The sequence below is a fragment of the Actinoplanes subglobosus genome, from assembly GCF_042650585.1.
GTDB lineage: Bacteria > Actinomycetota > Actinomycetes > Mycobacteriales > Micromonosporaceae > Actinoplanes > Actinoplanes subglobosus.
The window spans coordinates 292,370-348,064 of record NZ_JBHSBL010000024.1; the positions used below are offsets into that span (position 1 = coordinate 292,370).

The 55,695-nt window shown below is 72.0% G+C and carries 55 protein-coding genes and 3 pseudogenes (2 of these 58 only partly in view); 34 read left to right on the top strand and 24 right to left on the bottom strand.

Translation table 11 applies throughout. The annotated features are described in order from the left end of the window. A protein-coding gene (locus ACFO0C_RS35460) for a lytic polysaccharide monooxygenase auxiliary activity family 9 protein (RefSeq protein ID WP_378071145.1) crosses the window boundary here: on the top strand, positions 1-407 show its 3' portion. Its footprint begins 253 nt before the window's first position; the window shows 407 of its 660 coding nt (coding positions 254-660); its start codon lies off the left edge, out of view; its stop codon occupies positions 405-407. A gap of 65 nt (positions 408-472) precedes the next feature. Beyond that, complete coding sequence (locus tag ACFO0C_RS35465) at positions 473-994, top strand: hypothetical protein (protein ID WP_378071146.1); 522 nt, start codon at positions 473-475, stop codon at positions 992-994. Between the two features lie 36 nt (positions 995-1,030). Here the strand turns inward: ACFO0C_RS35465 and ACFO0C_RS35470 are convergent, their stop codons facing one another. After that, positions 1,031-1,582 (bottom strand): VanZ family protein, encoded by a 552-nt coding sequence (locus ACFO0C_RS35470; RefSeq protein WP_378071147.1) that lies wholly within the window; start codon positions 1,580-1,582, stop codon positions 1,031-1,033. Positions 1,583-1,689: 107 nt separating this feature from the next. On the opposite strand from ACFO0C_RS35470, the gene ACFO0C_RS35475 reads away from it, so the two are divergent. Then, positions 1,690-1,923, top strand: a complete 234-nt coding sequence (locus ACFO0C_RS35475) for a DUF4229 domain-containing protein (RefSeq protein WP_378071148.1) — start codon at positions 1,690-1,692, stop codon at positions 1,921-1,923. Here the strand turns inward: ACFO0C_RS35475 and ACFO0C_RS35480 are convergent. From ACFO0C_RS35480 to ACFO0C_RS35500, 5 genes are all read right to left on the bottom strand, one after another. Further along, a complete protein-coding gene (locus ACFO0C_RS35480; protein ID WP_378071512.1) occupies positions 1,908-3,134 on the bottom strand; it encodes a glycosyl hydrolase family 8 in 1,227 nt (408 codons plus the stop codon). The two genes, ACFO0C_RS35475 and ACFO0C_RS35480, sit on opposite strands and share 16 nt — an antisense overlap. Before the next feature lie 16 nt (positions 3,135-3,150). Continuing rightward, complete coding sequence (locus ACFO0C_RS35485; protein WP_378071149.1) at positions 3,151-4,314, bottom strand: MFS transporter; 1,164 nt, start codon at positions 4,312-4,314, stop codon at positions 3,151-3,153. Between the two features lie 54 nt (positions 4,315-4,368). Further along, positions 4,369-4,884 (bottom strand): hypothetical protein, encoded by a 516-nt coding sequence (locus tag ACFO0C_RS35490; protein WP_378071150.1) that lies wholly within the window; start codon positions 4,882-4,884, stop codon positions 4,369-4,371. Between the two features lie 66 nt (positions 4,885-4,950). Then, positions 4,951-9,804 (bottom strand): DUF4011 domain-containing protein, encoded by a 4,854-nt coding sequence (locus tag ACFO0C_RS35495; protein ID WP_378071151.1) that lies wholly within the window; start codon positions 9,802-9,804, stop codon positions 4,951-4,953. A 99-nt stretch (positions 9,805-9,903) separates the two neighbouring features. Beyond that, positions 9,904-11,718: a polysaccharide biosynthesis protein gene (locus ACFO0C_RS35500; RefSeq protein WP_378071152.1), complete on the bottom strand. Its 1,815-nt coding sequence runs from the start codon at positions 11,716-11,718 to the stop codon at positions 9,904-9,906. Between the two features lie 91 nt (positions 11,719-11,809). Between ACFO0C_RS35500 and ACFO0C_RS35505 the strand changes: the two genes are divergently transcribed. From ACFO0C_RS35505 to ACFO0C_RS35515, 3 genes are read left to right on the top strand one after another with little or no spacing between them, the layout of a single operon-like run. Beyond that, entirely contained in the window at positions 11,810-13,189 is a 1,380-nt protein-coding gene (locus ACFO0C_RS35505; protein WP_378071153.1) for a polysaccharide biosynthesis tyrosine autokinase, read from the top strand. A 3-nt stretch (positions 13,190-13,192) separates the two neighbouring features. Then, positions 13,193-14,482: a lipopolysaccharide biosynthesis protein gene (locus tag ACFO0C_RS35510; protein ID WP_378071154.1), complete on the top strand. Its 1,290-nt coding sequence runs from the start codon at positions 13,193-13,195 to the stop codon at positions 14,480-14,482. Next, positions 14,479-15,672: an O-antigen ligase family protein gene (locus tag ACFO0C_RS35515; RefSeq protein ID WP_378071155.1), complete on the top strand. Its 1,194-nt coding sequence runs from the start codon at positions 14,479-14,481 to the stop codon at positions 15,670-15,672. The genes ACFO0C_RS35510 and ACFO0C_RS35515 overlap by 4 nt, the downstream gene beginning before the upstream one ends. Here the strand turns inward: ACFO0C_RS35515 and ACFO0C_RS35520 are convergent. Genes ACFO0C_RS35520 through ACFO0C_RS35535 form a run of 4 tightly spaced genes read right to left on the bottom strand, consistent with a single transcriptional unit; the run spans position 15,622 to position 19,281 of the window. Further along, entirely contained in the window at positions 15,622-16,860 is a 1,239-nt protein-coding gene (locus tag ACFO0C_RS35520) for a glycosyltransferase family 4 protein (RefSeq protein WP_378071156.1), read from the bottom strand. The genes ACFO0C_RS35515 and ACFO0C_RS35520 overlap by 51 nt on opposite strands. Before the next feature lie 15 nt (positions 16,861-16,875). After that, positions 16,876-17,511: an acetyltransferase gene (locus tag ACFO0C_RS35525; RefSeq protein ID WP_378071157.1), complete on the bottom strand. Its 636-nt coding sequence runs from the start codon at positions 17,509-17,511 to the stop codon at positions 16,876-16,878. After that, complete coding sequence (locus ACFO0C_RS35530; protein WP_378071158.1) at positions 17,504-18,145, bottom strand: sugar transferase; 642 nt, start codon at positions 18,143-18,145, stop codon at positions 17,504-17,506. Before ACFO0C_RS35530 ends, ACFO0C_RS35525 begins: the two co-directional genes overlap by 8 nt. Next, on the bottom strand, positions 18,142-19,281 hold the full coding sequence (locus ACFO0C_RS35535) for a DegT/DnrJ/EryC1/StrS family aminotransferase (RefSeq protein WP_378071159.1): 1,140 nt from the start codon (positions 19,279-19,281) through the stop codon (positions 18,142-18,144). The genes ACFO0C_RS35530 and ACFO0C_RS35535 overlap by 4 nt, the downstream gene beginning before the upstream one ends. A 100-nt stretch (positions 19,282-19,381) precedes the next feature. Between ACFO0C_RS35535 and ACFO0C_RS35540 the strand changes: the two genes are divergently transcribed. Beyond that, positions 19,382-20,869 carry a glycoside hydrolase family 43 protein gene (locus tag ACFO0C_RS35540; RefSeq protein WP_378071160.1) on the top strand — a complete coding sequence of 496 codons (1,488 nt, stop codon included), beginning with the start codon at positions 19,382-19,384 and terminating at the stop codon, positions 20,867-20,869. On the opposite strand, the gene ACFO0C_RS35545 is transcribed toward ACFO0C_RS35540, so the two are convergent. Further along, the gene (locus tag ACFO0C_RS35545) at positions 20,866-21,279 is read right to left on the bottom strand and encodes a VOC family protein (RefSeq protein ID WP_378071161.1); all 414 of its coding nucleotides are present in this window, start codon (positions 21,277-21,279) and stop codon (positions 20,866-20,868) included. The two genes, ACFO0C_RS35540 and ACFO0C_RS35545, sit on opposite strands and share 4 nt — an antisense overlap. A gap of 32 nt (positions 21,280-21,311) precedes the next feature. Between ACFO0C_RS35545 and pepN the strand changes: the two genes are divergently transcribed. After that, positions 21,312-23,675 (top strand): aminopeptidase N, encoded by a 2,364-nt coding sequence (gene pepN, locus ACFO0C_RS35550; RefSeq protein WP_378071162.1) that lies wholly within the window; start codon positions 21,312-21,314, stop codon positions 23,673-23,675. 1 nt (position 23,676) lies between these two features. Here pepN and ACFO0C_RS35555 read toward each other — a convergent pair whose 3' ends face one another. From ACFO0C_RS35555 to ACFO0C_RS35565, 3 genes are read right to left on the bottom strand one after another with little or no spacing between them, the layout of a single operon-like run. Continuing rightward, positions 23,677-24,693 (bottom strand): cobalamin B12-binding domain-containing protein, encoded by a 1,017-nt coding sequence (locus ACFO0C_RS35555; RefSeq protein WP_378071163.1) that lies wholly within the window; start codon positions 24,691-24,693, stop codon positions 23,677-23,679. Beyond that, complete coding sequence (locus ACFO0C_RS35560; RefSeq protein WP_378071164.1) at positions 24,690-25,949, bottom strand: PP2C family protein-serine/threonine phosphatase; 1,260 nt, start codon at positions 25,947-25,949, stop codon at positions 24,690-24,692. Before ACFO0C_RS35560 ends, ACFO0C_RS35555 begins: the two co-directional genes overlap by 4 nt. A gap of 50 nt (positions 25,950-25,999) precedes the next feature. Beyond that, entirely contained in the window at positions 26,000-26,764 is a 765-nt protein-coding gene (locus ACFO0C_RS35565) for an ATP-binding protein (RefSeq protein WP_378071165.1), read from the bottom strand. Positions 26,765-26,942: 178 nt separating this feature from the next. Here ACFO0C_RS35565 and ACFO0C_RS35570 point away from each other — a divergent pair, with 178 nt between their 5' ends. From ACFO0C_RS35570 to ACFO0C_RS35590, 5 genes are all read left to right on the top strand, one after another. After that, entirely contained in the window at positions 26,943-28,307 is a 1,365-nt protein-coding gene (locus ACFO0C_RS35570; RefSeq protein ID WP_378071166.1) for a BNR repeat-containing protein, read from the top strand. 179 nt (positions 28,308-28,486) lie between these two features. Further along, on the top strand, positions 28,487-30,652 hold the full coding sequence (locus ACFO0C_RS35575) for a beta-L-arabinofuranosidase domain-containing protein (protein WP_378071513.1): 2,166 nt from the start codon (positions 28,487-28,489) through the stop codon (positions 30,650-30,652). A gap of 17 nt (positions 30,653-30,669) precedes the next feature. Next, complete coding sequence (locus ACFO0C_RS35580) at positions 30,670-32,028, top strand: glycoside hydrolase family 43 protein (RefSeq protein ID WP_378071167.1); 1,359 nt, start codon at positions 30,670-30,672, stop codon at positions 32,026-32,028. 120 nt (positions 32,029-32,148) lie between these two features. Then, on the top strand, positions 32,149-33,123 hold the full coding sequence (locus tag ACFO0C_RS35585; RefSeq protein WP_378071168.1) for a hypothetical protein: 975 nt from the start codon (positions 32,149-32,151) through the stop codon (positions 33,121-33,123). Beyond that, positions 33,120-34,808: a M16 family metallopeptidase gene (locus tag ACFO0C_RS35590; RefSeq protein ID WP_378071169.1), complete on the top strand. Its 1,689-nt coding sequence runs from the start codon at positions 33,120-33,122 to the stop codon at positions 34,806-34,808. The genes ACFO0C_RS35585 and ACFO0C_RS35590 overlap by 4 nt, the downstream gene beginning before the upstream one ends. Here the strand turns inward: ACFO0C_RS35590 and ACFO0C_RS35595 are convergent. Then, positions 34,805-35,569, bottom strand: a complete 765-nt coding sequence (locus ACFO0C_RS35595) for an SDR family oxidoreductase (protein WP_378071170.1) — start codon at positions 35,567-35,569, stop codon at positions 34,805-34,807. The genes ACFO0C_RS35590 and ACFO0C_RS35595 overlap by 4 nt on opposite strands. Positions 35,570-35,734: 165 nt before the next feature. Between ACFO0C_RS35595 and ACFO0C_RS35600 the strand changes: the two genes are divergently transcribed. The 9 genes and pseudogenes from ACFO0C_RS35600 to ACFO0C_RS35640 all read left to right on the top strand — a co-directional run bounded on the left by ACFO0C_RS35600 (position 35,735) and on the right by ACFO0C_RS35640 (position 41,221). After that, positions 35,735-36,358 (top strand): DUF4360 domain-containing protein, encoded by a 624-nt coding sequence (locus tag ACFO0C_RS35600; protein ID WP_378071171.1) that lies wholly within the window; start codon positions 35,735-35,737, stop codon positions 36,356-36,358. A gap of 62 nt (positions 36,359-36,420) precedes the next feature. Next, a pseudogene (locus ACFO0C_RS35605) lies at positions 36,421-36,717 on the top strand (electron transfer flavoprotein subunit beta/FixA family protein); the annotation flags it as partial. Next, positions 36,714-36,935: pseudogene (locus ACFO0C_RS35610) on the top strand (electron transfer flavoprotein subunit alpha/FixB family protein); the annotation flags it as partial. The pseudogenes ACFO0C_RS35605 and ACFO0C_RS35610, both read left to right, overlap by 4 nt. Positions 36,936-37,082: 147 nt before the next feature. Beyond that, a complete protein-coding gene (locus tag ACFO0C_RS35615; RefSeq protein ID WP_378071172.1) occupies positions 37,083-37,886 on the top strand; it encodes a glycosyltransferase family 2 protein in 804 nt (267 codons plus the stop codon). Further along, positions 37,879-38,685: a glycosyltransferase gene (locus ACFO0C_RS35620; protein WP_378071173.1), complete on the top strand. Its 807-nt coding sequence runs from the start codon at positions 37,879-37,881 to the stop codon at positions 38,683-38,685. Before ACFO0C_RS35615 ends, ACFO0C_RS35620 begins: the two co-directional genes overlap by 8 nt. Positions 38,686-38,726: 41 nt before the next feature. Beyond that, positions 38,727-39,248, top strand: coding sequence for an RNA polymerase sigma factor (locus tag ACFO0C_RS35625; RefSeq protein WP_378071174.1), 522 nt, complete (start codon positions 38,727-38,729; stop codon positions 39,246-39,248). Further along, entirely contained in the window at positions 39,245-40,255 is a 1,011-nt protein-coding gene (locus tag ACFO0C_RS35630) for a CU044_5270 family protein (RefSeq protein ID WP_378071175.1), read from the top strand. The genes ACFO0C_RS35625 and ACFO0C_RS35630 overlap by 4 nt, the downstream gene beginning before the upstream one ends. 118 nt (positions 40,256-40,373) lie before the next feature. Next, entirely contained in the window at positions 40,374-40,739 is a 366-nt protein-coding gene (locus tag ACFO0C_RS35635) for an STAS domain-containing protein (RefSeq protein WP_378071176.1), read from the top strand. Between the two features lie 71 nt (positions 40,740-40,810). Then, a complete protein-coding gene (locus tag ACFO0C_RS35640) occupies positions 40,811-41,221 on the top strand; it encodes an RpiB/LacA/LacB family sugar-phosphate isomerase (RefSeq protein ID WP_378071177.1) in 411 nt (136 codons plus the stop codon). Between the two features lie 4 nt (positions 41,222-41,225). On the opposite strand, the gene ACFO0C_RS35645 is transcribed toward ACFO0C_RS35640, so the two are convergent. Further along, on the bottom strand, positions 41,226-41,531 hold the full coding sequence (locus ACFO0C_RS35645) for an STAS domain-containing protein (protein ID WP_378071178.1): 306 nt from the start codon (positions 41,529-41,531) through the stop codon (positions 41,226-41,228). Then, on the bottom strand, positions 41,528-41,809 hold the full coding sequence (locus tag ACFO0C_RS35650; protein ID WP_378071179.1) for a hypothetical protein: 282 nt from the start codon (positions 41,807-41,809) through the stop codon (positions 41,528-41,530). The genes ACFO0C_RS35645 and ACFO0C_RS35650 overlap by 4 nt, the downstream gene beginning before the upstream one ends. A 130-nt stretch (positions 41,810-41,939) precedes the next feature. On the opposite strand from ACFO0C_RS35650, the gene ACFO0C_RS35655 reads away from it, so the two are divergent. The 5 genes from ACFO0C_RS35655 (at position 41,940) to ACFO0C_RS35675 (ending at position 45,405) form a co-directional block, all read left to right on the top strand. After that, positions 41,940-42,626 (top strand): response regulator transcription factor, encoded by a 687-nt coding sequence (locus ACFO0C_RS35655; RefSeq protein WP_378071180.1) that lies wholly within the window; start codon positions 41,940-41,942, stop codon positions 42,624-42,626. Beyond that, positions 42,623-43,966, top strand: a complete 1,344-nt coding sequence (locus ACFO0C_RS35660) for a sensor histidine kinase (protein WP_378071181.1) — start codon at positions 42,623-42,625, stop codon at positions 43,964-43,966. The genes ACFO0C_RS35655 and ACFO0C_RS35660 overlap by 4 nt, the downstream gene beginning before the upstream one ends. Beyond that, entirely contained in the window at positions 43,963-44,532 is a 570-nt protein-coding gene (locus tag ACFO0C_RS35665) for a GerMN domain-containing protein (protein ID WP_378071182.1), read from the top strand. Before ACFO0C_RS35660 ends, ACFO0C_RS35665 begins: the two co-directional genes overlap by 4 nt. Positions 44,533-44,622: 90 nt before the next feature. Then, on the top strand, positions 44,623-44,889 hold the full coding sequence (locus tag ACFO0C_RS35670) for a DUF3040 domain-containing protein (protein ID WP_378071183.1): 267 nt from the start codon (positions 44,623-44,625) through the stop codon (positions 44,887-44,889). A 138-nt stretch (positions 44,890-45,027) separates the two neighbouring features. After that, entirely contained in the window at positions 45,028-45,405 is a 378-nt protein-coding gene (locus ACFO0C_RS35675; RefSeq protein WP_378071184.1) for an STAS domain-containing protein, read from the top strand. 120 nt (positions 45,406-45,525) lie between these two features. On the opposite strand, the gene def is transcribed toward ACFO0C_RS35675, so the two are convergent. Further along, entirely contained in the window at positions 45,526-46,035 is a 510-nt protein-coding gene (def, locus tag ACFO0C_RS35680; protein ID WP_378071185.1) for a peptide deformylase, read from the bottom strand. Positions 46,036-46,044: 9 nt separating this feature from the next. Then, positions 46,045-47,340 (bottom strand): MFS transporter, encoded by a 1,296-nt coding sequence (locus ACFO0C_RS35685; RefSeq protein WP_378071186.1) that lies wholly within the window; start codon positions 47,338-47,340, stop codon positions 46,045-46,047. A gap of 88 nt (positions 47,341-47,428) precedes the next feature. On the opposite strand from ACFO0C_RS35685, the gene ACFO0C_RS35690 reads away from it, so the two are divergent. Together ACFO0C_RS35690 and ACFO0C_RS35695 are read left to right on the top strand one after the other, a co-directional pair. Further along, a complete protein-coding gene (locus tag ACFO0C_RS35690) occupies positions 47,429-47,995 on the top strand; it encodes a winged helix-turn-helix domain-containing protein (RefSeq protein ID WP_378071187.1) in 567 nt (188 codons plus the stop codon). Beyond that, positions 47,988-48,875, top strand: a complete 888-nt coding sequence (locus ACFO0C_RS35695; protein WP_378071188.1) for an MBL fold metallo-hydrolase — start codon at positions 47,988-47,990, stop codon at positions 48,873-48,875. Before ACFO0C_RS35690 ends, ACFO0C_RS35695 begins: the two co-directional genes overlap by 8 nt. Positions 48,876-48,973: 98 nt before the next feature. Here the strand turns inward: ACFO0C_RS35695 and ACFO0C_RS35700 are convergent, their stop codons facing one another. Continuing rightward, a complete protein-coding gene (locus ACFO0C_RS35700) occupies positions 48,974-49,717 on the bottom strand; it encodes a maleate cis-trans isomerase family protein (protein ID WP_378071189.1) in 744 nt (247 codons plus the stop codon). After that, a complete protein-coding gene (locus tag ACFO0C_RS35705; RefSeq protein ID WP_378071190.1) occupies positions 49,714-50,259 on the bottom strand; it encodes a TetR/AcrR family transcriptional regulator in 546 nt (181 codons plus the stop codon). Before ACFO0C_RS35705 ends, ACFO0C_RS35700 begins: the two co-directional genes overlap by 4 nt. 85 nt (positions 50,260-50,344) lie before the next feature. Between ACFO0C_RS35705 and ACFO0C_RS35710 the strand changes: the two genes are divergently transcribed. Both ACFO0C_RS35710 and ACFO0C_RS35715 read left to right on the top strand, forming a co-directional pair. Continuing rightward, positions 50,345-51,238, top strand: coding sequence for a DUF4437 domain-containing protein (locus ACFO0C_RS35710; RefSeq protein ID WP_378071191.1), 894 nt, complete (start codon positions 50,345-50,347; stop codon positions 51,236-51,238). 50 nt (positions 51,239-51,288) lie between these two features. Then, a complete protein-coding gene (locus tag ACFO0C_RS35715; RefSeq protein WP_378071192.1) occupies positions 51,289-51,708 on the top strand; it encodes a nitroreductase family deazaflavin-dependent oxidoreductase in 420 nt (139 codons plus the stop codon). A 108-nt stretch (positions 51,709-51,816) separates the two neighbouring features. Here the strand turns inward: ACFO0C_RS35715 and ACFO0C_RS35720 are convergent, their stop codons facing one another. Then, complete coding sequence (locus tag ACFO0C_RS35720; RefSeq protein ID WP_378071193.1) at positions 51,817-52,035, bottom strand: DUF397 domain-containing protein; 219 nt, start codon at positions 52,033-52,035, stop codon at positions 51,817-51,819. A 12-nt stretch (positions 52,036-52,047) separates the two neighbouring features. After that, entirely contained in the window at positions 52,048-52,938 is an 891-nt protein-coding gene (locus ACFO0C_RS35725) for a helix-turn-helix domain-containing protein (RefSeq protein ID WP_378071194.1), read from the bottom strand. A 238-nt stretch (positions 52,939-53,176) separates the two neighbouring features. Here ACFO0C_RS35725 and ACFO0C_RS35730 point away from each other — a divergent pair, with 238 nt between their 5' ends. The 3 genes and pseudogenes from ACFO0C_RS35730 to ACFO0C_RS35740 all read left to right on the top strand — a co-directional run bounded on the left by ACFO0C_RS35730 (position 53,177) and on the right by ACFO0C_RS35740 (position 54,801). Then, positions 53,177-53,608 (top strand): hypothetical protein, encoded by a 432-nt coding sequence (locus ACFO0C_RS35730; protein ID WP_378071195.1) that lies wholly within the window; start codon positions 53,177-53,179, stop codon positions 53,606-53,608. 100 nt (positions 53,609-53,708) lie between these two features. Beyond that, a pseudogene (locus ACFO0C_RS35735) lies at positions 53,709-53,873 on the top strand (TSUP family transporter); the annotation flags it as partial. Between the two features lie 16 nt (positions 53,874-53,889). After that, on the top strand, positions 53,890-54,801 hold the full coding sequence (locus tag ACFO0C_RS35740; protein ID WP_378071196.1) for an aminoglycoside phosphotransferase family protein: 912 nt from the start codon (positions 53,890-53,892) through the stop codon (positions 54,799-54,801). 395 nt (positions 54,802-55,196) lie between these two features. Here the strand turns inward: ACFO0C_RS35740 and ACFO0C_RS35745 are convergent, their stop codons facing one another. Further along, a protein-coding gene (locus tag ACFO0C_RS35745; RefSeq protein ID WP_378071197.1) for a peptidoglycan-binding domain-containing protein crosses the window boundary here: on the bottom strand, positions 55,197-55,695 show its 3' portion. 479 nt of this gene lie beyond the right edge of the window; only the last 499 of its 978 coding nucleotides appear in the window; the start codon falls outside the window, past its right edge — the gene reads right to left on this strand; it ends in the stop codon at positions 55,197-55,199.

Here is a 55,695-nt window from a genome sequence, read left to right on the forward strand (position 1 = left end):
GCGCCCTCCGGGACGGGCTCGGTGGCCAGTTCCAGGCCAGGACGCCGGACGGTCAGCTGTGCAGCAACGGCCTGACCCGTAACGACAGCCTGAACCGGGTCGGCGCGTGGAAGACCACCGGCACGCTGAGCCGCAACTTCACCGTCCAGCTCTACGACCAGGCAAGCCACGGCGCCGACTACTTCCGTGTCTACGTCAGCAAACAGGGGTTCAACCCGGCCACCCAGAGCCTCGGCTGGGGCAACCTCGACTTCATCACCCAGACCGGAAGGTACGCGCCGGCGCAGAACATCTCGTTCAGCGTCAACACCTCGGGCTACACCGGGCAGCACATCCTGTTCGTCATCTGGCAGGCCTCGCACCAGGACCAGGCCTACATGTGGTGCAGCGACGTGACCTTCGCCTGATCGACGGTCCCCGGCCCGGGGCCGTCCCGGGCCGGGGCACTCCCCCCGCAACGAGGTGAGAACAGATGCACCGCTACGTCTGGGCCGCCCTGGTCCTGCTCACGGTGTCGGCCGGCGTGATCGTCCTCAACGACGACGGCGACCCGCAGGACGTCCGAGGCCAGATCATGACCCGGATGCGCAGCACGCTCGAACAGGCCGACCCGGCCACCCACCAGCACGCCGGCCACACCGCGGCGGCAGGCCGGTCGGAGATCGTCTGCGGCGTCCGCGTCTACGGCTACGAACCGGCCGAGGCCGCCGTGTTCGCCGACGTGCGCACCGTCTACGGATTCCACATGTGCGGTGTCGCGGAGCCGCTGGTCCCGTGGGACGTGGCGGTCAAACTCGCGGGCCCGCTGATCCTCGACCTGTCCACCGACCCGGCCGGCATCCAGGTCGTCGAGGCCACCGCCGACATCCGGTTCGTGGACCGGCTGCAGCAGATGTTCCCGGCGAGGTACGCCGAGCTGGCCCTCACCGAGGCGCTCAGCGAGACGGAGATGACCGACCTGCGCGGCCGTTACGACACCGCCGCCGGCCTGTGAGCCCGTTACGACACCGGCCGCCGGGCTGTCAGCCCGTTACGACACCGCCGCCGGGCTCTGGACCCGCCACCAGGGCCGTGACGCCAGCGCGGCCAGCCCCGCACCGGCCGCGTTGAGCAGCACGTCGTCCACCGACGACACCCGGTCCAGCGCGAGCACGTACTGTGCGCACTCCACCAGCGCCGACCCGGCCGCCGCGACCGCGAGAACCCGGGGCACCGACGCCAGCGCCGCGAACCGCACCGGCCCGAAGAAGCCGAGTGCCGCGAAGACCAGCAGGTTCCCGACGACCTGCACGGTGACGGTGAGCGGCCCGGCGGCGAGGACCGTGAACAGATCCCGTAGCGGTACCAGGCTGACCCGCCCGGCGCCGTCCGCCCCCGGCAGCAGGATCATCCAGATCCAGGGCACCGTCCCGTAGACGATCCCCACCTCGGCCAGCGACCGCCGCCACGCCCATCGCACCCCGGCATCCCGTCGCCGCCGTGCCAGCCCCCACACCACGAGCCCGGCCACCGGAGAAAGCAGCACCGTGACACCCACGACCCCACTGATCGTCCCGAACCATCCGTGCCAGCCCCCGAACATCCCGGCACCATAACCGGGCCACACCACGCTCCCTCCCGCAACGCTCCGGCGGCGCCAGGCCGAGGCCGTGGTCGCGGTCGTGAACGAGGGCCCCGTACGCTGGGCGGATGCTTCCCGTTCTGCGCCTTCTCGGGCTTCGGCTCATGTACTTCCTGCTCGTCTTCGGGGTGCTCACCGTCGCGCCGCTCGGGCTCGACCTGATGATCCGGGTCCTGATCGCCTTCGCGGTCAGCATGGTTCTGTCGGTCTTCCTGCTGCGCCGGGAGCGGCAGGAGGTCGCCGAGCGGGTGGTGACCACGGTCGACGCGCGCCGGGAGCGCCGCGGTCAAGGCAAGGGATAGTTGCCCGACACGACGATCATGACCTGGAGCTGCAGCGTGTCGCCGAAGTAGTGGGCCGGGTCGACCGACGACGTGGCCATCCGGCGCCAGAGGGCGTCGAGCCACGGCTGCGCCGACGGGTCGGCCATCGCGCTGACCGCCAGCGGCGCCCAGAAGGCGTTGTCGGCGCCCGTCCGGTACGCCGTTCCGTCCAGCGTGTATCCGGAGCCGACCCGGCCCGGATCGTCGCCGGTCGTGGTCCGGAACCAGCGGGTCATCCGGCGGGCGGCGGTGGTCGACACGGTGTCACCGGAGAGCAGCGCGTCGATGCCGAGCCGCCACGGCGTACGGCAGGCGTTGTATCCGTAGTCACCGTCGTGCGGGGTCTCCAGGACCTGGCCGGTGACCGGTTCCACCCGATCGCCGGCGCCCCGCACGAAGTCCGGCAGCAGCCCGGTCCGCGGGCTGTGCTCGCGCTGCAGCCGGTCGACCGCCGCCCGGTGCGCCTGACCGATCCCGGCCCAGGCCGGGTCACCGGTGGCCGCCTGGAACGCCCGGAAGTACTGCGGGTTCCAGTCGGAGGTGCGCGACGTGCCGTGCAGGCGGGTGCCGGTGGCACTCCAGTCGCCGAGCAGCATCAGGCCGCTGTCCGCGTTCACATTGCTGCGCCCGATCGCCCGGATCCGCCGCAGCGCCAGCTCACGGTAGTCATAGCGGCCGGTGCTGCCCCAGATGCGGTCGGCGAGCAGGAGGGCGTACGCGATGTCCATGTCGCCGTCGGTGGCCGAGTCGCCACCGGCCTGTTCGGTGCAGCGGTCGTCGAGCTCGGCCGCCATCAGGTCGCCGTCGAGGCGAGACGGGTGCTCCAGGACGAACCCGAGGACACCGTCGAACAACTCCCGGGCCAGCGGGTCGAGGCGCGCCATCGAGGCGGCGATCACCAGGCCGTACCCCTGTGCCTCGGCGATCGACGGATAGGCGGCGTCGGGGGAGTGGACGCGGAGAGTGCCGGCGCCGCATCCGGGGCGGACGAACGCCGCCTTCCACTGCCGGTAGTAGGCGAGCAGCCGGTCCCGCATCTGCTCCGGCGGCGCCGACGGGCGGATCACGTCGTGCGGGTAGAAACTCCGGGGCGGGACCGGGCGCGGCGTGCCCACGGTCATCTCCGGACCGCACGCGACCAGGGCGAACAGCGTGAGGCAGGCGACTCCGGCACGAGTCGGGCGCCGCATGGTCACGGCGGCCACCCTACGTGACGTTCCGTCCCTCATGGCCGGACGGCGACGGACCGGGAGTGCGTCGCCGCACCGCCGGAAGGGTGAGCAGCAGCATCGACCCCAGGCAGAACCCGGCGCCGAGGACGAAGATCTGTGCGGTGTAGCCCGGCACCAGCAGCGGCGCGACCACCCCGAACACCGCGCCGACCTGCACCATGCCGGTGTAGACGTCGGCGCCGGCTCCGAGCCCGCCGGCCAGCACTTCGCTGAGCAGCACCATGCCGACACTCTGGAACCCGGCGGCGAACACCGCGTAGAGCAGCTGCGAGGCGACCAGCACCGCCGCTCCGCCGCCGGCGGCGACCAGGGCGAAGGACATCAGACCCACACCCGCGACCAGTACGATCGTCCGGCGGCTGCCGATGCGGTCGGCCAGCACGCTGATCGGGCCCAGCATGGGCACCTCGGCGGCGACCGAGGCCAGGAAGAGCAGCGCCACGAACGTGCCGGACAGGCCCTGCTGCACGACGAAGAGCGGCAGATAGACGAGGCGTACGCTGTCCGCGCCCCGCAGCAGCAGCACCGCGACGACGCAGGTCAGCACCGTGACCCGGGCCTGGACCACGGGCGCCGGGACGTCCCGGACCGGTGATGGTGGCCCGGCCGTCAGCGACGTCTCGAACCACGGGATCACCCCGCACAGCGACGCGATCACCACGGCGATCCACAGCGGCGGGAAGCTCTCGATCGCGCTGCCGGCCGACGCCAGCGCGAGCCCGGCCATGAACCCGAGCACGAAGATCCGGCGCATCCGGCCGACCAGGCGAGCCGGGGCGTCCGGCCGCGCTCCGCCGACGATCGCGATGTAGTGCGGGAACAGCAGCGTCATCGTCATCATCGCCGCGCCGGCCGGATACATCACCGGTGACGGCGCGGCCACCAGCACGGTGAGGGTGCCGGCGGCGGCGACGAAGCCGCAGAGGGACGCCGCCCACCAGGGCGAACCCCAGCGCCGCAGGGCCGGCCCGCCGATCAGGTTGAGCCCGGCGGCGACCACTGCGCTGACCGCGAAGAACACCGCGATCTGGCCCTTCGTCGCGCCGCTGGCCGCAACCGTCAACGGCAGCGTGACACTGATCTGCCCGTAGAAGGCGGCGTTGAGCGCCACGCCGGCCCGCACGCTGAGGGGAGGCATGCCGCATGGTATCGCCGGAGTGGGCGATGTGGACGGTCGTGGACGTCCCGGGGGTCAGCGGGCGAAACCGGGCAGCGGGATCAGGGTGCCGTCGGGGCCGGGCTCGGCCAGGATCGTCAGCTCGCCGTCCATCCAGTGCGGGGTCAGGCCCCGGCCGGCGGCGAGCGTGTCGCCGGGGGCCGCGTGGGTGTTGCGCGCGATCACCCGTACCACCTCGGTGGTGGCGAGGACGTCGCCGACGGTGACCCGGCCGGAGATCGCCGACCAGCCGCGATAGTGGATCGCCCGGCCGGAACGGCCGGAGGCGTGGGCCGCGCTGGCTGCCGCGGCGGCCTCCAGGAACGCCGAGCCGGCCATCTCCACCGGGCGGGAGACGCCCGTCGGCAGGGCGACGCTGACGGCGACGTGCGGGAACGGGAACTGGGCCCGATGGGTGCACGCCTGTGCGGCGGCGGGCAGTCCCAGGGTGCGGATCCAGGCCTCGGCGGATCCTTCGGTGAGGTGTCCGAGGCTGACACCGAAGTGCCGCAGGCGGCGGTCGAGCAGCGCCGGCCCGGTGGTGACGGTCATGACCCCACCGTGGCCGCCGCAGGCGAACCGCCGGTGACCGTGGTTCCGCCGTCACATGAACGGCTGCTACTTGCGAGCGGGCTCGCCGCGCAGCAGCCACGGCCGGGCGGTCGGCGCGCGGTCCGCCACCGGGCCCTCGACCGCGCCGGTCCGGGCCTTGCGTGCCGCCGCCGCGCGTTCCAGTGCCGCGAGCAGCCGGGTCTCCTCACCGGCCGGGTCGCGGTACCAGGCCAGCGCCCACACCCGGTGCAGCCGCCAGCCGAGATCGATGAGGACCTGGTCGTTGAGGCGGTCCCGGTCACGGGCGGCCGGGCAGTCCCGGTATCCGGGGCCGTCGCAGCGCACCCCGAGCAGATAGTCGCCGGCCGGGTCGTCCGGGTGCCGGATCGCGATGTCGACCCGCCCGCCGGCCGTGCCGAGGCCGGTCCGCGCCGGATAGCCGGCCGACCGGACGGTCTGCAGCACCGCGGTCACGAACTCGCCGGTCCCGTCGGCTGGGCCGGTCGCGTCCGCGGCGCCGCCGGCCGCGTCGCGTTCCACGTAGTCCAGGTAGGCGGCGAGCTGCCGGATGCCCTCGTTCTCCGACTCGGGCACGTCCCGGGACAGGATCGAGGTCACGATCTCCACCCGGTGCCGGGCGCGGGTGATCGCGACGTTCAGGCGGCGCCAGCCGTTGGGGCGGTTCAGGGCGCCGAAGTTGGCGCTGATCTTGCCGGCCTCGTCGTAGCCGTAGCCGATCGAGAAGATCATCACGTCGCGTTCGTCGCCCTGCACCGACTCCAGGCTCTTCACGAAGAAGCCGTAGAGCCGGTCGTCGTTGACCGCCCGCTCCAGCGCCGGGTGCCCGGACGCGATCCGTTCCAGGGCCCGCTCGATCGCCTCGGCCTGCGCCACCGAGAACGTCACGACACCGAGCGTGTGCTGCGGGCGGGTGGCGAAGTGGTGCACGATCCGCTCGGCGACCCGTTCCGCCTCGACCGGGTTGTCGCGGCCGCTGGCCCGGCGGTAGACGCCCGCGACCGGGAACAGCTCGACTCCGGTGTCCGGGCCGCCGATCGTCGGCGCCGGGAAGGTGCTCAGCCGGCCCTGGTAGAACGCGTCGTTGGCGAACGCCACCAGCGCCTGGTGCCGGCTGCGGTAGTGCCAGGTCAGGCTCATGCCGGGGAACGCGCCGCAGGCCTTGGCGAGTTCCAGCACCGACTGGTAGTCGAGCACCTCGCTGTCCTGGCCCTCGGTGCTGAACGACCGGTCGAAGAAGGACGTCGGTGGCAGCTGGCGGTCGTCACCGGCGGTGATCAGGGACTTGCCGCGGTAGATGCAGTTGATCGCCTCGGCCGGGGTGATCTGCGAGGCCTCGTCGAAGATGACGGCGTCGAAGCCGATGTCCGGCGGCAGCGACTGGCTGACCGTCAGCGGGGACGCCAGCACGCACGGGCGCAGGGCGAGCACCGCCTCCCGGGCGCGGGCGATCAGGTCGCGTACCGGGAGCTGCCGGTCGGCCTTCATCGCCTCGCGTCGCAGCAGGCTCGCGGCGGTCCCGTCGGCGGGCGGCCGGCGGCCCTCGACCGCGGTGATGATGTCGCGGGCGGCGAGGATCGCGAGTTTCTCGTCGGCCTGCCGGAACTCGGCGACCAGCCGGTCGCGGTCGCCGGACCGCCAGGGCCGCAGCCGGCTGTCGGCCCGGATCACCGCGTCGATCCAGCCGTGCAGCAGCGCCCGTTCCAGGACGGCGGGGACCTCGGTGCCGTCCAGGCTCTGGTCGGCGCAGAACTCGACGGCCGCGTCCAGGCCGTGGAAGGCGAGCAGGTCGCGGGCGTCGAGGCAGGCGAACCACTCCTCCTGGCCGCTGCTGTCGTCGCGGATGTCGCGCAGCCAGGTGGCGGCCCGCCGGTAGTCGCCGAACCGGTCCCGCAGGTCGGCCTGCCGTCCGGGGCCGAATCCGGCGAGCACCGCCTGGCTCGCGTCGGCCCACTCGCGGGCCCGCTCGGCCAGCCCGGCGATCGGCCGCAGGTCGCGCAGGGCCGCGACCTGCGCGTCGGTGAGCGGCCCGCCGGCGAACTCGCGGGCGGTCGCGGCCCAGGCGATGGTCGCGGCGAGCGCGGCGGGATCGGCTTCGGGCATCTCCTCGGTACGCCCACCGACCGCCGTCTCCGCCAGTTGCGCCGCGGCCCGCAGTTCGGCCAGCCGGTGCGTCTCGGCGTAGTCCAGGGTGCGCCCGGTCGCGCCGTCGTAGGCCCGGACCGTCTCGGCCGCGGCGTGCAGGGCCGCGCTGTGCTCCTTCAGCCACGCCACCGCGTCGTCGATCGGCCCGTTCACGAGTTCGGGCCGGGCGGCCGGGTGGGGTGCCGGCCGCAGGGTCGCCTGCCAGCGCAGCAGCGCGTCCCGTGCGTCGGTGACCACCTGCACCGGCACCGGGTCGGGGGTCGGCGAGCAGAGGTAGCCGAGCACCGCCTCGATCCCGGTGGGTGGCGTCGCGGCCAGGGCCGCGGTGGCCACCGCGATCGCGTCGTCGAGGGCGGCGAAATCGGTGCCCCGGCCCTGCCAGTACCGCCCGAGGACGGTCGAGTAGGAGTGCTCGGCGGCGGCCAGCTCCTGCAGTGCCCGCTTCCACGCGACGGCGGTGCCGATGCGGGCGATCGCGTCGCCGAGGTGCGCGGTCGGCAGCACGAAACCGGCGACCTGCCGCCGGTCCCGCCGGTACGCCGCCCGCAGCCTCCCGAATCCCCGGTGCACGTGCGCGAACCGTTCGGCCAGTTCCTCGACCGGTTGCGCCAGGATCGCCTCGGAGAAGTAGGGCCGGGCCTGGATCTCGGCTCCGACCAGGGCTTCCAGGGCCCGCCGCAGCGCGCTCGCGCCGTTCTGCACGGCGGCCAGCGCCCCCGGCCCGAACCAGAACCGTTCCGGCTTGTGGGTGCGGGAGCCCAGCTCGACGACGGTGGCGACGCGCGCGATGTCCCGGGTGGTGTTCGCCGGCGGCAGCCCGAGCCGGGCGGTGACCCGGTCGACGGCCCGCCGGTGCTTCTCCAGCTGCTCGGCGGCGCGGGTGAACGACAGGGCCAGGTCGTCGGCGTCGGCGGCGGTCAGCGCACCGAGGTCGACCGGCGCGGACAGCCCGTCCAGCGACGGGACGGCCGGCAGGTCGACGGGGGAGGGCAGCGCTGTCCACACCACCCCGGCGCGCTGCCTGACCGCGTCGGCGGCCTGGGCGGCGGCGGCGAGCGCGTCGCCGCGCCGGTCGGCTGCCTTGCGGATCGGGTCGAGGTCGGCGGCGGTCAGCCAGGCGTCGGTGACCCGCTCCGGCCGGGCCCCGGCGTGCTCGGCGAGCCGGGCCAGGGTGGCCGCGTCGGACGGCCGGCCCAGCCTGAACGCCTTGGCCGCCGGGTCGGCGGTCCGGGCCGTGCGGGCCAGTGCGGCCAGGCTCTTCTCGGCGCGGCTCAGCGCCGGGTCGAGCGGTTCGCGGGTGGTCACGTCCCGCCAGAGCAGGCCGTCGCCGCCGGACATCGCCCGCCACGAGCGGGACAGCTGTTCGGTGGCCTCGCGGATGCGGTGCATCACCTCGGGTGTGAGCGAGCCGGGGGAGATCGCGGGCGCCGGGGCGGCCGGGACCCCGGCGAGCGCGGCGCTGCGGCCGATGACCTCGTGGAGGCTGGCGCCGAACGGCTGGCGGATCTCGTTCATCGCGTACGCGAACGCGGTCAGCCGTTCCCGGCGTTCCCGCAGCGCGCCCCGGTCGATCGCGGGCCCCTCGCCTGGTGTCTCCGGCGTCTCGTCGACGGCCGCGGCCAGCAGGGTCGCGACCTCGCGGCGGCCGGCCTTCGGCCCGTGCAGTTCGAGCAGGTAGCGATCGAGCCCGGCCTCGGCCAGACGGCTGCGCACCACGTCGAGTGCGGCGACCTTCTCGGAGACGAACAGGACCCGTTTGCCGGCGTGCAGCAGCGCCCCGATCATGTTGGCGACGGTCTGCGACTTGCCGGTGCCGGGCGGCCCGTCCATCACGAAGCTCTGCCCGGCCAGCGCGGCTGCCACGCAGGCCCGCTGCGACGAGTCGGCGTCCAGTACCAGCGGCACGTCCTCGGGCGGCGCGAGCCGGTCGACCTCCTCCGGCCGGATCGGGGTGAACCGGAACTGTTCGGTCTGCCGCCGGTGGTCGGTGGTGGCCAGCGCGCGGACCACCGGGTGGGCGAGGATGCGCTCCTCGTTCTCCTGCAGGTCCCGGTAGATCGCCTCCTTGTGGAAGGTGAGGCAGGTCAGGATGACGGACCGTTCGATGTGCCATCCGTGCCGGCGGGCGACGGCGTCGGTGAAGTCGGCCAGGAACCGGGACACGTGGAGTTCGGCACCCGGTTCCAGGTCGGGCACGGTGATGCCGGCCTGCCGCAGCCGCAGGACCAGGGCCGGGTTGAGCACCGGTTCGGCGTCGCGCAGCCGCAGCACGGGGGCCTGGCCCTGCTCGCCGGCGACGAGGTCGGCCGGGAGCAGCAGCAGCGGGCTGGCGTAGGTGACGGCCTCGCTGTCCGGGTCCTCGTCGTCGGTGGCCAGCCGCCAGTGCAGCAGTCCGAGGGCCAGGTGCAGTACGGCGACACCGCGGTCCAGGTATTCCTGTTGGGCCCGGCGCATCATCCGGCGCAGCAGCGGGCCGAGGGCGCGTTCGGCCAGGTCGGTCCGGAACGTGCCGGCGTCGTCCTCGCCGCCGCCGGGCCCGGTCAGGGTGCACCGGGTACCCCGGGTCAGCGTGGTGACCACCTGGTCGGCCTCGGGGGAGGTGATCTCCACGAGGTCGGCGTTGCTGCCGGAGAAGTTGATCAGGCGATTGTTGTCGCCGAGATCGATCAGACTGTCCCGCCATGCCCGCAACGCCGCGTGTGCTCCGGCCCGCGCCGGCCTCGGCTCGGGCCGGTCCTCGTCACCCCGGGGTCCCATGCCCCGATTGCAGCAGTGCGAGACCCTTTCGCGCTGGAGAATGGGATTCTTCGTGTTTGTCGGGTTCAGGGAGGTGTCGGGTGCAGGGAGGCGTCGGGTTCAGGGCAGCGCGGGCGGGAGCACGGGGCTCCGGGCCTCGAACGGTGCCGGCAGCACGCACGTCTCGGCCAGGCTCGCGATCAGGACCGGGGCGTCGGCTCCGGAGGGCAGGTGCAGCAGGTGGGCCGGATCGATGGGGGGCACTCCGACGTGGGAGATCAGCGGGTGCAGCGGCCGCTCGTCGGACTCGCCCGCGCCGAACAGCGTCTCGGTCAGCTTCTCGCCCTGGCGCAGCCCGGTGTACTCGATCGGGACCGACCGGCCGGACAGTGCCACCATCTGCCGGGCCACCTCGGCGATCCGCACCGGTTCGCCCATCTCCAGGACCAGGGCCTGGCCGTCGGTGCCGATCGCGGCGGCCTGGATCACCAGGTGCACCGCCTCCTGGGTGGTCATGAAGTAGCGGGTCACGTCCGGATGGGTCACGGTGACCGGGCCGCCCTGGGCGATCTGCGTGCTGAACGTGGTGAACACCGATCCGCGGCTGCCCAGGACGTTGCCGAACCGGACGCTCAGGAACGTGCCCCGGCTGTTGCGGGCGGTCCACGCGGTGAGGCGTTCGGTGATGCGCTTGGAGTAGCCGAGCACGCTCGACGGATCGGCCGCCTTGTCGGTGGAGATGTTGACGAACCGCTCGACCGATCCGGCCGCCTCCAGCACGTTCAGCGTACCGAGCACGTTGGTCTTCACCGCCTCGGCCGGATAGCGCTGGAGCAGGGCCAGGTGCTTGAGCGCGGCCGCGTGGAAGACCACCTGCGGCCGCCGGGCCCGGAAGATCTCCCGGATCCGGGTGGCGTCGCGGACGTCGGCCAGGATCACCGACGGGTCGTCGAGGCGGGCCAGCGGGTCGATCGACAGCTGGACGGCGAGCAGCGACGTCTCGTCCCGGTCCAGCATCATCAGCTCGGCCGGCCGGAAGTGGTGGATCTGCCGGCACAGCTCCGATCCGATCGACCCGCCGGCGCCGGTGACCAGGACCCGTTTGCCGGTCAGGTAGCCGCCGATCGCGCTCAGGTCGGTGTCGATCTGGTGCCGGCCGAGCAGGTCGGTGACCTGCACCTCGCGGATGTCGCCCACGGCCAGCGGGTTGTCCATCAGCTCGCTGACCGACGGGACCACCTTGAACGCGGCACCGGCCGCCAGCGTCCGGTCGCGGATCTCCCGGACCAGTGCCGCGTCGGCGTTGGAGACCGCCAGGATCAGCACGTCCGCGCGGGCGTCGGCGAGCGCCCGGGCGATGTCGTCGCGGCCGCCGACCACCGGGACGCCGTGGATGCGCAGCCGGCGCTTGTCCGGGTCGTCGTCGATCAGGCAGGCCGGCAGGTAGCGGCCCTTCGGGTCGTGCAGCATCGACTCGAGGAGCGCGGCCGCGGCGGTGCCGGCGCCGAACAGCACCGCCGGTGCGGCGGTGCGGTGGTCCGGCCGCAGGCGGCGGCCCAGCTGGACGCGGCGAACGTAGCGCAGGCCCATCATCAGGACCAGGGTGATCGCGCCGCCGACGGCCGGTACGCCCACCGGCACCATCGGGCGCGACAGCAGCAGGCTGGCGGTGGTCAGGATGAGTGCGACGGCCGTGGTGGTGGTGGCGACGGCGTGCACCTCGTCGAAGCAGGCGAAGCGGTACCGGCCCCGGTACAGCTGGCGGGCGTGACCGATGGTGGCCTGCAGGAACAGGGCCAGTGCGATGGTGGCGAGGGTGCCGGCCAGATGGCTGCGGTCGGGCGTGAAGTCGAACCGGGCCAGGACGGCCGCGAGCAGGCCGGCGACCCACGCGGCGCCGTCCACGAGTAGCGGCAGCAGGCGAGCGCCCCTCATGTTCGGCAGCGTACCTTGACTTTTCCGATTTGGGTCATCCGCACTATATGCCGCCATATCGTGGCGGTTAGCCGCGGAATGGAGGGTCGGGGTGGGCCTGCGGGAATACCTCCGAGTCGCCGTACGGCACCGGTGGTTGCTGGCCGCCTCGGTGGGACTCGCCCTGATCGTGGCCCTGATCGTGAACGTGTACTCGACACCGGTCTACGCCGCCCGCGTCACGTTCTTCTTCTCCACGCCGATCGCCGGGGCCTCCGACCTCTATCCCGCCAGCATGTTCAACACCAGCCGGCTGTCCACCTACGCCAAGTTGCTGACCAGCGACGAGGTCGCCACCCCGCTGGCCGGCACGCCCGGCATCGACCTGGACCTGGAGGAGGTTCGCGAGGCGATCTCCGCGGAGACCGTCGCCGACACCGTGATGATGGAGGTGAGCGTGGAGGACCGGGACCCCAACCGGGCAATGCTGCTGCTCACCCGGGTCACCCAGCGTTTCGAGACCGCCGTCGAGGAACTGGAGCGCCCGACGCCCGCCGAACCGTCGACGGTCAAGGTCACCGTCGTCTCCGGCCCGGCCCTGGACGAGGACCCGGTCTATCCGAACGCGCTGAACAACTTCGCCCTGGCCGCGGTCGCCGGGCTGGTGCTGGGCGCGGTCGGCTCGGTGGGCCGGGAGGTCGCCGACCAGACCGTGCGCACCGCCGAGGCGCTGCAGGTGCTCTCGTCGGCGCCGGTGCTGGCCCGGGTGCCGATGGATCCGGGCGGGCCGTTCGTGTCGCCGAGCGCGTCGGCCCGCACCGAGGCGCTGCGCGAGATCCGTACCCAGGTCCAGTGCGCCGCCGCCGCGAACTCGGTGAAGACCCTGGCGGTGACCAGCGCGGTCCCCGGCGAGGGCCGGTCGGCCACCGCCTGCGGGCTGGCCCTGCTCTTCGCCGAGGCGGGGCAGCGGGTCCTGGTCGTCGACGCCGAGCTGCGCCATCCGCGGCTGGCCGCCTTCCTCGGCCGGGAGGACGCCGCCGGCCTGAGCACCGTCCTGGACGGCACCGCACGCCTGGAGCAGGTGCTGCAGCCGTGGGGCGCCGGGCTGTGGCTGCTGGCCAGCGGCCGCACCCCGCCGAACCCGAGCGAACTGCTCAGCTCCGCCCGGATGACCGAGCTGGTGGACGAGGTCCGCCGCCGGTTCGACGTGGTGATCTTCGACTGCCCGCCACTGCTGCCGGTCACCGACGCGGCGGTGGTCGCCGCCCGCGCCGACGGCACGCTGCTCGTCGTACGGGCCCGCCGGACCACGTCGGCACAGGTCACCGCGGCCGTCCGGACGCTGCACGCGGTCAACGCCACACTGCTCGGCTGCGTGCTCAACATGGTCACCCACAAGGGACCGGACGCGGTGCCGAACTACGACACCTACCTGGCCGGCCCCAAACCGCCGCGCACCGACTGGGGCGACTGGAAGATGCAGGCGGCGTGAGGCATGCCCGCCGGTGAACGCCCCGGCCTCCGGTCACTGCTGCGGAACGTGCCCGCCGCGGTGCGGCGCGACTATGCCACCACCCTGCTCGTCCAGTGGTTCGTCCTCGGCGTCGGGCTGGTCCTGTTCCACCTGGTCGCCCGGCGGGCCAGCGTCAGCGGCTTCACCTACTACCAGATCGCCCGCAGCACGGTGAGCACGCTGCAGCCGGCCCTGCTCCTCGGCCTCGGGCTGGGCCTGCACCGCTACCTGCCGCGCACCGAGCACACCACCCGGCGGCTGGCCCGCAACGCCTTCACCATCGAGGCCGCCGTGGTCACCGCCGTCGGGCTGGCCGGGGTCGCCGCCGCGGACGAACTGGCCGCGCTGCTCGGGCTGCCCGGCGGATCCGCGGTCACCGCCGTGATGATCATGCTGGGTGGCAACTGCCTGTGCACCCTCGCCCTCGCCGCGTTGCGCGGCAACCACCAGGTCCTGGACGCCAACCTGATCCTCGGGCTGGGCTTCGGGGTGACGCCGCTGTTCGCGTTCGTCGCCGCGACACGGATCGACGACTTCCTGATCATCCAGGGCCTCGGGACGGCACTGGTGGGGGTATGGGGCACACTCGTCGTCCGGCGTCTCCCGGCCACGACCGGCGATCAGGAGCGAGAGCCCGACGTCCGGACCCTCATCGCGTACGGCGTGCGCCGCATGCCCGGAGAACTCGCCCTGCCCGCGCTCTACACCTTTCCCACCCTCGCGGTGGCGGTGGCGATGCCCGGCGGCGCCGAGGCCGGTTACGTCGGGTTCACCACCTCGGCGGTCACCCTGATCTGTTCGGTGTTCGCCATGCTCACCCCGGTGCTGATGCCCCGGCTGAGCCGCCTGTTCCACCGGGCCGGCGAGGACAGCGGCGTCCGGCAGCTGCTGACCGTCCTGCCCCTGCTGGCCGCGCTGCTGGCCGCCGTGCCCACCGGCGTGATCTATGTGTTCGCCCCGGCACTGGTCCGCGGCTTCCTCGGCCCGGAGTTCGGCGACGCCGTCATGGTGCTGCGTCTCGGCGTGGTCGCCGCGGTCCCGCTCGCGATGTTCTACGCCGCCCGCCCGACGATGGAGACGCTGCTCGACGCCAGGTTCATGAGCCGGCTGCTGCTGGCCTGCCTGGCCCTGGAGGTCGTGGCGACCGGCGTCGGGCTGGCCTTCCTGACCCCACCGCACGCGGCGGTGCTGGGGCTCACCGTGGCGGCGCTGGCGCTCGGGCTGGACGCGGTCGGGCTCGCCGCCTACGCCGTCCGGCAGCCCCGCCGATGACCACCGCGCCCGCGGCCAGGCCGGGACTCGTCGTCATGATCGCCTTCTTCGTGACGCTGTCCGGCCGCTTCACCCTGGAACGCGTCGGCCTGGACGTCCCGATCGTGAACGACGTACGCGTACCCCTCTTCCTGGTCCTGATCCTGTCCCTGGTCCTGGAGGCGCACCACGTCGGCTCGCGCCCGGCCGAGGGCAGCCACGCCCTGCTCGGCATCCTGGCGCTGCTCGGCTATCAGGCGCTGTCGGTGCTCTGGGTGCCGCCCGGCTCGATCACCGGCCCGATGCTCGGCGACCTGCTGGCCATCGCCGGGCTGCTGGTCGTCTACTTCAACCTGGCCGCCTGGGACCGCGACCGGGTGACCGCGACGACGCTGAAACTGTTCCACGCCGCCGCGTGGGTCTACTTCCTGGCCGCCGCGTCCGGCCGCGGCCACCAGGCAAACGGCCGTTGGGCGGCGCTCGGCGGCGGTCCCAACGTCTTCATCCGCATCATGATCCTCGGCATGATCACCTCGCTGTACCTCTACCTGCGCTACGACGAGAAGCTGATCTGGCTGGTCCCGATCCCGGCGTTCATGTTCGGTGCGATCGCCTCCGGCTCCCGGGGCGGCATCGTCGCACTGGCCATCACCATCGCCGTCGCGCTGCTGGCCATCCGGCCGCGGATCGACTTCGAGCGGATCGCGAAACCCCTCGCCCTGGTCGCCGTGCTCGGCACGGTCCTGGTCATCACGGCCGGGCCGTCGATCGCCGGCTACGTCCAGTCCCGGTTCGTCGAGGCCACCATCGGGCAGGGGTACGCGTCCTCGCGTGACGTGCTGTTCCAGATGGCGCTGCGGATCTTCCTCCAGCGGCCGATCCTCGGCACCGGCCTGAACGGCTTCTACACCGTCACCGACCTCGGCTTCGGCGAGCGCTACGTACACAACCTGCCGCTGTCGATCGCGGCCGAGGGCGGCTTCGTCGGGCTGGTGCTGTTGCTGGTGGCGTGGCTGAGCCTGTGGCACGCGTACGCCGCGGTGCCGTTGCGCGAGCGCAGCCTGGAGTCACGGATCGCCGCCTACTGCGGCATCTTCGTCGGCGCGGCCAGCCTGTTCTCCGGTGACTACTACGACGCCCGGCTGATGTGGATCCTGCTGCTACTGGCCGCGGTCCGCCCCGCTCCGGCTGCGCTCCCGGTTCCGCGGTGACCCGCTGGTCAGCACCCGCTCGAAGTCCTCGAAGAGCAGATCACGGTCGAACCGGTCGCGGGCCAGGGCGGCCGCCGCCGCCCCGGCGGCCCGGCACCCGGCCCGGTCGTCCAGGAACCGCGACACCGCGGCGGCCGCGGCCCCGGTGTCGTGGGCCGGCAGCACCAGCCCCGCGCCGCTCCCGGTGATCAGGTCGGCGATCCAGCCGTCGTGGTTGACCGCGACCGGCCGTCCCGCGGCGAACGCGTCGAAGACCTTGTTCGGCGAGTTGTCGCCCAGCTCCGGCACGTCGATGAAGACCGACGCCGCCAGGTCGCAGGCGCCGAAGAACGCCACCACCCGCTCCTTGGACACCGGTCCGAGCAGGAACAGGTTCCGGTCCAGCACGCCCAGTTGAACCGCCAGGTCACGGATCGCGTCACGCAACCCGCCGTCGCCGATGATCGCGACCCGCACCTCGGGGTCGGTGTCGGCCAGCCGGGCCGCCATCCGCACCAGGTAGTCCACCCCGTTGGCACGGCCCAGCGTCCCGGCGTAGAGGACCAGCGGCCGCTCACCGAGCCACGGCGTCCGCGCCCGCAGCAGCGTCCCGGCCCGGGCGGCCCCGGCGAACAGCGCCCGGTCACAGCTGTTCGGCACGACGGTGACCGGCACGTCCGGGAAGCGGCGGCGGATGCTGTCGGCCATCCCCGGGGACAGTGCGATCACGTGCTCCGAGCGGTGGTACGCCCATGCCTCCAGCCGGCCGGCGGCCCACCGGCTGACCGGCGACCGCAGCGCGCCCAGCGCGATCGGCAGCTGCGGCCACACGTCGCGGACCTCCAGCACCATCGGCACCCGGCGCCGCATCGCCGCCCAGGCGCCGGGGATCGCCACGGTCAGCGGTGTGCTGGTGGCGAACACCAGGTCGTGCCGCAGCCGTCCGGCCACCAGCGCCGACCGGCCGACGAAACCGAGAAACGACCAGAGGCGGCGACGGTACGACATCGCGTTGCTGTAGGGCACCGGGAGCCAGTGCACGACGATCCCGGCCTCGTCGGTGACCCGGGCCCGGTCCGCGTCCGGGTCGCCGGTGATCAGGTGCACCTCGTGGCCGCGTTCGACCAGCCGGCGGGCGAACTCGTACGAGCGGGTGCCCCCGGACATGCCCGGCGTCTTGAAGTACTGGTGGATATAGGTGATCTTCAACGGGCGAGCCTTTCCTCACCGGGCGGGGACGCCCTTGACGATCCGGCCGGGTCCGATGTCGTGGACCACGCAGGCGCCCGCGCCGATCGTCGAGCCGTCACCGACCGACCGGCCCTGCAGGATCGCCGCGTTCGTGCCGACCAGCACCTCCCGCCCGAGCACGCAGTTGCCGGAGACCGCCGCTAGCGGGTTGACCTGCACACAGTCGGCCAGCACCGAGTCGTGGCCGACGGTCGCGTTCTGGTTGAGGTGCACGTGCCGGCCCAGCGTGACGTTCGTGGTGATCCGGGCCCCGGGGAACAGCACGACCCCGCCGGCCACGTGGTTGTCCAGGCCCACGGTCGCCGACGGGTGCACCAGCGTGGCCGCCGGCCGGCCCAGCGGGTCCAGGCGGGCGGCGACGGCGGCCCGGATCCGCGGGTCACCGATGCCGATCACGAACGACGCGTCCAGTTCGCCCAGCAGGTCGTTGGGACCCAGCCAGGCCACGCCGAGCCGGTCGAGGGCGCGCAGGTTCGGCCCGGCCGGCGCGTCGTCGAGGAAGCCCAGCACCTTCCACGGGTCGCCGCCGGCGGCGTTGACCGCCGCGAGGATCCCGAGGATCTCGCGGCCGTGGCCCCCGCACCCGACGACGACGATCGGCTCAGGCACCCCCGGCCTCCACACCGTCGAGCCGTGCCGAGCCGGTGAACAGCGGCATCGTCGCCGAACCGGGTGCGGCGATCCCGGCCCGCCGCAGCAGCACCAGGACGGTCCGGGCACAGATCCGCAGGTTCAGCGCCAGCGACCGGTGGTCGACGTACCAGACGTCGAGTGCCAGGCGATCCTCCCAGCCGACCAGGTTCCGCCCGCTCACCTGGGCCAGACCGGTGACTCCCGGCCGTACCAGATGACGCCGTGCCTGTTCCGGGGTGTAGAGGTCGAGGTAGTGCATCAGCAACGGGCGCGGCCCGACCAGGCTCATGTCGCCGCGCAGCACGTTCCACAGCGTCGGCAGCTCGTCGAGGCTCGAAGCCCGCAGTGCCCGGCCCAGGCCGGTGAGCCGGTCGGCGTCGGTCACCAGCCCGCGGGACTCGTCCACGTCCCGCATCGTGCGGAACTTGACCAGCGTGAACGGCCGCCCGTGCAGACCCGGCCGCGCCTGCCGGAACAGCACCGGCCGTCCCAGGCGGGCGGCGACGACCGCGGCGACCCCGGCCATCACCGGTGCGGTGGCGACCAGCACCCCGCCCGCGACGACGACGTCGATCGCCCGCTGCACGACGTCGGTGGCGTTCCTCCTCACAGGAACTCCGCTATCGCGTCGTGGACCCGGCGGACGTCGCGGTCACCGAGAGCCGAACCGCTGGGCAGGACCAGGCCGTCGGCGAACAGGTTGTCGGCGGCTCCGGTGATGACCGCGCGGGCGCCGGCGAACACCGGCTGCCGGTGCATCGGCTTGAAGACCGGCCGGGTCTCGATCGTCCGGGCCTGCAGGTGGGCGGCCAGGTCACGGGCCCGCCAGCCGGTCCGTTCCGGGTCGACGACGACGACCGTCAGCCAGGCGTTCGAGGCCGGGTCGTCGCCCAGCAGCCGCACCCCGTCGACCGGGCCGAACAGCTCGGCGTATCCGGCGCGCACCGCCCGGCGGCGCCCGATCATCGCGTCCAGCCGGCACAGCTGGGCCCGGCCCAGCGCCGCGAGCACGTTGCTCAGCCGGTAGTTGTAGCCGACCTCGGCGTGCTCGTAGTGCTCCGCCGGCAGCCGCGCCTGACCGGCCAGATAGCGTGCCCGGTCGGCCAGCCCGGTGTCCGCGGTGACCAGCATGCCGCCGCCCGAGGTGGTCATGATCTTGTTGCCGTTGAACGAGAACGCCGCCGCCCGCCCGAAGGATCCGGCCGGCCGGCCCGCGTGCGCGGCGCCCAGCGACTCCGCGGCGTCCTCGACGACCGGGACACCGTGCCGTTCGCAGAGCGGGAGGATCCGGCCGTAGTCGGCGCACGACCCGTACAGGTCGACGGTCACCACCGCACGCACCCGGGCGCCCTCGGCGTCCAGGTCGGCCAGCAGGCCCGCCAGCACGGCGGGGTCGAGATTGCCGGTCGCCGGATCGCAGTCGGCGAAGACCGGTGTCGCGCCGGTGTACGTCACGGCGCCGGCGGTGGCCGCGAACGTCAGCGTCGGCACGACCACGACGTCACCGGGGCCCGCGCCGACCCCCTCCAGGGCCAGGTGCAGGGCGGCGGTGCCCGAGTTCACCGCGACCGCGTGCGGCACACCGGCCCGCCGGGCGATCTCCCGTTCGAACAGGTCGAGATCGGGTCCGGCCGGTGCCACCCAGCCCGAGCGCAGCGCCGCCTGGACGTACTCCTCCTCCAGATCACCGATGTCCGGAGCGGAGAGCAGAACCGCCCGCTCCTGCCTGGTGCCGGTCAACGACATGCCCGTACTCCTTCGTACGCCCGTCGTCTCTGTTCGGCATGGACGGGCCATCACTGAGCCGGACATGGTTGAATCGTTTTTCGTCGATGGGGAGGACCGCATGACCTTCACCAACCCGGTGATCGCCGGGATGCACCCGGACCCCAGCGTCTGCCGCGTCGGTGACGACTACTACCTGGCCTGCTCCAGCTTCGAGTACTTTCCGGGCGTCCCGGTCTTCCACAGCCGTGACCTGGTCCACTGGCGGCAGATCGGCAACGCCCTCGACCGGCCCGGCCAGCTCGTCCTGCCGCCCGCCACCCCGTCGTCCGGCGGCGTCTACGCGCCGACGCTGCGTCACCACGACGGCCGGTTCTGGCTGATCACCACGAACGTCGCGCCCGGCGGCGGATCCTTCATCGTCACCGCCGACGATCCGGCCGGACCCTGGTCGGACCCGGTCGAGGTGCCCGGCATCGGCATCGACCCCGACCTGGCGTGGGACTCCGACGGCAACTGCTGGTGCACCTACGCCGAGATCGGCCAGATCCGCCTCGACCCGGCGACCGGCAAGACCCTCGACGGCCCGTTCCGGCTGTGGTCCGGCGGCCCGCGCGCGCAGGCGCCGGAGGCCCCGCACCTCTACCGCATCGGTGCGTACTGGTATCTGCTGATCGCCGAGGGCGGCACCGAGCGCGGCCACGCCGTCTCGATCGCCCGTTCCACCTCGCCGAACGGCCCGTTCGAGCCGTGCCCGGCCAACCCGGTCCTCACCCACCGCGGCACCAACCGGCCGATCCAGAACACCGGCCACGCCGATCTCGTCCAGGGCCCCGACGACTCCTGGTGGATGGTCCTGCTCGGCGTCCGTCCCGGCGGCGGCACCCCCGGCTGGCACGTCCTGGGCCGGGAGACGTTCCTGGTCCCGGTGACCTGGGTGGACGGCTGGCCGGTCCCCGGCGACCTCGAACCGTCGATGACCGTGCCGTGGCCGCTGTCGCCCCCGCCGCCCGCCGAGCCCCGCGACGACTTCGACGTCCCCGGCCTGCATCCGCGCTGGATCTCGGTGCGATCCCGGCCGGCCGCGAGCTGGTCCACCACCGACCGCCCCGGGTGGCTCACCCTGCACGCCCGCGGTCCCTCCCTCGACCAGCCCGGCATCACCTTCGTCGGCCGTCGCCAGCAGGACCTCTCCTGCCGGGTACGGACACTCGCCGACACCACCGACGGCAGAGGAGGCCTGGCGATCCGCCTCGACGAATGTCACCACTACGCCCTGGAGGCCGGTGACGGCCTGGTCCGTGTCACCGCCCGCATCGGCTCGATCCGGCACACCGTCACCACCCGCCCGATCCCCGCCGGCCCGGTCCGTCTGCGCGCCGACATCATCGCCGCCACCACCAACTGGTACCCGAGTCAGGGCCCGGACGAGCTGCACCTGGGCATCGAGTCGGCCGACGGCGACTTCCTGACCCTGGCCCAGCTGGACGGCCGCTACCTGTCGACGGAGGTGGCGGGCGGCTTCACCGGCCGGGTGATCGGCATGTTCACCACAGCCGGCACGGTCCGCTTCGACTGGTTCGACTACGAGCCCTTGCCCGACGCCTAGGCTGACCAACAGCTGGGCTCCGCACTCCCGCCGCTTCGCGTACGTGGACTGTCCCGTGCCGCGATGATCACCCGGTTGCCGTCGGGGTCGGCGACCGTCGCCATCCGCTCGCCCCACGGCTGGTCCTCGGGTTCCCGCAGCACCTCGGCCCCACCGGCCCGCAGCCGTGCGACGCCCGCGTCGCAGTCGGCGGCGTAGACCCACAGGGTGATCCGGTCGTTGACGAGCGTCCCCGGCTCGTCCTGCTGGCCGATTCCGAGGTGGGACCGGCCCAGGTCGAGGGCCACGTAGACCGGGTCGCCCTCGGGCGGGAACCGGTAGGTCACCTCACCGCCGAGCAGATCACGCCAGAAACGCAGGGACCGTGCCAGGTCCGTCGTCGTCAGGATCGGGAACATCTCGTCGAACATCGTTTCCTCCCTCGGCGAGCGATAATGTCCGGGTGTCGCTGACCCTCGACGAAGCCCGTGCCCGTGCCGCCGCGCTGTCCGAGATCTCCTACGATCTCGCACTCGATGTCACCTCTCCGGAGGATTTCCGGAGTCGCGCCGTCATCCGGTTCACCACCACCGGCGGTGGCACCTTCCTCGAGCTGCACCGGGCCGGGAGCCTCGACGTGACCGTCGACGGGGAGACCGTCACACCGGCCTACGACGGCAGGCGCATCCCGCTCGACGATCTGGCCCCCGGCAAGCACGAGGTCGTCGTCGACGCCCGCCTGCGTTACGTGACCGACGGCGAGGGCCTGCACACCTTCACCGACCCGGCCGACGGCGAGCGCTATGTCGGCGGCTATCTGGGGCTGGACATCACCCAGCGGCTGTTCGCCTGTTTCGACCAGCTCGACCTGAAGGCCCCGATCACCCTGTCGGTGGAGGCCGACCCGGCGTGGACGGTCCTGGCCAACGGCCTGCCCACCGGCCACAACACGTTCGCGCCGACCCCGCCGATCGCCTGTGACCTGTTCGTCGTGGCGGCCGGCCCGTTCCATTCGGTGCGGTGGGAGCACGCCGGCGTCCCGATGGGCTGGCATGCCCGCCGGTCGCTGGCCGCCGCCCTCGATCGTGACGCCGCCGAGCTGCGCCGGATCACCGAGGTCTGCTTCGACCACTTCGCCCGCATCTTCGACGAGCCGTTCCCGTTCGACTCCTACGATCAGGCGTTCGTCCCGGAGCTCAACTGGGGTGCCCAGGAGAACCCGGGCTGTGTCACGTTCAACGAGTTGATGCTGCCCCGCGAGCGGGTCACCGACGACGACCGCCGGCGCCGGGCCATGGTGATCGCCCACGAGATGTCGCACATGTGGTTCGGTGACCTGGTGTCCCCGCGCTGGTGGGAGGACGCCTGGCTGAACGAGTCGTTCGCCGACTACATGGGTTTCGAGGTGGCCGAGACCGCGGCCGGTTATGCGGGCACCCGGGTGTCCTTCGAGGCGGTGCACAAGCCCGGCGCCTATGACGCCGACCGGCGCCGGTCGACCCATCCGGTGGCGCCGTCGAGCGAGGAGGTGCCCGACGTCGCGACCGCCACGACCATCTTCGACCACATCTCGTACGGCAAGGGCAACGCCGCCGTCCGCCAGCTGGTGACCTGGCTGGGCGAGGAGGACTTCCTGACCGGCGTCAATGCGCATCTGACCCGGCACCGGTTCGGCAACGCCACCCTGGAGGACCTGTTGTCGGCGCTGGACGCGGCCTCGCCACGTGATGTCCGCGGGTGGGCGGAGGTGTGGTTGCGCCGGTCGGGTCACGACACGATCCGGGTCACCCGCCGTGACGATGTTCCGGTGCTGACGCGTGACGGGGTCCGGCCGCACCGGTTCACCGTCACGGCGTACACCCCGGATCTGGAACCGGCCGGCTCGCGCCTGATCGACCTCGGTGACGAGCCGCTGGTCCTGGCGGAGTGGGCCGGCCTGATCGTGGTGCCGAACGCGGGCGGTGAGACCTTCGCCCGCATCGACCTCGACCCGCTGTCGCGTGACGCGCTGACGGGGGGCCTGACGGCGGTGCCGGACACGCTGGCCCGGGCCGTGCTGTGGCCGGTGCTGCTGGATGCCGACCCGCTGCGGCTGCTGGCCCGCCAGCTGCCGCGTGAGCCGTCGCCGACGCTGATGGCCGCGGCGCTCACCCGCGTCCGAGACCATCTGATCCGCCGTGTTCTGCCGGCCGCCGAGGTGCCGGCCGCGCTCGACGTGATCGCCACCGCCTGCGCCGCTACCGGGGAGGAGGACGAGCAGCGCGCGATCGTCCTTGCCCGCGGTCTGGCCTGGTCGACGGCCGACAGCGGGTTGCTGCGCCGCTGGCTGGCGGCCGGCGCGACCGACCACGGCCTGTCCCTGGACCCGGATCTGCGCTGGTCGCTGGTGCGGCGGCTGGCCGAGCTGGGCGGTGTCGAGGCGGCGGAGATCGAGGCGGAGCGGCGGCGGGACGGCACCGACGGCGGTGTCCTCGGCGCGGTCGAGGCGCTGGCCGCCCGTCCGGCGGCCGAGGCGAAGGCGGCGGCGTGGGCGGCCATGACCGACGATCCGGATATCTCGGTCCGCCGGTTCCGGGCGCTGGCCGCCGGCCTCTGGTCGCCGTCGCAGCGGGAGTTCGTCGCGCCCTACATTCCGGCCTATGTCGCCGCCGCACCCTCTCTGGCCCGGCGTGGTTCGGCGTTCGCCGCCGAGGTGGGCCGGGCGTTCCCGGCGCTCGCCCTGACAGATCAGGAGCACGATGTGGTACGAGCGGCGCTGCGCGACGACGTGCCGACCGTCCTGCGCCGCCACTGGGACGACGAGCTGGACGACCGTACCGGCGGCTGACCTACCGGTGTGCCGGGATGGCGGCGCGGCCGGCCGCGAGTATCCGTGCGGTGCGCGCCCGGCCGCCCAGGGTCTCCTGGAGGTGGTCGACGACGAGTCCGACGCCGGCCGGCGGCACGTGGCGGACGGCCAGGATGTCGGTCGTCCACCGCAGGAACCGGGCGAACAGCGTCTCGTCGTCGATGTAGACGGCTGATGCCAGGAACGACGTCAGGTGGTGGAGGTCGTCGACGGTCGCCTGCCGCTGCGAGGCGGTGTAGCCGCGCATCGGCGGGAACCGCTGTTCCAGGGCGGTCAGGCATCCGGCGACGAGTTCCGCGGTGTCGGCGAGCAGCCGCGAGTACTCGTCGTCGGCGAGGTGGTCGAGCCCGTCACCGGACTCCTCGGCCGGCGGCCATTTCTCCAGGACGCCGGCGGCCTCGACGGCGTCGGCGGCCCACGCGTCGGCGCCGAGGCGGAGCGCCCACCGGTCCGTGTCGCCGAAGCCGCGGCCGCCGGCCAGGACCGGCACTCCCGCCTGCCGGGCCGCCAGTACCGCCCGGCGGGCCGACGGCAGACGGACCGGCAGCGAGATGCTGATCAGCACCGCGGCGGGTTCGTGCTGCTGGAGGTAGGCGGTCAGGTGCGCGGCCGGGACGCTGGCGCCGAGGAAACTCACCGGGTAGCCCCGCAGCCGGAGACACTCGGCGAGCAGCCGGGACGGCAGGGTGTGCCATTCGCCGTCGGCGCAGGCGATCACGAGTCTCTCCGGGCGCCACGGCGACCGGTCCCGCTCGCCGCAGACGGTGGTGATCCGTTCGCAGATGTGGCTCGCCACGTGCTCGTCGGCGACCGAGAGCCGGTTGAGGGCCCACAGTTCGCCGATGCTCGCCTGGACCGGCGCGATCAGGCGCAGCAGCACCTCCTCCGGGAGGGTGCCGGTGGCCATCAGGTCCCGGGCCAGCCCGATCGCGCCCGCTTCGTCACCGGCCAGGAGACAGCCCATCAGGGCCGGGAACTCGGGGTGGGTCCGGGTCATCGTGATCCTCCTGACGGGGGAGTGGCCGGTTGCGCTCGCAGGACGAGAACCGCGATGTCGTCGTGGTCGGGTTCGGCCAGCCAGTCGCCGACGCGTTGCTCGATCCGCTCGGCGACCACGGCGGCCGGTGCTCCGGCGTAGTCGCTGAGCAGTGTGGCCAGCCGGTCCCGGCCGAACATCGCCCCGGCCGGCCCGCGGGCCTCGGTCACCCCGTCGGTGTAGATGACGCACGTCTCGCCCGGTGCGAGCCGGACGACGGTCTCGGTGAACCGGCCCTCCGGGGCGGCGCCGAGCATCATGCCGCCGAGCCGCACCGCCTCGACCTGCCCGGAACGGCGGGCCACCAGCGGGGGCAGGTGGCCACCGGACGCCAGGCGCAGCAGCACGCTCCCGCCGGGTGCCGCGTGGACGGTGCCGACGACGATCGTGGCGAACTGGGTCGCCGCCGGGCCGTTCAGTTCGATGGAGGCGTCGTTGAGCCCGGCGAGCATGTCCAGCGGCTGCCCGGTGACGCGGTGCAGGATGCGCAGGGACTGCCGGAGCCGTCCGCCGGCCACCGCCGCGTCGACGCCTTTGCCGCACACATCACCGACGACGCACATGGCGCCGCCTTCGGTGAGTGGTTCCACGTGCAGGATGTCGCCGCTGATGTACATCGCCTCGAGTGACGGCCGGTAGGCGGCGGCGAGGTCGAGGCCGTCGACGGCGGGCAGCGGGGCCGGCCGCAGGGCCGCGCGCAGTGCGTCGGCGACCGTCACCTGGTCCCGGTAGAGCAGGGCGGCGGTCAGGGCACGTCCGACCGGCTGACCGTACTGGGCGGCCAGGTGCAGGTCGGCGTCGTCGAGGTCCGGCTCGCCGGGCTCCCGCAGCAGGACCAGGGCACCGGCCCGGAGCTGGTCGCACGGCAGCCGGACGACCGCACCGTGCCCGTGATGTCTCGTGCCGCCGGGCAGCACCCGGTCGTCCGAGGACAGTGGCCGTACGCAGGGGCTGTCGGCGTCGGCGAGGACCGCCCGGATCCAGTCCGGGAGGTCGCCCGGCGCGGTGTCCTCGAACCGGACCGGCATCCGTGCCGGCCCGTCGGCCGCGGTGTGGCCGTCGCGGGTCCACCAGCGTATCCGCTGTGGACCGATCGTCAGGACGAGCGCCGCGACCGTTCCCAGCACCGGCACCGGCAGGCACACCGCGGCGCGGGCGTTGCGATCGAGGTGGAGTGACTGCCCGAGAACCCGGTAGGCGGCCAGGAGGAAGTCCATCCGCCAGGGATCCTGGATGCTGTCCGGTGGGTCCACGGTGCCGGCCCGGTCTACTCGTCGTGCGCGGACAGCGCGTAGGTCAGCAGCACCGTCGTGCCGCCGGGCCCGGTCTCGATGTCGACCCGTTCGCACACCTTGCGGGCCAGCCACAGGCCGGAGGAGCCGATCCGGCCGGGCCGGGGGCGGGGCCGCACCACCCGGCGGCGGGGTATGCCGGGGCCCTGGTCGGTCACCCGGATCCGCAGCCGGTCGCCGCACCGTGCCACGTGGATGTCGCCGTGACCACCGCCGTGGACTATCACGTTGGCCATGATCTCGGTCGCTGCGAGCAGCAGTTTGTACTGGTCGAAGCCGGAGAGGCCGCAGCTGGTGGCGTAGCTCGCCAGGCGGTCCCGGATGGCCTTGATGCGCTGCAGGTCGAACGGCTCGTGCAGGACCTCGACGGCGGTGGTCCCGGGGCCCGGCGGTGTCGTCGTGGCCGTGCCATCGCCGCCGTCGGCCGGTGGCAGGCCCAGGAGCGCGCTCACCCCGACCATGTGCAGGTGCTGGAGGATCTCGGGTCGGGCACCCCGGACCCGGAGGTCGGCACGCGACCGGACGGTCAGCCGCCGCAGCAGGATGAGCAGCGCGACGCCGGACGAGTCCAGGGAGGTCACCTCGTGCAGGTCGATCTCCACCCGGGTGCTGGTCTCGGCCTTGAGGGCCCGCTCGACCTGCGGCACCACCTCCTCGTGCCGGGCCAGGAACACCGTCCCGGGCAGTACGACCCGTACCGTCCCGTCATCGCCGGTCTCGACCCGTACCGGTCCGCCCACACCGACCGCCTCCTCAGCGTGCCCCCGTGCACCTCCACGGTCACGCGGTCCGGCGGCCCCGAAGGGACAGTGAGTGCGACGCCCTCCGAAGATGCGGTCGCTCATTGACGAGCGTGAAACCGCGGCTTAACGTCTCGGACACCGTTCCGTCCTCCTCGCATCGCCCTGGGCAGGATTCATGAAACGATTCATCCCCCTCGGTCTGGCCGCTCTGGCCACCGTGCTCGTCGCGGTCCCCGCCGCGGCCGCCGCCCCGACCGTCGTGCAGACCTCGACCACCGTCCTGACCACCAGCGGCCGGACCGCCCTCACCTACACCGGTTACATGAACGGCGAGTCGTTCCAGCAGGACGGCATCGTCACGTTCAACGGCTGGCAGTACTCCGCCTTCTGGGACCAGAGCGGCTACGTCAACCTGTCACGCCGCCAGCTGCCGTCGGGAGTCTGGTCCCACCTGCGCCTGACCGACTACGTCACGAGCTCGACCGACTCGCACAACACGATCAGCATCGGGATCGCCCCGTCCGACGGCACGATCCACCTGGCGTTCGACACGCACTCGTCGCAGTTCCGCTACCGGAAGTCGATCGCCGGACTGGCTTCCTCGCCCGGGAGCGCGGTCTGGTCCACGAGCAGTTTCGGTACGGTCCAGACGAAACTCACCAGCACGAGCATGGACGTCGTCACCTATCCGCAGTTCTTCGCGCACCCCGACGGCACCCTGCAACTGGCGATCCGTACCGGCTACAGCGGCACCGGCGACGAGGTCCTCTACGAGTACCGGGCGGGTGCATGGTCGTACCTCGGGGAGTTCATCGACGGCACCACGGCCGGCAACAACGCCTACCTGTTCGGCATCGAGTACGACAACTTCGACCCGGCCGCGCCGTTGCTGCACGTCACGTGGACGGTCCGGGAGACCTCGAACGCCAGCACCAACCACGACATCTTCTACGCGTACAGCAAGGACAAGGGCCGCACCTGGCGCAACAACGCCGGCACGGTGATCGCCACCACCGGCAGCACCCCGCTGGCCTCCGGTGCCGCGGGCCTGAAGGTGTGGGGGATCGGCCAGAACCGGGGACTGATCAACCAGGAGTCCCAGGTCGTCGACGCGGCCGGGACCGTCCACGTCCTCGCCTCGCACCTGCCGGCGTCGGCCGCCGACAACAGCGACTTCACCGCCGCCCGGGAGGCCGCCGTCCTGGTGCACTACTGGCGGGACAAGGCGAGCAAGGTGTGGCGCCAGACGTACACGCCGTTCCTGGAGCGCTCGGCCCGCGGTGACATCGCCGTCGACACCAGGGACAACCTCTATGTGGTCAGTGGCGACTCCAGCACCCGCAAGCTGCACATCCAGACCGCGTCGAAGGCTTCCGGCTGGACCGACTGGGTGATCCGCTACACGTCGCCGGCGATCTACTACTCCGACCCGCTGATCGACCACCAGCGTCTCAAGTCATCGAACACGCTGAGTTTCTTCGCCCCGCGCCACGGCGGTAGCCAGATCGACGTCCAGGACTGGACGGTGAGCGGCGGATAGAACGATCACATGCATGGGCAGCGGGTGTTTTCGGGAGCCTTGACACATCTTTTGTTATCGATAACATGTGGCGCGTAACACACGTGTAACCTCCCCTTCCCCCACTGAGGAGAGTCGTGCTCCCTCTCACCCGCCGCAGTCTCCTCGGTGCCGCCGCCGGCGGCGCCGCCCTCTCCGTCATGCCCGGTCTCCCGGCAGCCGCCGCCGAGACCGGGGTGTCGGCCTACCAGTTCTCCCTCGGCCAGGTGAGGCTCACCGCCGGCCGGCTCATGGACAACCAGAACCGCACGATGACCTACCTGCGCATGGTCGACGTGGACCGGCTGCTCTACGTCTTCCGCGCCAACCACGGCCTGTCCACCGGCGGCGCCGCGGCCAACGGCGGCTGGGACGCGCCCGACTTCCCGTTCCGCAGCCACGTGCAGGGGCACTTCCTGACCGCGTGGTCGCAGGCGTGGGCGGTCCTCGGTGACACCGTCTGCCGGGACAAGGCGAACTACATGGTCGCCGAGCTGGCCAAGTGCCAGGCGTCCAACGGGTACCTGTCCGGGTTCCCGGAGGCCGACATCACGGCCGTGCACAACCGCACGCTGACCAACGGCAACGTCCCCTACTACTGCCTGCACAAGACACTCGCCGGGCTGCTCGACGTGTGGCGGTACATCGGCGGCACCCAGGCCCGCGACGTCCTGCTCAAGTTCGCGGCGTGGGTCGACACCCGTACCGCCGCCCTGACGACCGCCCAGATGCAGGCGATGCTGCAGACCGAATTCGGTGGGATGAACGCCGTCCTCACCGACCTCTACCAGCAGACGAACGACACACGCTGGCTGACCGTGGCCCGGCGCTTCGACCATGCGGTCGTCTTCGACCCGCTGGCCGGCAACACCGACAGCCTCAACGGGCTGCACGCCAACACGCAGGTGCCGAAGTGGATCGGCGCGGCCCGCGAGTACAAGGCCACCGGTACCACCCGCTACCGCGACATCGCCCGCAACGCCTGGAACATCACCGTCGGCGCGCACACCTACGCGATCGGCGGCAACAGCCAGGCCGAGCACTTCCGCCCGGCCAACGCGATCGCCGGATACCTCACCAACGACACGTGCGAGCACTGCAACAGCGTCAACATGCTGCGACTGACCAACGAGCTGTACGTGACCGAGCCGGACCGGGCCGCCTACTTCGACTTCTACGAGCAGGCGCTGCTCAACCACGTGCTCGGCGCGCAGAACCCGGCGTCGGCGAACGGGCACGTCACCTACTTCACCCCGCTGCGGCCCGGTGGCCGCCGGGGTGTCGGGCCGGCGTGGGGCGGCGGCACGTGGAGCACCGACTACGGCACCTTCTGGTGCTGCCAGGGCACCGGTGTCGAGGTCAACACGCGGCTCGCCGAGTCGATCTACTTCTACAGCGGCACCACCCTGACGGTGAACCTGTTCGCGCCGTCGGTGCTGTCCTGGACCCAGCGCGGCATCACGGTCACCCAGACCACCACGTTCCCGGAGAGCGACACCAGCACGCTGAAGCTCGCCGGCACGATGAGCGGCTCGTGGAGCATCCGCGTCCGCATCCCGTCCTGGACCAGCGGCGCCACCATCACCGTCAACGGCACGGCGGTCACCACCAGCGCGCCCGGCACCTACACCACGATCACCCGGACGTGGGCGGCGAACGACACGATCGTCGTGCGGCTGCCGATGCGGATCGTGCTGCGGGCCGCCAACGACAACCCCGACCTGCAGGCGATCACGTACGGGCCGGTGGTGCTCGCCGGCAACTACGGCGACACGGCGCTGACCACCCCGCCGACGCTCACCGTGTCGTCGGTCACCCGTACCACCGCGACCGCCAATGGGTCTGCGGTCAACCTGGTGCCGTTCTACGACGCGCACGCGATCAACTACAACGTCTACTGGATGACCGCGCCCACCTACAAGCTGGTCAACAATGCCACCGGCCTGGTCCTCGGGGTCAAGGACATGTCGGTCGCCGACGGCGGCCTCGCCGTGACCTGGGGCGACACCGGCACCCTGGACCACCGCTGGGTCCGGATCACCGACGGCACGGCGGTCCGCTTCCGCAACGTCAACAGCGGCAAGGTCCTCGGTGTGCAGAACATGTCGACCGCCGACAACGCCGTCGTCCTGCAATGGGCCGACAACGGCACCGCCGACCACCGCTGGACCCTGGTCGACCAGGGCAACGGCGTCTACAAGATCCGCAACGTGAACAGCGGCAAACTGCTCGCCGTCCTCAACGGCGGCACGGCGTGGGGTGTCCAGGTGGTCCAGGACGCCGACAACGGCACCGCTGACAACCTCTGGCGTCTCACGGCGATCTGAAAGGTCCCGTCATGTCGATGAGCAGGCGCACCTTCACTCTCCTGCCGGCGCTCGCCGCCGCGGCCACCGCCGCCGGGCAGATCCCCACTCCCGCCTGGGCGGCCAACACCGCCTATGTCTTCGCGTACTTCACCGAGACCCCGAACCAGTCGGGCGCCGACTACGGGCTGCACATCGCGGTCAGCCAGGACGGCCTCAACTGGAAACCCCTCAATCAGAACAACGCGGTGGTACGGCCCACCGCGGGCACCCTGGGTCTGCGTGACCCGTTCCTGCTCCGCAAGCAGGACGGCACCTTCGTGGTGCTGGCCACCGACCTCAACGGCACCGACTTCGGGCAGAACAATCAGTACCTGCACGTCTGGGACTCGGTCGACCTGACGAGCTTCACCGGGTACCGCCGGATCAGGATGCACGATCTGGCCACCCACACCTGGGCGCCGACCGCGTTCTGGGACGCCGCACGCGGCCAGTACGGCATCGTCTACTCCGCCAACAACGGCTCCGACGTGTTCCTGGTCAACTACACCAGCGACTTCCGTACGGTCTCCGCGCCGCAGGTCTACTTCAGCCCCGGCTTCAACGTCCTCGACGGCGACATCGTCGTCGACGGCGGCGTCTACTACTTCTTCTACAAGAACCTCGGCAACGGCCTGATCTACGGCGCCCGGTCCAGCACCGGCGCCCCCAACAGCTACACCACCTACACCAGCGGCCTGCGACAGGGCAGCTCGATGGAGGCGCCGATGCTGGTCAAGAACAACGCCGGCACCGGCTGGTGGCTGTGGGGCGATTCGTTCAGCCCGGTCAACAACGACTACTACCTGTGGAACAGCACCAACGTCGGTGGCAACGCGTGGGCCGTCGCGGACCAGCGCACGTACACCCCGCCGCTGAACGCCAAGCACGGTTCGATCGCCGGGATCACCGCGGCCGAGTACAACGGGCTCGTCTCCCGGTGGGGCCTGCCGGCCTGGGTGCGGCTGAAGTCCTCCAACTTCCCCGACCGGTACGTGCGCCATGCCAACAATGTGGGCCGGATCGACGCGTACCCGTTCGACCCGCACCAGGACCAGCTGTGGAAGATGGTGCCCGGCCTGGCCGACGCGGCCGGCGTGTCGTTCGAGTCGGTCAACCTCCCGGGCCGCTACCTGCGGCACTACAACTACGCGATCCGGCTCGACGCCAGCGACGGGACCGCGGCGTTCCGCGGCGACGCCACGTTCTACCGTGTCCCCGGGCTGGCCGACTCGTCCTGGTCGTCGTTCCGGTCGTACAACTTCCCGGACCGCTACCTGCGCCACTCCAACTACCTGCTCCGCATCGACACGCTGACCAGCGCCACCTACCAGGACGGCACCTTCCGCGTCGTCTGACCCGGCCTCTCGCCGGCCGGTCCGGACGACCCGCGTAGTCGCCCGGACCGGCGGTGGGCTGCGGAACCGCCGGTGTCACGGGCAGACCGGTGATGATCATGTCGGCTACAGTCTGCGGCCATGCCGCCTTCCACTGACGTGGTTCTCGACCTCGTCGCCGCGTACCCGCACATCGGGGTTCTGAAGGCCGCTCTCGCGCGCCGTGACTGGCCCGCCTGCCGTCAGGCGATCGGTGCCGTGCCTCTCGACAGCCGCACCGGGATGATCCGCGTGGCCTCCGGCGACGACGAGAAGCGCGGCGGGAACGACCTGGAGGGGTTCCTGCGCGACGTCCTGCGCCGTGATCCGGACGACGGTGCCGCCGCCGCGCTGCTCGGTGAGCACCTGATCGGCGTCGGCTGGGCGATCCGCACCTCGGCCGCGGCCAAGGACGTCAGCGCGGAGCAGTTCGCGGCGTTCCACGAGTGGCTGGGCCGGGCCGAGGAGGTGCTGATCGAGGGCGCCGCCCGCAACCCGCGCGACCCGGCCGTCTGGACGGTCCGGTTGCTCTCGGCTCGTGGCCTGTCGCTCGGCCTCGCCGAGGCGCGCCGCCGCTACGAGCGGGCGGTCGCCGCGGACCCGCACCACCTGCCGGCCCAGCGCCAGCTGATGCACCAGCTCGCGCCGAAGTGGGGCGGCTCGTGGGAGGAACTGCACACGTTCGCGCGGGACGCGATGCGCGCCGCGCCGGCCGGGGGAGCGCACGGCGTCCTGGTCGCCGAGGGCCACGCCGAGCATCTGCTGACCGTCCTGCGGGAGAAGCGCGACCTGAACGCGGTCGCCGCCTACCTGCACGATCCGGCGATCCGCGACGAGCTGTACGAGGCGGCCCGCCGGTCGATCGGCGATCCCGGGTTCCGCCGCACCTACGGCTGGCTGGAGGCGGCGAGCACCTTCGCGTTCGTGTTCCGCCTGATGGAGGACCGGGCGGCGACCGCCTGGCCGTTACGGCTGCTCGGCGACCTGGGCACCGCCTACCCGTGGACCGCCGTCTTCCGGGACGTCCCGGAGGCGTTCCGGGACGTCCGCGTCTGGGCCCAGGAGAGCGCGGCATGATCGAGCGTTTCGAGATCGACGGCGTTCCGGGCCTGTTCACCCGCACCGACGGTCCCACCCGGGCCGGCCTGGCGTTCCGGGTCGGGTTCGCCGACGAGCCGCTGTCCCGGCACGGCATCACCCACCTCATCGAGCATCTGGCGCTCTTCCCGCTCGGCGTCGCCGACTACCACTACAACGGTGCGACCGGCAACGAGATCACCTACTTCCACACGCAGGGTGGCGACGCCGACGTCGTCGCGTTCCTGCACGGCGTCTGCCGGTCGCTGCACGATCTGCCGCTGCACCGGCTCGCCACCGAGAAGGAGATCCTGCGGACCGAACGGCGTGGGCGCGGCCTGTCCGCCGACGACCTGCTCGACGTCAACCGGCACGGCGCCCGGGACTTCGGCACCCACGGTTACGGTGAGCTGGGCCTGCCGGCGGTCACCCCCGACGGGTTGCGCCGCTGGACGGACTGGTTCTTCACCAGGGGAAACGCGGCGTGGTGGGTGGCCGGCCCGGCGATGCCGCCCGGGTTGCGTCTCTCTCTTCCCGAGGGGGTACGCCGTCCGCCGCCCCGTGCCTCGTCGGTGCTGCCCACGCGTCCCGCCTTCATCACCGGCCCGGCCGGCATGCTCGCCTGGAACGCCGGTGTCCGCCGCCACGCCGCCTCCGCGGTGTTCGCCGTGGTCCTCCAGCGGGCGATGTTCCGCTCGCTGCGCCAGGAGAGCGGCATCTCGTACACCGTCCAGGCCGACTACACGACCCGCGGTGACGGCTCCGCGATCGTCTCCGCCTCCGCCGACGCGCTGCCGGAGAAGAGCGGCGCCGTCCTCGGTGGTTTCGTCGACGTCCTCGCCGCGCTGCGCTATGCCGGCGTCGACCCGGCCGAGGTCGGCACGGTGATCGCCCAGGAGTGCGACCGTCTCGCCGAGGCGGCCCGCCGTGGCGCACTGTTGCCCGACCAGGTGCTCGACCTGCTCTCCGGCCGGCCGGTGCTCGACCTGCCGGACATGATCGCCGAACTCCGCGCGGTCACCCCGGCCCAGGTGCGGGCGATCGCCGCCGAGGCGTGGGCCGACGGCCTGCTGATGGCACCCCAGGGCGTACGGGTGAAGTGGGCCGGTTTCACGAAGGCCCCGTCCACCTCCACCTTCGCGGTCACCGGCGCCGCCCATCCCGCGATCGGCGACCCCGAGATCCGCCTGGTCGTCGGCCAGCAGGGGGTGAGCCTGGTCGCCGGCGAGGACGACCAGCTGACCGTCACGTTCGACCGGTGCGCGGCGCTGCTCGCGTATCCGGACGGCGGCCGCCGCCTGATCGGTCACGACGGCATCTCGGTCCCGGTCGAGCCGACCGTCCTGGAGAACGCCGCCCAGGCCGTCCCCTACATCGACTCCCGGGTCCACCCCGACCTGCGCGTCGACCTGCCGCCGCGCGACCCCGGCGAGATACCGCAGCCGCCGTCGCCCGAGGACGACGACGATGACGAGTGCTGCGACGACGACTGCTGTGACAGCGACTGCTGCGACGGTGACTGCTGCTCGTCCGACGACTGCGCCGGCGAATGCTGCGAGACCTGCTGCGACGACGACTGCTGCCCCAGCGACTGCCGCGACGGCGAGTGCTGCGCCGACGACGGCTGCCCCGGGAGGTGCTGCACCAGCCTGCGCGGAAGGATCCGCCGGATGCGCAACCGCTAGGCGAACCCGCCGTTGCTCATCAGCAGCTGCTTGTTGATCCACTGGCCCTGGGGCGAGCAGAGGAACTCGACCAGGTTCGCGGTGTCCCGTGGGGTGCCGAGCCGTCCCATCGGTGTCGCCTCGACACAGCGGTCACGGACCTCACCGGTCATCCAGCCGGTGTCGACCGGGCCGGGGTTGATGACGTTGGCGGTGACGCCGAGGTGTGCCAGCTCGTGGGCCGCGGCCAGGGTGATCCGGTCGAGGGCGCCCTTGCTCGCCCCGTAGGGCAGGTTGCCCACGGTGTGATCGCTGGTCAGGGCGATGATCCGGCCGGTGCCGTGCGCCCCGCGGAACCGCAGCCCGAACTCGCGGATCAGCAGCCACGTGGCCCGGGCGTTGACCGCGAAGTGCCGGTCGAAGCTCTCCACGGTGGTGTCCAGCAGACCCGAGTCGACCGACTCGGCGTGGCACATCACCAGCGCCGTCACCGGGCCGAGCCGGCGCTCCGCCTCGTCGAGGACGGCCGTCGGCGCCCGCGGGTCGGACAGGTCCGCCTCGATCGCGGCCACCGCGGCGCCGTGCCCGGCCAGCGTCTTGGTGATCACGTCGGTGGCCCCGGCCTCGACACCCCAGATCATCCGCTCGTCGTACGGCGTCCAGTAGGTGAAGGCGACGTCCCACCCGGAGGCGGCCAGGCGCTCGGCGATGCCCGCGCCGATCCCGACCGTCCGGCCCACCCCGGTGACGAGGGCGAGCGGCCGCTGTCGATCAGTGTCCATGCCGTCAACCTATTACCCCCGCCATCCGATCCGGGACTTGCGGGCCATCCGGGTATCCCCCGCACGGCCGAATTGCGGGCGTGACCCCGGCGGGCGATCGGCGCGAACCGTACGTTACGCGTATGGGCCCACCTGGTCACCCACCGTGAGAATCTGAGGGTTGTCATGTTCCATTCCGTCGTCACCGGAACCGCACTCCTGGCATCGCTGGCCGCCACCGCCGCTGTGCCCTCGTCGTCGGTGGTGTCCGCGCCGCCACCCGGCAAGGTCACCGTGAAGGTTGTCTCGGCCAACGGGTCCGGCTGCCCCCGCGGCAGTACCACCGTGTCCGCGTCGCCGGGCAACCGGTCGTTCACGATCACCTACCGCCGGTTCACCGCGGCGTCCGGGCCGGGTGTCGCCGCGATCGGCTTCCGGAAGAACTGCCAGCTGGCCCTGGACGTCTCCGGCCCCCGGGGCTGGACGTGGGCGATCTCCCGCATCGGCAGCAGTGGCTCGGCCGGCCTGCGGCGCGGCGCGTCCGGCATGCAGGTGAGCTCCTTCTACTGGGCCGGCGATCCGCGGACGGTCCGGGTCGAGCACAAGTTCGCCGGTCCGCTCGACGGCCGGTGGGAGCGGAGCCGGAAGATCGCCAAGAAGTCGCTGCGGTACATGCCCTGTGGTCAGCGGCGCTACCTGAACGTCAACCTGGAGCTGCGGGTCACGCCCGGCTCGGCGACCGGCCGGAACTCGCTGACCATGGACTCGACCAGTGGCTCGGTCTTCGAGGTCGTCTGGCGCAAATGCTGACCCGGCGGAGGAGTCGGTCACACTCATTGCGGACGAGAGTCGTCTGAAATACCGTCCGAACGATGAACATCGTCGTACTGGTGAAGCAGGTACCCGACTCCGGTGCCGAGCGCACCCTGAGCCCTGATTTCTCGGTGGACCGGGCCTGGTCGAGCAATGTCATCAACGAGATGGACGAATACGCCATCGAGGAAGCGCTGAAGATCAAAGAGGCGCACGGTGGCGAGGTGACCGTCCTGACCGTCGGTCCGGCGGGCGCGACCGACTCCATCCGTAAGGCCCTCTCCATGGGACCCGACAAGGCCGTCCATGTTCAGGATGATGCCCTGCACGGTTCCTGCGCGGTCGCCACGTCCAAGTCGGGCAGACCGGTAGGACGGTGTCGCCGCAGCTCTACGTGGCGCTCGGCATCTCCGGTGCGATCCAGCACCGGGCCGGCATGCAGACGTCGAAGACGATCGTCGCGGTCAACAAGGACGCCGAGGCCCCGATCTTCGAGCTGGCCGACTTCGGCGTGGTCGGCGACCTCTTCACGGTGGTCCCGCAGGCCGCCGAGGAGATCCGCAAGCGCCGATAGTGCCCGGTGTCGATGACGCCACGTCACCGCTGTCGTACGGTCGGTCATCGATGATGGCCGTTCCTCCCATTGGTGTCCACATCGGCCGGTGCGAGGATTCCTCGTGTCGCCGACGGACCGGGGGGAACCGTGGCCATTCTGGGTGTGGTGATTCCGACGCACCACGGGTCGGCCCTGCTCGACCGCAGTGTGCGCTCGCTGGCCGGGCAGACGCTGACCCGTGACGTGCACGTGGTGGTGGCGGTCAACGACGACCGGGCCGACAGTCTCGACCGGGCGAACGCACTGGCCCCGTTGCTGCGGGCCGCCGGGATGGCGTGCGCCGTCGTCCGTACCGCGCCCGGCCGGTCCGCGGCCCTGCGGGCCGGTGACCGTCTGCTGCCGCCGGGCGCACGGCTCTACCTGGACCAGGACGCGGTGCTGTCGCCGTCGGCGGTGGCCACCCTGCTCACCGTGCTGGCACCCGGCAGCGGCGTGCATTTCGCGGCGCCGGCTATGCGGCCCGCCCCGGCCCGCAGTGCGGTGACCAGGGCCTACTTCCGGATCTGGCGGGAGTTGCCGTATGTGCGGCGGTCACCGGCGACCTGCGGGGTCTACGCGGTGTCGGCCGAGGGCCGGGCGCGGTGGGGCGACCTGCCCGACCTGCATTCCGACGACAAGTGGGTACGGTGGCACTTCGCACCCGACGAACGCCGGGTCGTCCCGGGGGAGTGGTATGAGGTGGTCGCCCCCGACGGACTCCGGGACCTGCTCCGGGCGCGCCGCCGCTACCAGGGCGGCAACCGTGAGCTGCGCGGCCTGCCGGCGCTGCCGCCGTACCCCGACGACCACATCCGTTACCGTGGCGCCGTGCGGTCGCTGCTGGCGAAACCGGCGGCGTGGCCGTCCGCGGCGGTCTTCCTGGCCGTGCACGCGGCCGGCCGGATGACGCCGAGGCGGCTCGGTGACTGAGGTCGACGTCGTCATCCCGGCCCACAACGAGCAGGCCCTGATCGGCGCTTGCCTGGCCGCGGTCACCGGCGACGCGCACGGGCTGGACGTGCGGGTCATCGTGGTCGCCAACGGCTGCGACGACGCCACGGCCGACATCGCCCGTACCGCCGGGGTGTTCGTGATCGAGTTGCCGGAACCGTCGAAACCGGCCGCGCTGAACGCCGCCGGCCCCCACCTGCGCGGCGTGCCCGTCGTCTACCTGGACGCGGACACGGTGATCACCCCGGGGACGCTGCGGGCCCTGCTCACCGCGATGGACGCCGCGGGCGGCCCGGTCCTGGCCGGTCCCCGGCCGATCCTGGTCCGCTCGCCGAGCCGGATCACCCGCGGGTTCGCCGCCGTCTGGTCGCGCCTGCCGTCGGTGGCGGGTGACGTCATCGGCGGCGGCTGCTACGCCGTCAACGCCGAGGGCCGCCGCCGGTGGACCGACTTCCCGGACGTGATCGCCGACGACGGCTACGTCCGGTCACTGTTCGCCCGGCCCGAGCGGCTGGTCGTCGACGGGGCCGGATTCCTGCTGGTCCTGCCGTCCGGTCCGGACCTGGGCCGGGTGCTCGCGCGATGGCGTCAGGGCAACGCCGAGCTCGGGCCGTCCGCGTCACCGGCCGGCGGCCACCGCGGCAACGCCCGGGCGGTGCTGGCCCGGCCGGGCCTGTGGCCGTACCTGCCGGCGTTCCTCTGGGTGCAGGTGACCAGCCGGTTCCATCGGCGCCGCCGGTGGGCGCGGGCCGACAGCCTCCGCGAGAATCGGGTGTGAACCCTCCCGCCGTGCCGGACACAGGCAAGGTGGGAGGTCGAATGGCGAACTCAGAGGAACGGTTCACGGTGCTGTACGAGCAGCACTACGACGCCGTCGAACGATATGTACGCCGCCGCATCGAGGCCGCCGCCGTGCGGGACGTCGTCGCGGAGGTGTTCCTCGTCGCATGGCGGCGGCTGCCGGAGGTTCCGGCCGACGCGCTGCCCTGGCTGTACGGAACGGCACGCCGCACGCTGGCCAACGAGGTCCGCGGCGCCGGCCGGCGGGCGGCGCTGACCGCGCGGGCCGCCGGTCACGGCGGCTTCTCGTCCGGTGACCACGCCGACGACGTGGCCGGCCGGGTCAGCGTCACCGCGGCCCTGGCCCGGCTCTCCGGCACCGACGCCGAGGCTCTGCGTCTGGTCGCGTGGGAGGGCCTGACCCTGCGCCAGGCGGCCCGCGCGGCCGGCTGCTCCCTGCCCGCGTTCGCGATGCGGCTGCACCGGGCCCGCGCCCGGCTCCGGCAGGCGCTCGACGGCACCCCCGCCCACCTGACCACCCTGAGAGGAGAGCCCACGTGACATCGTCCCTGACCCGTGACGTCCGCCGTCTGCTCGGCCCGGCCGACCCGGCCGGCGGCGGCCCGCTGACCGCCGTGACCGACCGGCACGCCGACCTCGAACGGATCCTCGCGAGCCCGCGGCCCCGGCAGGCCCGGCCCGCCGCCCGGCGCCCGGTGACCGTCGCCGCCGCGCTGGTGCTCCTGGTTCTCGCCGGGCTGCAATTCGCGCCCCTGCCACGGCCGGCGTATGCGGCCACCCCGGAGCCGCTGCGGTTCAGCGGGGCCGCCGGATCGGCCCGCGAGACGCTGACCGGCATCGCCGAGAGGGCGGCCGCCGTCCCCGCACCGGCCCGCACCGGCGACGACGAGCACCTGGTCGTCCAGTCGTGGAGCCTGTGGACCCAGGTCGACGGCGAACGCGTCACCTCCGCGATCATCCCGTCGCGGGCCGAGTCGTGGCGCGGCCCGGACGACTCCGGGCGGCGGGTCACCGGCTTCGAGGATCCGCGCTTCACCTCCACCGGCGAGGAATGGCTGTGGCGGTACCGGAATCTGTTCGACGACAGCCTCGGCACCCGGACCGAGGAGTACCCGGCCGGGCGGTTCCCGTCGATGTGGGCGGGCCCGCCGCCGGCCACCGGCACGGACGCCTGGCTGCACGTGGGCCACCCGAAGGAGAACGGGCCGTACGAGACGATCGTCGCGGTCACCGACCTCGCCCGCGAACGGCTGCTCATCCCGGCCGTCCGCGCCTCGGTCCTGCGGATCGTCGCCGAACTGCCCGGCCTGACCTACGACGGGACGGTCACTGACCGGGCCGGGCGGACGGGTGCCGCCTTCTCGGTCACGACCGACGACAGCGGCCTGCCGACCCGCCACACCCTCGTCGTCGACCCGGCCACCGGCGCCCTGCTCGGCTACGAGCAGATGCTCACCACCGACGCCGGCAAGCTCGACGTCCGGGTGCCGGCGGTGATCGGCTACGACGCCTACCTGACCGCCGATTTCGAAACCCGGCCGCGGTGACGTATCGACTCCTCCGTCCGGGGTAACCGTGCGGCCCGCGGCCACGCGGGACGAGTAGGTTCGCGGCGCGGGAACGGCATCCGCCGGCTCCCGCGACCGCTCCGGACGGGAACGGCACATGGATGACGAGATCAGCGCCGTGGTGGCCCGCATCGGCCCCTCGGTGACGACGGTCGCCGTGACCGGCCCGCTCGACTCGGTCACCGCCGCCGTCTTCACCGGACGCCTCCACCATGTCCTCGACGGCCTGCCGTCACCGCACTCGGTGATCCTCGACCTGCTCGGTGTGGAGTTCCTGGCCGCGTCAGGCGTCCGCGCCCTGATCCGGGCCGGTGACCGGTGCCGGGCCCGCCGCATCGACCACCACCTGCTCGCCGGCGGCACCGTCCGCAGCCTGCTGTCCCTGGCGCTGCCACCCGGCAACCCGCCCCTCGTCGGTCCGGCCGACCGCGACAGCCTCCTGGCGGAGCTGGCCGCCCGGTGACGGTCGCCGGCACCACCTCGGGCTCGAGCCTGGTCACGGCGTGCTCAACCGAACGGGCCTAGGGTGGCCGGATGCGGGTTGCGTTCGCCACGGATGACGAGAACGAGACGACACGGGCCGTGGCGCGGGCCCTGACCGACGACGGGCACGAGGTGATCGGCCCCGGCGGCGGGGAGAGCTGGCCCGACCTCGGCCGGTTCGTGGGCCGGGCGGTCGTCGACGGGCGGGCCGACTACGGCGTGGTGATGTGCTGGACGGGGACGGGCACGGCGATCGCCGCCAACAAGGTGCCCGGCGTGCGGGCAGCGCTCGCCTGGGACCCGTGGATCGCTCGCGGCGCCCGCCTCTGGAACGACGCGAACGTGCTGGCCATGAGCCTGAAGCGGCTCGCGCCGGACGTGGCGGTCGAGGTGCTGCGCGCGTTCCTGGACACCCCGGAACCGGACCCGGACGAGGCCGGCAACATCGCCGCGATCGAGTGACCGGTCAGGCCGCGGCCTCTTCCGGCTCCTCCTCGCCGCGGATCGTGAAGACCCCGTCGAGACGCATGGTGTGCAGCACGGTCAGCACGAACCGCGACGGCCCGACCAGGGACAGCGTCGCCCCGCGCTGTTTCGCCGACCGGTGGGCGCGGACCAGGAGCCCCAGCCCGGCCGAGTCGATGGTCCCGGCCGCCCGCATGTCGATGACCAGGTCCCGGCCGGCGTCGATGGTCTCGGTCACCACCGGGCGGATCCGGTCGGCCAACGCCTGGTCGAGGTCGGCCGGCAGTACGACGACCCGGGCCGTCATCGTGTCTCCCGGTCCGCGGACGGCCGGTCGGCGGTCAGCGCCACGATCGTGACACCCGCCGCGGCGAAGAGCACCTGCAGGATGATCTCGGGCGTGGCCGGGGTGGGCGGGTCGGTGGCCGCCATCCGGGTGAGAACCGTGGCCAGCAGCGCGGCGGCCACCCCGGCGGCGGGCGGCAGCCACAGTGGCAGACTCCGTCGGCGGCCCGCCAGGAGACGGCCGGCGACGCCGAGGACCACACCGACGGTGACCGCGATGATCAGACTCTGACCCGTCATGACCCCTCCTTCTCTGGACGTGGTTCGACGACCGCAACACTGCCCGCCGTGATCTGCGGACGTTTCCCGCACCCATGACAGTTGCGTGACAAACGGGCCGTCGCCGTGTCCGCGAGACAGGATGGGAAGCATGACCGCGGTGTTGCTGATCGAGGACGACGACCGGATCCGCCTGTCCCTGGCGATGGCCCTGGAGGACGAGGGCTATACGGCGCATGCGGTGGCGACCGCCGAGGAGGGCCTGATCGCGCAGCGCCGGCACCGCGCCGACACGGTGCTGATCGATCTGATGCTGCCCGGCATGGACGGCTACGAGTGCATCCGGCAGATGCGCCGTGACGACGACGTCCCGATCGTCGTGGTCAGTGCCCGCGACGACACCCATGACATCGTGGCGGCGCTGGAGGCCGGCGCCGACGACTACGTCGTCAAACCGGTCAAGGTCAAGGAGCTGGCGGCCCGGCTGCGGGCCCTGCGGCGCCGGGGCCGGGCGGCCACCCAGCCGGCGGCGCCGGCGACCTCGGTGCTGACGTTCGGAGATCTGGAGGTACGGCCGGAGGCCGGCGAGGTCAGGCTGGGCGGCGAGCCGGTGGCCGTGACCCGCACCGAGTTCCGCCTGCTGTGCGAGCTGGGCGACCACCCCGGTCTGGTCCTGTCCCGCCAGCAACTGCTCCAGCGGGTGTGGGGGCACGAGTTCGGCGACGAGCGGGTCGTCGACGTGCACGTCGGCCGGCTGCGGCAGAAGATCGAGCGGGAGACCGGCAATCCGCGGCACCTGGTGACGGTCCGCGGCCTGGGCTACAAGCTGCAGCCGTGAGACCGATCGGCCTGCGTGCCCGGGTCAGCGCCGCCTTCGCCCTGGGCGCGCTGATCCTGTCCGCCTGCATCAGCCTGGTGTCGTACGAGTCGGTCCGCAACACCCTGTTCGCTGAGCGGGAGCGGACCGCGGTGCGGGCCACCTACTACGACGCGACGGTGGTGAACGCGGGGATCACCGGGCCGGCACCGGACGTGCTGGAGGTGCTCCAGTCGCTGGACACCGGCTCGGACCGCTACGTGCTGCTGTATCTGGAGGGGCGCTGGCACTCCCGCAGCGCCGATCTGGCGGTCGACACGGCCGTACCGCCAGGGTTGCAGGAGATGACGGCCGGCGGTGAGGCGGGGGCGCAGCGGATCCGGCGGGACGGCCGCCCGGCGCTGATCGTGGGCGTCCCGCTGAGTGGTGGGGCGGTGTTCTACGAGATCGTGTCGCTGGGCGAGCTGGACCGTACCCTGCGGACTCTCGCTCTCGTCCTCACCGGCGTCGCGATCATGGTCGCCGCCGCCGGGGCCGCCGTCGGGTGGTATGTGACCCGCCACGCGCTGCGCCCGGTGGCCGCGGTGGCCGAGGCGGCGCGCGGCATCGCGAGCGGTGACCTGACCACTCGCCTGGATCCGGCGACCGAACCTGATCTGGCTCCGTTGTCGGCGGCGTTCAACGACATGGCCGACCAGCTGGCCCGCCGGCTCGAACGTGACCGCCGGTTCGCCGCCGATGTCAGCCACGAGCTGCGGTCGCCGCTGCAGACGCTGGAGGCCGCCGCCAGTGTCCTGGACAAGCGCCGTGACCAGGTCGACGAACGGGCCGGCGCCGCGATCACCCTGGTCACCGCCGAGATCACCCGCTTCCAGGCGCTCGTCAACGACCTGCTCGAACTGGCCCGGACCGACCAGCCCGCGCACCGCGAGCCGGTCGACGTGGCAGCCCTCGCCCAGCGGGTCTGCCGGTCCCGGAACCTGCCGGCCGACCTGGTCGAGACGGTCCCTGGGACGCCGGAGACCTGGTCGGTGGACCGGCGCCGGGTCGAGCAGGCGCTCGGCAACCTGATCGACAACGCGGTCCGCTACGGTGGCGGCCCGACCGCTGTCCGGGTCGGGCCCGGCTATCTGGAGGTCGACGACACCGGGCCGGGCGTGGCCGAGAAGGATCAGGCGACGATCTTCGACCGGTTCGTGCGGGGGCCGGCCGCCAACGCCCGCGGCGACAGCGACGGGACCGGCCTGGGCCTGGCCATCGTCGCCGGTCACGCGGCTGCGCACGGCGGCGGGGCAAGCGTCTCCGAGCGGCCCGGCGGCGGCGCCCGGTTCCGCGTCACCCTCCCGGGAGGACAGAGTTGACCGGCGTACGGGTCCTCGCCGCCCTCTTGACCGGCCTGCTCCTGCTCGCCGGGTGCGGTGTGCCCGCCCAGGACGAGCCGCACCAGGTCACCCTGCCCCGCCGCCCGCTGAACGTCGCCGCGTCGGCCTCCACGCCGGAACCGGTGGGGGAGGTGGCGCAGGTTCTCTGTCTGACCCGTGACGACCGGCTCGTCGAGTCCGTCCGCCGGTCCGGGACCGCGCTCGGCCCGCAGCGGCAGCTCGATCTGCTGGTGGCCGGTCCGACCCCGGCCGAGCAGGCGCAGGGATTGAGTACCGCGCTGGCCGCGGCGGTGCTGACGGTGACCGTCCCCGCCGCGAGCAGCACGGCCGCCGTGGAGATCCGGGAACCCGAGGAGGGTGCCGGCCGGGTCGATGACGCGGTCGCGTACGGCCAGATCGTCTGCACTCTCACCGCCCGCGCCGATGTCGCCGCCGTCGTCTTCCTCCGCGACGGGCGGCGTCTGCAGGTGCCGCGGGGTGACAGTCAGGTCACCGACGACCCGCTGACCGCCGACGACTACCGCACGCTGATGGATCCGCCGTGACGAACCATCCGCTCCATGCCATGCCGGTGGTGGCGGAAACGGGGTATGCATGGAGGGGCAAGGTCCACGTACCGATGGGTGGTGAGGGAGTTGTCCACCAGAGACACGCGCCGGGAGTTCGAGGCGATCGTCGGGAAACTCGCGGCGGAGGATCCGTCGCTGGCCCGGCCGGTCCGGATGATCCCGCGGCGGGTTCTGCTGTCGGTGCTGGCCGTCGTCGGCGGCCTGGTGTGGGCGGCACTGTCGGTGCTGATGGTGGTGTGGGGCGCCGTCGGCGTGATCATCACCGTGGTGACCGTCGCCGTCGCCGTCGGCCTGGGTGTCCATCGACAGCGGCGGCTTCTGTCAAACAAATGACATGATCCCGTGCGGTCATCGTCGTGTGGCCCGGCGAACCTCGTCCTCAACCAGGGGAGATCCCTGAACCAGGGAGATCCCTGAACCAGGGAGATCCCAGGACCAGGGGAGATCCCCGCGCGAGGAGGGACCAGGAGCATGCCGGAACCGGTCACGGGCTTTCCCGACACGGTCAGGATCGAGGAGCGTGGCGGCGCCGCCGTCGTCACGGTGCGCGGAAACGTCGACGCCGGGTCGGCGCCGCTGCTGCGTGACGCGCTGGCCTGGGCCGTCACCTGTCACGACCGGATCGTCGTGGACCTCTCCCTCGCCGGGAACATCGACAGGGCCGGCCTGGGCGTGCTCAGCGCCGCCCAGGACCGCGCGGGTCACCGGGGCGTGCAGCTCTGTTTCACGGCGCCGTCGGCGCTGCTGTTGACCGCGCTGTGCGAGATCCGGACCAGCACGGATCCGGCGTCCTTCACGTTGCCGGAGGCGCCGGCGCTGCCCCGTTTCGAGCCGGAGACGACCGGATGACGGCGCCCGAACCGGTACGCCGTCACCCGCATCAGTATCTTTCGCCCCGGTCGTGGCATTCGTGTCCCTGTCGTATGACAGCGGCATGACAGTTCGGTCCGGAGGGCGCCGCCGGATGGTTCACGACGGCGGTGTGAGGCCGGCCTCGCGCAGCAGGTCGTCGCGCCGCGTCACGGGCAGCAGGTCGACGTAGAGGGTGCCGTTCAGATGATCGGTCTCGTGTTGCAGGCACCGTGCGAAATACCCGGTCCCGGTGACCGTGACCGGGTGTCCGTCGCGGTCGGCGCCGGTGACCGTCGCGACCGACGCCCGCGGCACCTCGGCGCGGGGGCCCGGCACCGACAGGCAGCCCTCGGTGCCGCCGTCGAGCTCGTCCGACAGTGCCGTGATCACCGGGTTGACGATGTGGCCCGTCCGGCGCACGTCGTCGGCGTCCGGGCAGTCGTAGACGAAGATCTGCGCGTCGACGCCGATCTGGTTGGCGGCCAGACCGACGCCGTTGGCGGCGTACATCGAGGCGAACATGTCCTCGATCAGGTCGGCGAGACCCTGGTCGAAGACGGTGACGTCGGCGCAGCGGCGGTGCAGCACCGGCGTGCCGTAATACGTGATCGGTCGTGCGTCAGCCATCGCCGCACCCTACCGGCGGGCCGGCCCGGCGACGAGCCCCGCGGTGCCGGCGGACGTGGTGGTGGATGTGGCGGCTCCGGCGAACCTCAGGGCGATGCCCGTCGCGCCGGCCACGCCGACGACGGTCAGGAACGCGAACGGCAGCCACCGCAGGCCGTCGAGGTCCAGCAACGCGCCGGTGACCGCGCTGACCCCGGCCGCGAGCAGCGACGACACGAGGTAGAAGAAGCCGAAGTAGGTGCCGGACAGGCGCTCGCTGCCGATCGCCGGGATCAGCTCCAGCATGAACGGGGCGGTGATCGACACCCCGGCGCTGAACAGCACCGTCCCGGCCAGCACCGGCACCACCGCGACCAGCGCCGGCCCCGGGTCGAGCGCGACGGCGGCGGTCGGGAGGAGCGGTGCGGCGATCGCGAGGGGCACGAAACCCGAGCTGAGCAGGAACAGCCCGATCGACATGGACACGCCCGCGCTCCACCGGCGGCGGCATGCGGCGACCAGGCGTACGCCCGAGGTGAGCCCGACGATCGTCGACACCACGAAGACCGCGGTGACCGCCGGCGCCTGCCCGGTGATCCGCCGGGCCTCCAGCGGGATCGCCAGGTAGAGCTGGTTGAACAGGGCGAAGTAGGCGGCCCCGGACAGCGTGTAGGCGAGGAACCGCCGGTTGGTGACGACCTGCCGCCACGACTGGAGCACCCCAGTCTCCGGCGTGGGCCGGCGCATCGACGGCAGCACGAAGGCCTGCGCGACGGTCAGGATCGCGAAGACCACGCAGGCGACGGCGCTGACCAGCCGGAAGTCGACCGACAGCAGCAGGGCGCCGAGCAGCGGGCCGATCAGGGTGCCGGCGTTGGCGGCGACGTTGACCCAGGAGAACGTCTCGGCGCGACGGCCGGGGGAGGCGTGGGTGAGGTAGGTCTGCGAGGCCGGGGCGAAGATCGCGCCGGCGATCCCGGTGATCACGGTCGCCGCGATGATCCCGGCGGGGCTGGTGACGAGGGCGAACAGGGCGAACGCGACCACCCGCAGGCCGCACCCCAACATGATCATCCACCGCAGGTCGAGCCGGTCCGCGGCGGTGCCGCCCACCACGTACAGCCCCTGCTGGGACAGCGTCCGCAGGCCCAGGATCGTGCCGACCAGCGCGGTCGCGAAGCCGAGGTTCTCGCGCAGGTGGGCGGCCAGGAACGGCAGCACCATGAAGAACCCGAGGTTGATCCCGAACAGGTTGACGATCAGTAGCCGCACCGTGGGGGAGAGGTCCCGCCAGCCGACTCTGGGTGGAGCTTCGGCGGCCGGCACTCCCGCCACGCTAGTGCCCGCGACACGCCAACCGCAATGTCAAAGAGGTCTTTGACACTTCGCAATATGTCAAAGTAGTCTTTGGCATATGCGGATCACCGATCCCACCGCCATCCGGGCCCTGGCCCACCCACTCCGGCTCGACCTGCTGGAGCTCCTCGCCACCAGCAGCCCGGCGACGGCCGCCCAGTGCGGCCGGGTGCTCGGCGTCTCGCAGGCCAGTTGCTCCTTCCATCTGCGCCAGCTCGCCAAGTACGGCTTCGTCGAGGACGCCGGCCCCGGCCGTGACCGCCGCGAGCGCCAGTGGCGGCTGCCCGACCCGCGGCCCACACTGCGTCTGTCGGCCGCCGACAGTCCGGTCGTCCGCCGCCAGATCGAGCGGATGGTCGTCGAGCGCGAGATGCAGGCGATCCTCGCGTTCATCGACAGTGACGACGACGAGAGCACCGCCTGGCGTCGCGGCGCCGGCCTGACCACCGCGTTGGCGCTGCTCTCGGCCGAGGAGGCCGAGCAGCTCAAGACCCAGTGGCTGGCGCTGCTGGAGCCCTATCTCGCCCGATCCGAGTCGACCGTGGACGCCCGTCGTCCCGGCCGCCGGTTCGCCCGCTTCTTCCTGTCCGCGACACCTTTGCCCACGGAGGCTGCTGATGAGTGATCTCGACGTCGACTGGATCCACGGTCGCCGTGGCGAGCCCGCGATCCAGACCCACTTCTACGACGACGACACGGTGATCCTGCGACAGAGCAAGCGTCTCGACTACGAGGCGCCGTTCCTCTACCTCCTGTTCGGTAACGACCGGGCCCTGCTCCTGGACACCGGTGCCACCGCCGACGCCGCCACGTTCCCGCTGCGTGCGACGGTCGACGCGCTGGTGGAGCAGTGGCTGGCGAGGAATCCGCGGGTCGACTACGAGCTGATCGTCGCCCACTCCCACGGCCACGGTGATCACGTGGCGGCCGACGCCCAGTTCGCCGGCCGCCCGGCCACGAGGGTGGTGCCGCACGGTGTGGCGGAGGTGCGCGCCTTCTACGGTTTCCCCGGTGCGCTGACCGGCGCGGTCACCTTCGACCTGGGCGGCCGGGCCTTGGAGATCATCGGCTCACCGGGCCATCACGAGGCGGCGGTGACCGTCTACGACCCGCGGACCGGCATCCTGCTCACCGGTGACACCGTCTACCCCGGCCGTCTGTATGTCGATGATCACGACGCCTTCCGCGACACGATCGACCGTCTGATCACCTTCAGCGAGACCCACCCGGTGACCCACGTCCTGGGCTGCCACATCGAGATGACCAGCAGGCCGGGCCGTGACTACCCGCTGGGCTCCCGCTACCAGCCCGACGAGCACGTCCTCCAGCTGACCGTCGCCCATCTCCGCGAGATCCGCGACGCCGCGGCGCAGGCCACCGGCGACTCCGAGAGGATCCACCGGACCGATTTCATCCTCTACATCAACCCCGGCAAAAGAGAAAAACGGCACCTTCTGGTACGGGCAAAGCTCCGCCGTCTCCAGGAGTCCCTATTGCACCGTTGACCCACGACGTCAGAACCCTTGACAGGCCGCCGGTGCCGGCAGCTGATGTCCAGAAGCGCGCCGGTCGGCGCTCGGGGTGGAGGGTGTGGTGTGGCAGGTCAGTGTTCGCGGAGGAGGGTGCCGGCTCCGGAGACCTGGTCGCTGAGGCCGTGTGATCGCAACGCGTGCCACAACGTGGCCGCGTTGATGGCGATCACCGGCTTGCCCAGGTCGCGTTCCAGCCGGTCGGCCAGGCCGACGAACGACAGATTGGTGCCGACCTGCACGATCGCGTCCACCTCGGGCCCGTCCAGCGACGCGACCAGGTCGACGAGCCGGGACGGAGGCACCCGGGCGATGTCCATGGCGGTCGGGCAGCGCAGCCCGGTGATCGCCGTGACCTCGAACCCGGCCTCGGTGAAGTACCGACCCACCTCCCGGTCGGCGATCGGCTGGTAGGGCGAGAACACCGCGATCCGCCGGCATCCCAGCTCGGTCAGCGCCGCCCGGCACGAGCCGGCCCCGGTGGTGACCGGCAGTCCGGTCCGTTCGCGCAGCCGCCGCTCGAAGGCCGCGTTCCCCTCGACGCCGCCCCAGAACGTCTCCGCCGACATCCCCATCACCAGGCGGTCGGGTTCGGCGGTGAGCGCGTCCCGCACGGCGGTGTCGATCGACGCCCGGATCTGCCCGAGCAGGGCCTCGAATCCGGCGTCGTCGTTCATCACCGGGTCGGGGATGTACATCGACCCGGCCCGGTAGGCGACCCCGGGCACCCGGGCGCCCCAGTAGTCGTGCTCGACGACGGTGTTGGTGCTCGGCACGATCACGCCGAAGACGGCACGGGGGCCGACGATGTTGGTCACTGCTGGTTCCGCGCTTCCGTGAAGGTGTCGACGATGCGGTGGGCACGATCGCGGGCGGCGGTACGGTCGAGCAGCAGCGCGTCCAGCAGGAGCGGCGACGCGATCATCGCCACGCCGTCCTCGCGCTCGCCGTCGGTGGCCCCGGCCGCGCGCAGCACCTCGTGGAAGGGTGCGAGCAGGTCACTCACGTACCGATGCCGGAGGTCGGTCGCCGCGGCCACGACGAGCGCTTGCAGAAAGGCGCCCACCGGCCGGTCCCGGAGCCGGTCGCACAGTCGGTCCACCTCGGCGTGCAGGTCTTTCGCGAGGTCCCCGCTCGGTGTGCCGGCCGGGACGGGCGCGACGTCGATGAGGGCCGCGAGCACCGCCGCCGGTGTCGGCCAATGCCGGTAGATGGTGGACCGTGACACCCCGGTGACCTGGAACAGCCGCTGAGCGGTGAGGGTCGCCGGCCCTTCGGTGAGCAGCAGGTCGAGGGCGGCCGTGAGCACGACGGCCTCGGTGTCGCTGGTGGGCCCGGCGGGCCGTCCTGGTCGTGTCACGGGAATAGACGATACACCTTGTACTCGAAACCAATAAACGCTACGTTCTGCACCGGAAACCATCCGTCGAGCCCGGAGGCACCCCATGCGCCCGCACGTCGAGATCGTCGACGAACGTGACCTGATCTGGCACATCGCCGAGTTCCAGCACGCCACCGGCACCGCCGAGCAGCGGAACCTCAGCTACGACGAGGAGGACGGCTCGGCGTCGCTCAAGGTGCGCTTCACCAGCGACTGGTCCCGCCCGGCCGGCGTGCACCAGGCCGACACCGAGTGGTACGTGCTCTCCGGTCAGGTCGTCATCGGCGACACCACCCTGGGTGCCGAGGGCTACTGGACCGCCCCGGCCGGTGTCTGGACCCCGCCCGTCACCGTCACCGAGGGCACCGAGATCCTGCTGTTCCGCGAGTACGGCGACTGGCACTTCGAGCCCGCCGCGAGCGACCGCGAGACAGTCCGCCCCGACCAGGCCCTGATCGTCCTGGACAGCGCGGCCATGCCGTGGATCGACGTCCGGGACGGCAGCCCGATGCGGTTCGACCTCGGCGGCACGCCGGTGCCCGGTCTCTACATCAAGCTGCTGCACCGCGACGAGAAGACCGGCTTCTACACCCGCCTGATCAAGGCGAAGCCGGGCTGGCGCGAGGTGCCGCTGGCCCACCACCCGTGCTCGGAGGAGGCGTACTGCCTGGACGGCGCCTTCGACTACAACTTCGGCAAGATGTGGCCGGGCACGTACTTCTGGCGGCCGCCGCTGATCCGGCACGGCGACTTCACCGCCGATGCCGAGAAGGGCTGCACCTGGCTGATCCGCTCGGACGCCGACCTGGTCGACTGGTACACCGAGAACGCCCGCGTCGAGATGCACGGCGACGCCACCAACTGGGGCGACGGTTTCCCGCAGAGCGCCGCGCCGCGCTGGATCGAGCCGGTCCGCTCCCGCAGCGTCGGCCGCTGGGACACCCCCACCTACCAGTGATCCTCGCGGTGCGGCGGGCGCGGGGCGCGCCGGGCGGCGAGGATATCCGGATGAGCGACTGGAATGCGCAAGTCATCGACGAGTTCCGGGCCAACGGGGGCCGGGTGGGCGGCCCGTTCGAGGGTGCGCCGATGGTGCTGATCCACCACCGTGGCCGGAAGTCCGGCCGGGAGATGGTCAGCCCGTTGGTGTATCTGCCGCACGAGTCCGACGACGACGTCATCTACGTGATCGCCTCGAAGGGGGGTGCACCGGAGAACCCGGGCTGGTACTACAACCTCACCGCGGCCGGGAGCGGCGCTGTGGAACGCGGTACCGAGACCTATTCCGTGGCGGTCCGCGAGCTGACCGGTGAGGAACGCGATCGCCGTTTCGGTGAGCAGGTCGACCTCCGCCCGAACTTCGCCGGTTACGCCGAGAAGACCGCCGGTATCCGCACCATCCCGGTCCTGGAACTGACCAGGGCTTAGCCGTTCTTAAAGCGCGTATTAAGGAATCCGACTCACGGGTAACCGTTCGGAAAAGGTCAACGGCCCGGTCCTGCCCCTTCTGGGTGACCGGGCCGTTGCTGTACGGAATCAGGCGGTGGGAACCGGGAACTCACCCTTTCCGGCGCCGTCGAGGAAACAGTCCCACTCATTGGCGTCGAAGACCAGGGGATCACGGTCCGGGTTCCGGGAATCACGGATGGCGACGAACGCGCCGACCTGCGTGAACTCCACGCAGCCACCGTTGTTCCCGGACTTGGTGGACTTGCGCCACTCAGCGCCGGTCAAGCTGACCTCGTACTTGTCCATAGGTGGCTCCTATTACTGCAAGAACTGGCGGGCAACGCCGGCGATCAGCTCGCGCGATTGCTGCTTGCTGAGCGCTGCCGCGTTGATGTGGTCAAGGGCAAGGTTAGCCCGTCCCAGATCATCTTCCCGTTCGAGGTACAGGTTCCCCGCCTGCGACTCCACATACGCAACCGGCGTGTGTAAATCCTCCGCGAACTCGAATAGCGTCAGGGCCCCCATTGCGCCTGGATAACCGCCATTCGCGAACGGAACGACTTGAACTGTCACCCGTTTGGGAAGGGTCAGAAGGTGATCGAGCTGGCGCGCCATGACCTCCCGCCCACCCAGTTGCCGGCGCAGCACCGCCTCGTCGAGGACCACCCAGATCTCCGGCGGATCCTCCGCGAAGACGCGTTCCTGACGTTCCAGCCGGATCTGGACCTGCCGGTCGACCTCGGCGTCGGTCAGTGCCGGGTTGAGGCTCTCGGCGAGTGCGTGCGCGTAGTCCTTGGTCTGCAGCAGGCCGTGGATCATCAGCGGCTCGAAGATTCGGATCTTGGTGGCTGCGGACTCCAGACCGAGGAACGTCGCGAACGGGGTCGGCACCTGCCCGTACTTGGACCACCACCCGCGCTGGGCACCGAGGCGGCGCAACTCGAGGAGCTGGGCCCGTAGCGGGTCGGGTGCGCCGTACAGCTCGAGGAGAGCCTCCAGCTCCACCTGCTTCATGCCGACCTCGCCGCCCTCGATCTTCTGGATCTTGCTGACCGAGCAACCCAGGCGGCCGGACGCGTCCTGCTGCGACTTGCGGGCGGCGCTGCGAAGCTGCGACATCTGCTCACCCAGTTGCCAGCGGGGGATCGTGGGGCCAATGGGTCGCGGCATGCTGCTTCCTCCATCGACGGCGGTGTGATCGTCGGCCATCCTCGTCCTCCGCGGGCCGTACATCAATGGCGTCCCCCGAAAGATTTCCGCGTTCGTCATCACCCGATCGGGGATCAAAAAGTTACGACATAAGATTGACGCTATCCCTTCCGTCCGGCCACGCTGGACTGACCGACACTCGTCGAAGCCCGACCCGATGGGGGCGACATGCGGCACCGGAGCGACACGTGAACGGCGCGGGTAAGCAGCCGTGTGAGGGGGAGTGGTGGGCGCGACGATGACTCCCGACGACGTCGAGCGCCGCCATCCCGGCTGGCAGATCGACCGTGCGCTGCAGCCCCGCACCGTGCGGCCGGAGTTGCTCGTCCCGGCCGGGCACTACTGGGCCGTGCACTGGGAGCTCGACGAGCCCTGCCTCATCGCCGCCGATCTGGAGGGCCTGGTGCACCAGCTGACCAGGCGCGACACCGCCCGGGTGGCGGCGGTCCGCGAGGTCGCCGAGGCGCGCTGGCCGGGCTGGCGGGTCGGCTATGCGGGCGCCGTCGCGACCGGGGTCGCGGGTGTCGAGGTCCCGCCGGGCTGCTTCTACGCGGTCCGGCGGGGCCTGCGGCACTGGCGCAGCCGCCCGGTGATCGGCGCCAACCTCACCCAGCTCTGCGACCGCATCCGCGAGGCCATCCGCCCGACTCCGTCGAGGCGACCCGACTGACCACCGGGCACCCTGGTCCTGATCGGCACCCTGGTCCTGATCGGCGCCGTGGTGATCGGCGGAAGCGTCCCGCGCGCCTGACCTGACCGGCGGTACAGGCGTCTTCGGCCCGGTCGACTGGGCATTCGTGGCCGTGCTGGCGCCGGCCACCGTGATCGGCGGGTATGCCGGCGCCCGGGTCGCGCGGCGGCTGTCCGCGCCGGGCCTGCGCTGGATCATCGTCGCCTTCACCGGTGTCGTGGCCGGCACGCTGTTGCTCGCCTGAGCTATCGTCGCCGCGCGTGACCCACTCGACGATCGAGATCACCGCCGGCCTCGTCCGTGACCTGGTGCGCGATCAGCACCCCGACCTCGCCGACCGGCCGGTCTCGTTCGGTGCCCGGGGGTGGGCCAACCAGCTGTGGCGTCTCGGCGACGATCTGGCTGTCCGGCTGCCCTGGGTGGCCGGTGGCGGCGCCGACCGGCAGTTGCGCAACGAGTTCACCTGGCTGCCCGGGCTGGCCCGCGACCTGCCGTTGCCGGTTCCGGTGCCGCAGCGGCTCGGTGAGCCGTCCGCGCTGTTCCCCCGGCCGTGGCTGATCACCACGTGGGTTCCGGGGACGCCCGCCGATCGGGAGCCGGTGACCCGTGGCCCCGATGCGGCCGTCGCCCTAGCCGGGTTCCTGACCGCGCTGCACCGGCCCGCACCCGCCGGAGCGCCCGTGGGACAGGACCGCGGCGGGCCGCTGGCCGACCTGTCGGCCGGGTTCGCCGGCGGTGTGGACATCGTCACCGAGCGCGGGCTGATCGACGATCCGGACGCCGTCCGCGCCGTCTGGCACGATGCCGTCACCGCGCCCGCCTGGTCCGGCCCGCCGCTGTGGCTGCACGCCGACCTGCATCCGGCCAACGTCCTCACCGGTGGCGGGACCCTGCGCGGCATCGTCGACTTCGGTGACATGTGCGCCGGTGACCCGGCCTACGACCTGTCGGCGGCCTGGCTGCTGCTGCCGGACGGCGCGGCCGGCGACTTCGACGACGCCTACCGGCCGGCCGTGGATCCGGCCACCCGGCGGCGTGCCCGGGGCTGGGCGATGGCCCGCGTCCTCAGCGGCCTGATCATCGGCGACAACGGGGTGCACGGCCGGCCGGGCGGAAAGGCGACCTGGGGCCCGCCCGCCGCCGCGGCCCTGCGGCGCCTGATCAGCGCCTGACCCCGCGTCTCAGCAACACCACGATCCCCACGACGACGAGCACGACCGGAATGAGCATTCCCCACCTCAGCAGACCTCTCATGGGACAGAAAATTCCATCCCGGGCGGCCGCCCGGCTCATCCGCGCCGGATGAAACCGTCAGGAGCGCACCGGGAACGGTGACGGGGCGGCCGCTCGGCTCCATCCGCGCCGGATGAAACCGTCAGGAGCGCACCGGGAACGGTGACGGAGGCGGCCGCCCGGTTCATCCGTGCCGGATGAAACCGTCAGGAGCGCACCGGGAACGGTGACGGGGCGGCCGCTCGGCTCCATCCGCGCCGGATGAAACCGTCAGGAGCGCACCGGGAACGGTGACGGAGGCGGTTGCCCGGCTCATCCGCGCCGGATGAGACCGTCAGGAGCGCACCGGTGACGGTGACGGTGACGAGGTCAGGGTGTGTTCGAGGGCGGCGATCGTGGCGGCGTCGACGGTCCCGGACGGTTCCACCCCCAGCGACGTCTGAAACCTCTGCAGCGCCTCGGTGAGCTCGTCGGTCCACGTGCCGTCCACCGGGCCGGTCCAGAACCCGGCCAGCTTCAGCGTCTGCTGCACGGCCGCGGTGCTGGCGATGACCTCGTCGGCGGCCGCACCGCCCTTGGCCCGCAGGTCGGCCTGGAGCGCCGCGTCGGTGGCCTTGTCGACGGTGCCGGTCACCGGCAGGTCGTGCGCCTTCTGCAGGTCCTGGACGGCGGTGACGGTCGTCGGCCCGTAGACGCCGTCGACCTCCTTCTGGTAGTACCCCGCCTGGGACAGCGATTTCTGTACGGCGAGTGTGTAGTCACGGGCCCGGCCTCGCTGGTCGTCGCTGAGGCAGCCACTCTCGCCGAGCAGGCTCAGCCACGACATCTCCAGC

Bases quoted from the DNA above. Each gene is read 5' to 3' on its own strand.
- ACFO0C_RS35465 (WP_378071146.1), top strand. From the start codon at position 473: ATGCACCGCTACGTCTGGGCCGCCCTGGTCCTGCTCACGGTGTCGGCC.
- ACFO0C_RS35470 (WP_378071147.1), bottom strand. From the start codon at position 1,582: ATGTTCGGGGGCTGGCACGGATGGTTCGGGACGATCAGTGGGGTCGTG.
- ACFO0C_RS35475 (WP_378071148.1), top strand. From the start codon at position 1,690: ATGCTTCCCGTTCTGCGCCTTCTCGGGCTTCGGCTCATGTACTTCCTG.
- ACFO0C_RS35480 (WP_378071512.1), bottom strand. From the start codon at position 3,134: ATGCGGCGCCCGACTCGTGCCGGAGTCGCCTGCCTCACGCTGTTCGCC.
- ACFO0C_RS35485 (WP_378071149.1), bottom strand. From the start codon at position 4,314: ATGCCTCCCCTCAGCGTGCGGGCCGGCGTGGCGCTCAACGCCGCCTTC.
- ACFO0C_RS35490 (WP_378071150.1), bottom strand. From the start codon at position 4,884: ATGACCGTCACCACCGGGCCGGCGCTGCTCGACCGCCGCCTGCGGCAC.
- ACFO0C_RS35495 (WP_378071151.1), bottom strand. From the start codon at position 9,804: ATGGGACCCCGGGGTGACGAGGACCGGCCCGAGCCGAGGCCGGCGCGG.
- ACFO0C_RS35500 (WP_378071152.1), bottom strand. From the start codon at position 11,718: ATGAGGGGCGCTCGCCTGCTGCCGCTACTCGTGGACGGCGCCGCGTGG.
- ACFO0C_RS35510 (WP_378071154.1), top strand. From the start codon at position 13,193: ATGCCCGCCGGTGAACGCCCCGGCCTCCGGTCACTGCTGCGGAACGTG.
- ACFO0C_RS35515 (WP_378071155.1), top strand. From the start codon at position 14,479: ATGACCACCGCGCCCGCGGCCAGGCCGGGACTCGTCGTCATGATCGCC.
- ACFO0C_RS35535 (WP_378071159.1), bottom strand. From the start codon at position 19,281: ATGTCGTTGACCGGCACCAGGCAGGAGCGGGCGGTTCTGCTCTCCGCT.
- ACFO0C_RS35540 (WP_378071160.1), top strand. From the start codon at position 19,382: ATGACCTTCACCAACCCGGTGATCGCCGGGATGCACCCGGACCCCAGC.
- ACFO0C_RS35545 (WP_378071161.1), bottom strand. From the start codon at position 21,279: ATGTTCGACGAGATGTTCCCGATCCTGACGACGACGGACCTGGCACGG.
- ACFO0C_RS35555 (WP_378071163.1), bottom strand. From the start codon at position 24,693: ATGACCCGGACCCACCCCGAGTTCCCGGCCCTGATGGGCTGTCTCCTG.
- ACFO0C_RS35560 (WP_378071164.1), bottom strand. From the start codon at position 25,949: ATGGACTTCCTCCTGGCCGCCTACCGGGTTCTCGGGCAGTCACTCCAC.
- ACFO0C_RS35570 (WP_378071166.1), top strand. From the start codon at position 26,943: ATGAAACGATTCATCCCCCTCGGTCTGGCCGCTCTGGCCACCGTGCTC.
- ACFO0C_RS35575 (WP_378071513.1), top strand. From the start codon at position 28,487: ATGCCCGGTCTCCCGGCAGCCGCCGCCGAGACCGGGGTGTCGGCCTAC.
- ACFO0C_RS35580 (WP_378071167.1), top strand. From the start codon at position 30,670: ATGAGCAGGCGCACCTTCACTCTCCTGCCGGCGCTCGCCGCCGCGGCC.
- ACFO0C_RS35585 (WP_378071168.1), top strand. From the start codon at position 32,149: ATGCCGCCTTCCACTGACGTGGTTCTCGACCTCGTCGCCGCGTACCCG.
- ACFO0C_RS35590 (WP_378071169.1), top strand. From the start codon at position 33,120: ATGATCGAGCGTTTCGAGATCGACGGCGTTCCGGGCCTGTTCACCCGC.
- ACFO0C_RS35595 (WP_378071170.1), bottom strand. From the start codon at position 35,569: ATGGACACTGATCGACAGCGGCCGCTCGCCCTCGTCACCGGGGTGGGC.
- ACFO0C_RS35600 (WP_378071171.1), top strand. From the start codon at position 35,735: ATGTTCCATTCCGTCGTCACCGGAACCGCACTCCTGGCATCGCTGGCC.
- ACFO0C_RS35625 (WP_378071174.1), top strand. From the start codon at position 38,727: ATGGCGAACTCAGAGGAACGGTTCACGGTGCTGTACGAGCAGCACTAC.
- ACFO0C_RS35635 (WP_378071176.1), top strand. From the start codon at position 40,374: ATGGATGACGAGATCAGCGCCGTGGTGGCCCGCATCGGCCCCTCGGTG.
- ACFO0C_RS35640 (WP_378071177.1), top strand. From the start codon at position 40,811: ATGCGGGTTGCGTTCGCCACGGATGACGAGAACGAGACGACACGGGCC.
- ACFO0C_RS35645 (WP_378071178.1), bottom strand. From the start codon at position 41,531: ATGACGGCCCGGGTCGTCGTACTGCCGGCCGACCTCGACCAGGCGTTG.
- ACFO0C_RS35650 (WP_378071179.1), bottom strand. From the start codon at position 41,809: ATGACGGGTCAGAGTCTGATCATCGCGGTCACCGTCGGTGTGGTCCTC.
- ACFO0C_RS35655 (WP_378071180.1), top strand. From the start codon at position 41,940: ATGACCGCGGTGTTGCTGATCGAGGACGACGACCGGATCCGCCTGTCC.
- ACFO0C_RS35675 (WP_378071184.1), top strand. From the start codon at position 45,028: ATGCCGGAACCGGTCACGGGCTTTCCCGACACGGTCAGGATCGAGGAG.
- def (WP_378071185.1), bottom strand. From the start codon at position 46,035: ATGGCTGACGCACGACCGATCACGTATTACGGCACGCCGGTGCTGCAC.
- ACFO0C_RS35690 (WP_378071187.1), top strand. From the start codon at position 47,429: ATGCGGATCACCGATCCCACCGCCATCCGGGCCCTGGCCCACCCACTC.
- ACFO0C_RS35695 (WP_378071188.1), top strand. From the start codon at position 47,988: ATGAGTGATCTCGACGTCGACTGGATCCACGGTCGCCGTGGCGAGCCC.
- ACFO0C_RS35710 (WP_378071191.1), top strand. From the start codon at position 50,345: ATGCGCCCGCACGTCGAGATCGTCGACGAACGTGACCTGATCTGGCAC.
- ACFO0C_RS35715 (WP_378071192.1), top strand. From the start codon at position 51,289: ATGAGCGACTGGAATGCGCAAGTCATCGACGAGTTCCGGGCCAACGGG.
- ACFO0C_RS35720 (WP_378071193.1), bottom strand. From the start codon at position 52,035: ATGGACAAGTACGAGGTCAGCTTGACCGGCGCTGAGTGGCGCAAGTCC.
- ACFO0C_RS35725 (WP_378071194.1), bottom strand. From the start codon at position 52,938: ATGGCCGACGATCACACCGCCGTCGATGGAGGAAGCAGCATGCCGCGA.
- ACFO0C_RS35730 (WP_378071195.1), top strand. From the start codon at position 53,177: ATGACTCCCGACGACGTCGAGCGCCGCCATCCCGGCTGGCAGATCGAC.